The sequence below is a fragment of the Streptomyces sp. NRRL S-340 genome (assembly GCF_000720185.1).
GTDB lineage: Bacteria > Actinomycetota > Actinomycetes > Streptomycetales > Streptomycetaceae > Streptomyces.
This window is the reverse complement of record NZ_JOIY01000061.1, coordinates 1-45671: the sequence shown is the minus strand read 5'-3', so window position 1 is coordinate 45671 and position 45671 is coordinate 1. Positions and strand designations below refer to the sequence as shown.

Sequence of the window (45671 nt, the reverse complement as noted above, 5' to 3'; positions counted from 1 at the left end):
CGGCGGGCGGCGGGCGGCGGGCGGCGGGCGGCGTCAGGCCAATCGGACGACCGCCTGGGACCTGCCGAGGACCTTCTGGCCGCCGCACGTCGCGATCAGGTCGACCCGCACGGTGCGGTCGTCGAGCTTGGCGCCGACCTTGCCGGCGACCTCGACGAGCGCCCCCTTGTCGTCGTTCGGGACGACGACGGGCTTGGTGAAGCGGACGCCGTACTCCACGACCGCCCCGGGATCCCCGGTCCAGTCGGTGACGACGCGGATCGCCTCGGCCATGGTGAACATGCCGTGCGCGATCACGTCCGGCAGCCCGACCTCCTTGGCGAACTTCTCGTTCCAGTGGATCGGGTTGAAGTCCCCGGAGGCACCCGCGTACTGGACGAGAGTGGTACGGGTCACAGGGAAGGCGCGGCCCGGCAGTTCGGTGCCGACCTCGACGTCGTCGTAGGAGATCTTCGCCGTCATCGGTTCCTCACGCCTCCTCGGCCGCACGGGCCACCAGCTTCATCCAGGCGGTCACGACGTGCTCGCCCGCCGCGTCGTGCACCTCGCCGCGGATGTCCAGGATGTCGCTGCCGGCCATGGTCTTGACCGCCTCGATGGTCGAGGTCACGGTCAGGCGGTCACCGGCGCGCACGGGCCGCTGGTAGGCGAACTTCTGGTCGCCGTGCACCACGCGGCTGTAGTCGAGACCGAGCCGCGGGTCCTGGACGACCTCGCCGGCGGCCCGGTACGTGATCAGGAACACGAAGGTCGGCGGTGCGATCACGTCGGGGTGGCCGAGCGCCCGGGCGGCCTCGGGGTCCGTGTACGCCGGGTTGGCGTCACCCACCGCCTGGGCGAACTCGCGGATCTTCTCCCGGCCCACCTCGTAGGGGGCGGTGGGCGGATAGGAACGGCCCACGAAGGACTGGTCGAGCGCCATGGGCTCGGTACCTCCTGGTGTCAGCTGCGGTCGTGCGGAGGGATCCGGGGAGACGACGGGGAGCCGGAATCCACCGGAGCCGGAGAAGCGGCGGAGCTGGTGAAACAACGTGAGGCCGCCCCCATGGTGCGGGGGCGGCCTCACGTATGAGCCTGATTTATCGCGTTTCGCGGTGCGCGGTGTGCGCGTTGCAACGCGGGCAGTGCTTCTTCATCTCAAGACGATCCGGGTTGTTACGCCGGTTCTTCTTGGTGATGTAGTTCCGCTCCTTGCACTCCACGCAGGCCAGCGTGATCTTCGGGCGGACGTCGGTGGCAGCCACGTGAGTGCTCCTAAGACGAACGGATGGACTAATTCAACGCAAGAAAGAGTAGCCGATCGAAGGACCGACCCCGCAATCGGCTACTGTCAGTAGCGGTGACCGGACTTGAACCGGTGACACAGCGATTATGAGCCGCTTGCTCTACCGACTGAGCTACACCGCTTTGATGAGATCGGACCCCGCCTCGCGGCGGGAACCTCTCACACCAGAGCCCCAATACGGAATCGAACCGTAGACCTTCTCCTTACCATGGAGACGCTCTGCCGACTGAGCTATTGGGGCGAGCGATGAAGACATTACACGGTCCGCAGCCGTTCGCCCAAATCCGTTCCGCGGGCCCCGCCGCCCGTGTCCGGCACCCCCCGGCCAGGCGGCCACACCGGTACGACTATTGCGCTCCTCCCGCTTCCCGGCGGGCGGTCACCCTAGGCTCGACGCACTCTGCGTGATCTTGCGTGCCCCGGTGTGCGCACCGCGCGCCCCCTGTCCCGTGTTCACCTGTCGTACCTGGAGTGCGATGCCCCCCGGTCAGCCGCAGCCGCCCCACTCGTCGTCCTCCCCGGGACCCTCCGGCCGGCCGGACCCGGACACTCTGCTGCTGTGCGGAGCACGGCTCACCGACGGCCGGACCGTGGACGTACGGCTGTCCGGCGGCCGCATCGAGGCGGTGGGCACGGCCGGCAGCCTGGGCACGGCCGGCGGCCCCGCCGCCCGGCCCGGTGCGGCGGAGCGGGAGGGCGGACCCGGCCGGGGCGGCGGGCGCGGCGCGGTCGAGCCGCGCGGGGACCGGGCGCGCGAGGGCGCGGCGCGGGACGGCGGGGCCCGCGTGGACCTCAGCGGCTACCTGCTCCTGCCGGCCCCGGCCGAGCCCCACGCACACGCCGACACCGCCCTGACCGCCGACACCGACGGGCCCCTCTCCTACGACCCGGAGGACGTCCAGCGCCGGGCCACCGAGGCGGCGCTGCTCCAGCTCGGACACGGCGCCACCGCGCTGCGCGCGCACGTGCGCGTGGGTGACGTCCAGGGGCTGGGCGCCCTGACGGCGGTGCTGCGGGCGCGCCGTGCGCTGCGCGGGCTGGCCGAGCTGACGACGGTGGCGGTGCCGCGGGTGCTGACCGGTGCGGCCGGCGCGGACGGCCTGGCGGTACTGCGCGACGCGGTCAAGATGGGCGCCTGTGTCGTCGGCGGCTGCCCCGACGTCGACCCCGACCCCACCGGGTACGTGGAGGCCGTCCTCGAGGTGGCCTCCGAGCACGGCTGCCCGGTCGACCTGCACACCGACGGCACCGACCCGGCCCGCCTCGCCCGGATCGCGGTGATGGCGGGCGGACTGCGTCCCGGTGTGACGCTGAGCCCCTGCGGCGGCCTGGCCCGGCTGCCCGCCGAGGCGGCGGCCCGGACCGCGGACCAGCTGGCCGCGGCGGGCGTGACGGTGGTGTGCCTGCCGCAGGGCGGGTGCGCGGGCGCGGAGGGCCCGGGGACGGCTCCGGTACGGCTGCTGCGGGCGGCCGGGGTGCGGGTGGCCGCGGGCAGCGGCGCCCTGCGGGACGTGTCCAACCCGGTCGGCCGCGGTGACCCGCTGGAGGCGGCCTACCTGCTGGTCTCCCGGTACGGACTGCGTCCCGAGGACGCCTACGAGATGGTGAGCGCCTCCGCCCGGGCGGTGCTCGGTCTGCCCGAGGTCCGGGTGGAGGCCGGGTTCCCGGCCGAACTGCTCGCGGTGCGCGGTGACCGGCTCGCGGGGGCGCTGTCGCTCGCGTACAGCCGCATCGTGGTGCACCGGGGGCGCGTGGTGGCGCGTACCAGCGCGGTACGGGAGTTCTGCGACTCGGCGGCGTCCGTGGAACTGGGGCTGCCGCGGCAGGGGCGGGGAGAGTTGTCGTAGGGGCGCGGGACGCCGTCCGGGCCGGGCGGGGCGGCGGGGTGCCTGCGGGGAGGGCGTGGGGCGTCTGGGACGCATCCCGGGGGCGCGTTGCCGGGCCGTCCGGGGCACGTGTCCGGGAGGGTTCCCCCGGGCGCGGGGCCGGGGCGGGTGATCGCTGGTGCGCCGCCGGGGCGTGCCGAAGCCGTGGGGCGGATACGGCCGTCCGGGCGTACGGTCGGAGACATGCGCATTGTCATCGCTGGGGGTCATGGTCAGATCGCGCTGCGGCTGGAGCGGTTGCTCGCCGCGCGGGGGGACGAGGTCGTGGGCATCATCCGCCGCGCCGAGCAGGCCGGCGACCTGCGGGCGGCCGGCGCCGAACCGGTCGTGCTGGACCTGGAGACCTCCTCGGCCGAGGAGGTCGCGCAGCGGCTGCGGGGCGCGGACGCGGCGGTGTTCGCGGCGGGTGCGGGACCGGGCAGCGGCGCGGCCCGCAAGGACACGGTGGACAAGGGGGCGGCGGTGCTGTTCGCCGACGCGGCGGTCCGCGCGGGGGTACGGCGTCACGTGGTCGTGTCCTCGATGGGCGCGGACGCGCGCCACGAGGGCGACGACGTCTTCGACGTGTACCTGCGCGCCAAGGGCGAGGCGGACGACCACGTCCGCGCGCAGGACGGCCTCGACTGGACGATCCTGCGCCCGGGTTCACTGACGGACGGACCCGGCACCGGCCGGGTGCGGCTGGAGGCGCACACCGGCCGGGGGTCGGTGTCCCGCGACGACGTGGCCACGGTGCTGGCCGAACTGGTGGACACCCCGGCGACAGCGGGCCTGACCCTGGAACTGGTCGGCGGTTCGACCCCGGTGCCGGTGGCGGTGAAGTCGGTGGCCGGGAACTGAGCGCACGGACGGGGCGGGACGCGGCGCGCCCGCCGGCCGCTCAGAACAGGCTGAGCTGTCCGGGGAACTCGGGGACGGCGTATCCGTCCAGCGACGGCTGCACGGCCCCGAGTTGCGCGGGCCGGCGCGAGCCGGGGCACGAGGTCAGCTCACCGGTGCCGCGGGCCCCGGGCGGGTCGTGCCGCGCGAACCGCCCGGCGACGACAGCGATCTCCCGACGGCACACGGGGCAGGCTCTACGGCGCGAGGACGAGGACATGGGGCCAGTGTGCACCGGGGCACCGACAACGCCGGGGCAGCCGGGCGCGGCCACCGCTTCGCACGACCGCCCGGCATGCGCGCCGGACCCGTGACCTCACAGCTTGCCGAAGACCACTCCCCGCCAGGTCCAGCCCGACTCCAGGACGGTGTCGCGCAGCGGCTCACGCAACCGGGCGCTGTCGAAGCGGAAGGTCTCCGTGGCCTCCACACGGCCGTCGGCCCCACGTCCGATGGTCCACTGGCGGCTGACGGTCCGGCTCGGCCCGCGTGTGTACGCCGAGGTGACCTGGAGCCTCGTGGGAGAGCCGACCCGGCTCAGTTCCCACTGTTCCTCAAGAGCCCGGACCTCGTGCACCCGGTGGTCCAGCCGCATGCGGATCCGCACGGCATGGCTGATCTGAGACCGGACGAAGATCTGCTGCCATGCGGGCTCCCTCAACCGCCACTCCGCCAGCAGATCGCACTGCTCACCGCCGCCGTAGCGGACCACGAACGCGGCCTGCGGCCCGTTGAGGCCGAGCAGCGCCGCCCGCACCTCTTCCCCCGGCACGGCCGGTACCCCCTCCGGCGGGCGCTGAGTGCCCGTCAGCCTGTCGAAGAATCCCATGCCGGCAAGCTACGCCCGCACCACCGGAATCTTCACCCCGCGCTGCACCGGGCACCCGCCCGACAACGAAGAAACCCCCTCCCACCTGCCGTAAAGGCTGGTCGGAGGGGGTTTTCCCCAGTGTGGCGGCGCCAGGATTCGAACCTGGGAAGGCTGAGCCGGCAGATTTACAGCGGGCTCAGCTCACCCCCTGCAACCTGCGGCTTTCCGCTACCACCCTGGCGCTGGGGAACACCTGGGGGAACGGGTCCCAACCTGGCCCGCCGCGGTCGGGCTGGGTCGTGGCCTACTGGCGCCAGCGTTCGCGGTGGTGGCGGACGCACTCCAGGTCGATCGTGTGCCGGGGGTCGGTACGCAGAGGGCCGGCAGGCTGACCGCCGCGGATCACTGTGAGGTCGTCTTCGATCACGATGGCGCCGGCGTCGAGCATCACGTGGCAGTTCGGGCACAGGCAGAGGACGTTGCTAGTGGTGTCCGGGCCGTTGTGCGGGGCCCCGAGGGCTCGGATGTGAGCTCCCTCGCTGTAGCTACCGCCAGGGACCTCGATGCGCAGGTCGCAGATCTGACACCGGTTGTCGTGCCACTCCTTCACCTGCCGCTTCACGGCGCTGCTCCGAACGATGCGCTGCACGGTCGAGGTGATGCGCTCCGGAGTCTCGTTCCCCGCGACGCCCGCGGACTCCGACTCAGCAGGCGCGCTCGGGAGCTCCGGCTGCTGCGTCGCCTGCGGCGTGGGGGTGTCGTCATAGGCTTCAAGGCGGAACTGCCAGATCAGGAAGCCGTCGATGCCGAGCTTGCTGCCGTAGTTGGTGACCCGGTACAGACCGTCGTACCGATACCCAGATGCCGGGGCGTAGGGGGTGCCAGCCTGGTAGCCGCGCAGGACGCGGACAGGCAGTCCTTCGAGGTAGCTAGTCACGAGCGCTGCGTTGCCGGAGTCGTCCAAGGTCTGGTCGCTCACCTGGTTGCCGGCGCTGTCCTGGCCACCGTGGCCGGTGTAGACGATGACGTCTCCGTAGTCCTCATCGTCCTTGTAGCCGCCGGACACGACGATGGACTCGGCCCCGGTCTTCTTCGTCCCGCAGATGCCGGCCTGCAAGGGCCTATGCGCACCTGCCTCATGCGCCTGCCGGCGCGTGCTGAACTCCTGGCCCGCTTCAACGTTGGGTACGTCACCGATCATGGCCACAGCCTGACACGTAGCACTGACACTTCCCCAGCGGTTTGCATAGCCGCCGCCCCTGTGGGCCAGATGAACACCGGCACGTGCTGATCTGCCCGGCTGCCGGTCACCGTTCAGTTCGCCAGAGATGACCGCAGCCGACCTGGCGGAGGCAGTACAGCCACAACTGATCAACGGCGGCCGTGACCGGCGGCCGCCTAACCGATCAACGTTCTGACCTGCTGCTGAGCTGTCGGCACCTGTCGACGTTGGTCACCATTGAGCGCCCTTCCACGGCCCGAGGACGGCCCGGGAGGGCGCTCGTGCGTGAGAGTTGGGCTTGTCACCCATTGATGCCTGAACCCTCCCCATGCGGGCGACTGGCAGGATGATCGTCACACCGAGATTGGTCAAACATGCCCGACGCATGCGCTTGTTGGGGACAATGAGGCACATGCGTGTCTTCATCAAGGGGCTTGGAGCGTTTGCTCTGCTCGCGGCCCTTCTACTCGGCGGCCTCGAAGTCGTGGCGTTTTTTGCCCGCCGCATTGGGCGGCAGGTATTTCACGGAGTGAACCCCACTGTTTCGGCGGCTGCGGTCGCGGCCATGTCAACGGTGGTCGTGGCTGTGGCGACTCTAGTTATTGGTCGCTATTACGAGCGTCGAGCAGCAGTTGAAGCGGAGATTCGCTCCAGTAAGATTCCTATTTACAGTCGCCTCGTCGAGAGCTTGTTGCGCATGCTCCTGCGAGGCGACGCTGCCGCTGCCGGAGCTGACCAGTTCGCAGAGGAGATCCGCGAAATTACCCCTCAGCTCATCGCTTGGGCCTCGGACGACGTTCTGATCGAGTGGTCCCGATTCAAGCGCTCAATCTCGGCCGCCTCCACTGAATCAGAAACAGAGGCAGCGCTCTTCGGGCTCGAGAAACTTCTTATTGCCATTCGGCGAGACTATGGGCATAAAGGTCAGGCGGTCAAAGAGGGAGACCTTCTAGGCCTCTTTATTAACGACGCGCATGAGTTGCTGGAGCGGCGCCGCAGTCGGGAAAGGCGGCAACCCTCAGCCTGAGTTTCGATTAGGTGCGAAATGTGTGCCGCCGAGTTACGCATGCTTCGGCTTTCGTTAGTAAGGGTAGATGCAATGGATGCCGCCGACTGGATCGCTCTCTATGGTGCTGTCGTTGCCACCGGAGTAGCAGTGTTTCAGGTGGCCACTCACTTTCGGGATAATCCTAGAATTACTGTTACCGCAGCTTTCTCGTACTCGGCTAGCTCGGAAGATCGGCAGTCTGCAACTAGGGGCACGCTGCGTCAGGTAGAAAGGGATGGTGTCGTCCTGACTGAGGAGATGCTCATCTCATTCAATGTCGTCAACCACGGACGTCGAGCGGTCCAGATTTCCTCCGTCTACTGCGAAGAACTGCAAGACGCAGCATTTCGAACGTTTGAGCTTACCCCTACCCCCCTGCCAGTCACCCTGGAACCGCTTAGCTCAATTGAGATGAGCATCCAAAAAGAGGTGATCGACATGATGGATAGTGTTTATTCTGTTGGGGTGGTAGACGCTCTTGGGCGCAGGCATGAGATATCTCCGGATGACGTTATCGAGATCGCTCGTGTCAGTTGGAATAATCCGACACGTGTCGCTTGGTATCATCGTCGGGACTCTCCCGAGGCGACGCCAGTTCGGGCATTTCAAACGCAAGACAATGCTCGCTTGCATTCCAGAGCTGTCCACGCTGGACGACTTTCGCGTACGCCGAGGGCCATTGTTCGGCGAGATACCCCTCGGCCGCCCCAGATGCCGTAAGTCTCGTGACGAGGTCGGTGGAGCGGCTTTGGGCTGGAGCTGATTTGGCGCGAGTGATCATGGCCCATTACGCTAGCCAGCGGATCGGGCAGGTTTGTGAGCCTGCCCGTTAGTGCCCGATTTTGGGCCATGATCTTCGAGGCTCGCGCCAAATTGGCTGCCTAAAGCCGTGGAGCCGACCGACCCCAGCCACAGAGGGTTTTTCCGTCTTCGCCCGCATGCACGCAGCGCGCCGCCGGGCGCGGCCAGCCGGGGCGAAGACAGGAGGCAGGCCGCGCCGCAGAGGCGGCGCGCGCCCGCGCCGTGCGCGGGCCTTGATGAAGTAGAGAAATTTGTACCGCGCCGAGAACAAAACGGTTCAAAGGCCAATCGATACCCCGCGTGTCCGTGTACCTCTCGCTCCGGCGTGCGCGATGCCCCACGCCGACCACAGCGGGCCTCACAGAGTTTCTGTGGCGTCGTCACTTCCGCTCTACGGTGTCTGCCACGAGTCGACTGGTGAACCCGGCGTCGCGCAGGCGCTCAAACGCTGCGGCTACATCCTCGGGTACGAACTGCTCGATCATGAATCCCTGCTGTGGGTAGATCATGAGCCGCTGCTGCGCGCCGGCCAGCATGTCGATGACCAAGCGTGTGTCTCCGATCGAGTCGACGTAGTCAGCCAGGGTCATGGGTGTGGACGCGCTGACCCACTCGACTTCGGGCCACAGCTTGCGAGCGGTCGCGTAGGCCCGTCGTTCCTCGTACGGCTTGCTGACCAGCAGGACGGATGACACCGCGGCCCGGTGCTCTTCGAGCAATGCGCGAGAGAAACGGATGTTCTCTCCGGTGTTCCGGGCCTGGGGTTCGACCAGGATGGCATCGCCCGGCACCCCCAGTTCCAACGCCCGCTCGCGGTAGTGTTCAGCCTCGCCGCGCGGCATGCGGTCGCGTGTGGTGCGGCTGGTCGCCCCGGTAAAGACGATCAGCGGCATCATGCCCCGGTGGTAAAGATCAGAGGTTGTGTCCGCGACTCCGAGGTCATGACTGCCTAGCCCGATCGCGACAGAGCATGGGCGCAGTTCGTGCCCCATCTGCTGGAAGTCCCAGAGCCGCTGAGCGTCGGCCCATGCCTGTGCTGAGATCACGTGCTTTCGCCCTCTACTTTCGCTGAGTCGGGGACCTTGAAGTCGTATGTCCAGGCGAAGCGCGTCGCTGCGTGGACGCCGATGGCGAATTCCACCACGGTGCCGTCGGCCGTGTAGGTCGTCCGGTGCAGCTCCATCACCCATTCGCCCGGCGCGAGCTGGAGGAGCTGGACTTCGTCCGCTGTGGGGATACGCGCGAACAGTGTCTCCCGCATGTGGTCGATCTCGTATCCGGCGTCGTACAGGACACGGAAGCCACCGCCCCGGCCTGCGGGCCCCGGCGTCGGGTCGACAATGCGCGTTCCTTCTACGTGCTCGGGCCGGTAGTAGCTGGTCAGCGTGTGCGTCGGCTGTGAACCCTCCTTGACCACACGCGCGCGTGCGTAGACCTCAGCGCCTTCCGGCAGACCATGCGCCTGGGCGACGACGGCCGGCGCAGGGATGCGGCTGACGGTCTGGGTCTGTTCGTTCCGCCTGTAGGTGCGTCCGGACGCTACGCGGTCCGCGATGAACGCCACTTCATCGCCGTCCCGCCACCTGGCCTTGTCGTATCGCGCGATGCCGAGCCGCTTGAGCGGGGTCCGCTCGCGCACGATCGTGCCGTGTCCACGCGATGACGTGACCAGCCCTTCGGCTTCCAGCGCCTTGTATGCCGCATGGACCGTGGACTTCGAGCCTTCGCCCGCTTCCACCAGGTCTCTGATCTGCGGCAACTGGGCACCGGGCGCGTACTCGCCGTTCCTGATCTGGTCGGCCAATCGGTCCGCTAGCTCCCGCCACTTGGGCGCCATGCAGCACTCCTCTCGACACCGACCAGTGAAACACAGTCCCAGGACTGTTGACAGTCCTGGGACTGTGAGCCATTGTTTTACTCAACAGCCCGCAGTCCCAGGACAGCGAGCCCGGAGTGTCCCTGTTGGGCTGCTCCCATGCCGCCCAGAGGGCTCCGTGAAACGAGCTCAAAGGAAGCGCAAGCACCTTGAGAACTTCACACAGGGAACTGCCGGTAACCCGTGGTCCGCCTGCCCGAAGGGGTCGGAAACAAGGCGGAGAAGACCGGCGTGCCCCGTACGGCAGCCTGACCGGTTCGAGACCGGTCCGGGGCACTTCGGCCGCTACGCAGCGGCCATACCGCGCCTGATGCGCGGCTTCACTCACAACGGCGCGCGGCCCCGGGTGGCTAGACCCGGGGCCGCTGTTCGGGCCGTTGCCACCTGCAAGGGAGATCACGACCCAATGACTCACATCGTCACTGTTCAGGACGCTGTTACCGCGTTCGCTCCGTGGATGGAGCCGACGGACGCGGAACTGGCCGCGATCGAGCGTGAGATGCCCGTCATCCTGGCGGACGTCGAGCTGCTGGACGCGCACATCGTCACGCTGGACCGCACCCCGACCGAGCTGGACGCCCGCCGAATCCGCCGGGCCCGCCGCCGGGCGCTGGCCGCGCGGGTCGCGCTGGTCAACCGCGCCACCTCGGGGGAGGCGGCGTGATGGCCCGCTTCACCCTCACCTCCTTCGACCGGTACCGCATCGCCGCGGCCCGCGAGACGCTGGCCGCCGCCGCGGCCGTGAACCTGCTGGACGGGACCGCCATGGCCCGCATCATCGGCCGGCTGGAGACCTCCCTGAAGGACCTGGTCGACCTGGTCGACGGACAGGCGGCCGAGCCGGTTGCCTCCCGGTGCCCGGCCGCCCACCCGGAGGACCCCACGCCGTGCAGCGGACCGGTCGTCGTGACCGTGCTGGACAGCACGAACGCCGGCGCGGACGGCTGCGAGCACCACGCCGTCAGCCTGCTCGCGTCGGTCGCCGGGGCCCGGCCGGTTCCCAAGCCGGACGCCCCCGCCGGACTGGCCGTGCGGCTCTTCCGCGCCGCCCAGCACACCCGCCCCTACCCCTGGCGGGAGGCGCAGTCGTGAGGGCGAAGACCGTACTTCCCGCCGTCGCGATGACGGCCGTCTCGATGGTCCTCACGTTGGCCGTGGTCGTGATGTGGCTCGGTGGGGCCGTGCCGTGGCCCGTCGCGCTGGTGGTCGGGCTCGGGATCGACGGGGGGTGGCTGGCCACCCTCGCCTACGAACGCCGGCTCGCCGCGCAGGGCGACCACAACCGTGCGGTGACCGCGGTCGGCTGGTGCTTCGGGCTCCTCGCCGCCGGCGTGCTGGTCGCTCACGCGCTGACCACCGAAGGATCTGCCGCCGCGTGGCTGGCCGTGGCGTGGCTGCCGGTGGCCGCGAAAGCCTTGTGGTTGGTGCACGGGCTGTGGGAGCGGACCGCGCTGACCCCGGCCGCGCTGGACGCGATCCGCGGCATCGGGCAGGAAGCCCGGGACGAAGCGGCCGTGGCCCGCGCCCGGCTGCGGGCCGAAGCCACCACCGAGGAGACGCGGCTGACGGCCGTGACGGCAGCCGGCGCACGCGTCGCACACGTCCAGGCACAGACCGCCGAACGGCTGTCCAAGGCGTGGTCGACGCTGGAGACGGCCCGCAAGGGCGAGGGGACCGGCAGGGCCCTGACCAGCGTGACGACCCCCGTCACGCCCGGCGTCACGGCCCGCTGGGAACTCCCGGTGTGGGGGCCCACCGAGCCCGTTCCGGCGCTGGAGAGCGCGCCCGCGCTCACCGATAACGAGCTGGACGCGCTGGTCGACCAGATCCGCCACAGCCAGACACCCGCCCTGTCCTACCGCGAGATGGCCACCCGCTTCCGCGCCGCCGGCCACTCCGCATCCGAAGTCCGCCTCCGCGCCGCCTGGAAGCGGGTGGCGGCATGAGCACTGCTGTCACATCTGCGGTGAAGTCGTTCAGCTTCGGCGGCGGCTGGCAGTCCACGGCCGCCCTGGTTCTCGCGGCCCAGGGCCAGCTGGACTACCGCACGTTCCTAATGGCCAACGTTGGGGACGACTCCGAGCACCCCGGCACTCTCGCCTACCTGCGCCAGTACGCCATCCCCTACGCCCAAGAGCACGGCATTGAGCTGGTCGTCCTGGACCGCGTGATGAAGCGGTCCGGGGAGGTCCGCACCCTGTACCAGGACCTGACCCGGGAGGGATCACGGTCGCTGAAGATCCCCGTGCGCATGTCGAACGGGGCCCCCGGGACCCGCTCCTGCACGGCCCAGTTCAAAATCAAGGTCATCGCCGACGAACTCAAACGCCGCGGCGCCACCAAGGACGCACCGGCCACCGTCGGCATCGGCATCAGCCTGGACGAAATCCAGCGCGCGAACAACCGGCGCTGCGAGCCCCACGAGCGCATCGAGTATCCGCTGCTGGAACGCGGAATCCGGCGCATCGACTGCGCCCGCATCATCCGCGCCGCGGGCCTGCCGGTGCCACCGAAGTCGTCGTGCTGGTTCTGCCCGTTCCACCGGCCCGAGACGTGGCACGACATGCGCCGCAGTGAGCCGGAGCTGTTCGAGAAGGCGTGCCAGCTCGAAGAACTCCTCAACCGGCGCCGTGACGAACTCGGCAAGGACCACGTCTGGCTGACCCGGTTCAACCGGCCCCTGCGGGCCGCGATCCCGGACGGCGTCGACACCCTCCCGTTCGACGAATGGGACTCCGGCTGCGACTCCGGCTGGTGCATGACCTAGTGGGCCCCGCCCTGATGTGGGCTACTCATCCCCACCTTGTTCGGAACCTGCGTGCCCTGCCACGACACCACCTGACCTGAGAGGACACCGATGGCTTACCGCTTCATCAACCCTGGAGGCGACTCCGCGAGGCTGACCGCCGAGGCGGTCATCCTGCACGCCGGTACCGACCGTGCCGAGCCCGCCGTAGCCGTGCGGATCACCGCCGGCGCACGGAGCCGGTTGATCTATGTCCGCCTCGACCGGCTTGAGGAGCTGGTGGCCGGCATCAGGGACACCGCCCGACAGGCCGCCGCCGACTTCCGCCAGAGCCAGAGGAGCGTCTGACATGGGCAAGCCCGACACCCGCCGCCTGGACCGTGCGATCCGGGAGACGACCCGCAAGCTGGAAGCGGTGCGGCAGAAGGAGTTGTGGCCGCTGGATGGCCGCGAGCGCCGCGCCATCCTGGCCGCCATGGCCGGCGGCTCGGTCTCGGTGCTGCGGGGCCGTAGCACCGACCGCGCCGACCGCCGCCTGGAGACGGCCTGGACCTGCGCCGAGACCCGGCTCATCGCGGAGATCACCGCGCTGCAGACGGAGCGGCAGCGGATCGTGAACGAGGCCGCCGCCGCCAAGTCCGCCAAGAAGTCCTCCGGCTGGTGGTAGCCGTGCCGCAGCAGACGCCGCCGGGTGAGTGCCCGCAGTGCTGGCAGCACGCCCACGACCGGAGCATTCACCGCAAGCTCAAGCCGCGCGAGGACTGCCCCGAGTGCGTGGACCACATGCGCAACGGCCACCCCGACCTCGTCCCCGGCAAGCGGTCTGGCTGGTGGTGACCACATCCCACCGCGCCGCCGGCCGTGCCGCGTGACCTGCGCGGCTGCACGTCTCGACCGCCCGGGGCCGCCGCTGGCGCCCCGGGCCCTCATCTTCCGCCCCCTGCCCGGGGGCAGTCAGGAGTGCGTCCGTCATGAGCGGCACCGTCGTTCACCTGCACAAGAACCCCGACCCGCCCGAGGAATCCCCTCGCCCCGACCTGACCCTCGTCCCCGACCAGCCCGCCCCGCCGGCCGCGCCGCCCGTGCCGTTGTGGCTGCGCTCCGGGCGCGCTGTCCGCACGGCCCTCAAGCACGAGAACACCCGCACCGCCGCCCGCCTGGTGGCCCGGCACTCCCTCTACGTCGCCGGCGGGGCCCGGATCGTCGCACGCCGGACGTGGGACGGCCGCACGGCTGCCCGCTATGAACGCATGCTGCGTGCGGCGGAAGCCGCCGGGAACTACGAGGCAGCGGCCGAGTGGGAGGAGCGCGGGCAGCGCTACCGCGAGGCCCGCCACCGCCGCCGCATGGACCTGCTGCACTCCCCGCTCGCCGCGGCCAAGGGCGCCGCCGTCGGCACCGGCGCCGGTATCGGGGGCCTGGTCCTGCTCGGCATCGCCATGGCGGTGGCCACCAAGCACCCGGCCGACGCCATCACCCCGCTCATGGCGGTCATCGAGTTCATCAACCTGATGATCACGATCGTCCGCGTCGTGTGGGGGCCGCTTATCTCGGTCGGCCCGTTCCTGGCCCTGCTCGCCCTGTGGGCCGTCGGCAGCAAGCAGCAGGCCGCACCCCAGTGGGCCCTGCCCGCCAACGTCCGGTCCGGGGAGGGGGAGCCGATCACGCCGTCCATCGTGGTCAAGGCCCTGCGCGACCTCGGCGTCCCGGCCCTGCGCAACGCCATCAAGGAGATGGGCGACGCCGGCGCGGCCATGCTCGGACCCATCCGCATCGCCGGATGCGGCGTGGAAGTCGACGTGACGCTTCCCTCGGGTGTGGCGACGAACGAGGTGCAGGGACGGCGGCGCAAGCTCGCGGAGAACCTGACCCGGCACGAGCACGAGGTGTTCATCACGATCCCGGAAGCCGCCCGCACGGTCCGGCTGTGGATCGCGGACAGTGGGGCGCTGGACGAGCCGATCGGGCCGTCCCCGCTGGTCACCGACGAAACGCTGACCGCGAACTACAAGACCGGCCGCGCCCCCTGGGGGCAGGACCTGCGCGGCGACGCTGCCGCTCTGAGCCTGTATCAGCGGCACCTGCTGGTCACGGGCCTGTCCAACCAGGGCAAGACCGCCGCCCTGCGCGCCCTGGCCCTGTGGCTGGCTCTGGACCGCTCCGTGCAGTTCTGGATCGCGGACCTGAAGGGCATCGGGGACTGGGCCATGTTCGACGGCATCGCCCAAGTGCTGATCGAGGGCCCCTCCGATGACCACGTCATCCAGGCGACCGAGATGGTCGAGGACGCGGTCGAGGAGATGAACCGGCGGATCGAGGAACGACGCCAGAACCCGGCCGCCGTGTTCCCGCCGCTCATCGTCCTGGTGGACGAGGCACAGTTGGCGTTCATGTGCCCGGTCGTCGGGGACGACAAGCGGCCCTACGGCGGCTCCAAGGCCACCTCCCGGTACTTCATGGCCGTCCGCAAGATCCACAACCAGGGGCGTGCGGTCGACGTGCTGATGTGGCAGGGCACACAGGACCCCACCGACCAGAACCTCCCCAAGCTGGTCCGCGAGGGCGCCCACACCCGCGCCTCCCTCGTCGTGGGCACCGAATCCCAGTCCCGGATGGCACTGGGCGACAAGGCCGTCAACGGTGGCGCGGCCCCGCACCTGCTGCGCCAGGGGCTCGACAAGGGGACTCTGGTCGTCGCCTCGGACGGCATCGCGATTCCCGCCGGGCAGGCGTCCATCACCGTGCGCACGCACTTCATCGACGACGAACCCGCCGCCGAGATCGCTGCCCGGGCCAAGGCCCTGCGCGACGGCGTCACCACCCTGCGCGTCATCGACGAGACCGAGGAACGCGACGCGCTCGCAGACGTCGCCACCGTCATCGGTGACGCGCCGCGGCTGCGGACCAACGAAGTCCTCAAGCGGCTGCACTCCCTGGCCCCGCAGGTCTACGGCGATCAGTGGACCAACGACCGGCTCAAGAGCCTGCTGGAGGAGCACGGCGAGGAGCCGAAGAAGTCCCACGGCGTCATGGTCATCCACCGCGACCACGTCCTGCGCGCCCTCGCCAACCGCGACGCGGACGGTTCCGCTTCCGCCGCCGAGTAGCGGGGAGGCGCCGCCGTCCGGTCCGGGGAGGCGGGGAGAACTCCCCAACCCCCTCCCCAGGCCGCCTCCCCCGCGTTGATCAGCGAAAACACCGTTTCGGGGAGGCGGGGAGGCACCCCAGCTCAGGGCCCTGAAACCCCCTCCAGAAGCCTCCCGGCAGGGTGCCCCCCTGCCTCCCCCGACCCGTACCGGAAGGGATTCCGCATGCACCCCGAACCCGCACCGCACCCGCCCGCCATCCGGGCCGCACAGGTCCACCAGCCGGCCCCGTTCCCGCCCGCCGCCACCGCGCCGGCGCCGCTCGTTCCGCTCCAGCCGGACCAGGTCCCGGCGGTGGCGAGCATCGTCCTGCCCGACGGGCGGATCGTCACCGGCTACGCCGTCCACCCCGCCCAGCCCGAGCCGGTGGCGATGAAGCCAGCCGTGTCCCGCGCGGCCGTGAACATCGCCCTCGGCGGCATCGGGTTCGCCGCGGTGTGCGGAGGGCTGTTCCTGCTGACCGCGTTCATCGCCGCCCTCACCGCGTTCATCACCCAGCTCATCATCCTGGCCGCCGTCATCTTCGGCGGCTTCATCGCCGTACAGGTCCTCGGCGCGAGCGGCCACCGGGGCGCGACCACGGTCAACATCCGCAAGGCCGTGATCAAGCGCAACCACTTCCACGGCTGACCGGAGACGGGACGCATGTCCGGGCTCCACTGGCACGCCTACGCCTACAACGGCAGGGAACTGCCACCCGACAAGGACCGCCGAGACCCCGACTGCCCCGTCCCCCCACTGGACATCGCGCACTGGCTGCTCAAGCCCGCCCGGCTCCTGGCCGCCACCTACCCCGCCCCCGACACCGACCAGAGCGCCTACGGATGGCTGCGGACGGAACTGGACGCCTTCCCGCGCGGTCCCCGGGACCTGCCACCGACCGCCCAACTCGCCCACGCTCGTGACTGCCTCAATCGCTCCACAGACGTGGTGTGGGGCTACTGGTCAGCCACCGGGCTCTACATCTCACGGGCCCTGATCACCTGCCCACGCACCGACACCCCGTGCCCCCACGGCGCTACGGGAACACCCCACCAGCACAGCACCAGCACACCAAGGGCGGCCCCCGATTCCGCCAAGAACACCGGGGCCGCCCTTGTCCACCTGCCAACCACTTGACCTGTGGAGGTCTCCAGCATGACCCAACCCACCCCCATCCGGCGAGTACCCGACCACCAGCCACGCTTACTGGATCTCTTCTCCTGCGCCGGCGGCACCGGGACCGGGTACGAGCGCACCGCGCTTGCCCTGGCCGCCTGCCGGGTCCCGGTCCTGCCGCTGCGGGTGGGTAAGGTCCCGTTCGGGAACTGCCGCCGCTGCGCGGGCAACGCGTGCGGCGGCCGGCCGAACATGAAGACCCCCGGACCGTGCTCGTGCCCCGGCCCCTGCCACGGCTGGGCCGCCGCCACCACGGACCCGGACGTCATCGCCTCTGGTGTGTGGCGGCGCGCGTGGATGCGTGCGAGCGCGGTCGCCTACCACCCGGGCGGGGCGGGGCTGACGGTCGTGGACCTGGACGACGTCGACGCGGTCAACTGGGCCCGCGAGAACCTGCCGGCCACGCAGACCGTGCCCACGACCCGCGGTGAGCACTGGATCTACCTCGGCCGCATGCAGTCCGCGAACCGCGTGCGTCCCGGCGTGGACATCAAATCCACCATGGCCTACGCCCGCTATCTCGGCCCCGGCACCGGCACCATGACCGCCCTACCGGACACCGTCCGCGCCCTGGTCGTCAAGGCGCCCGCCCCGGCCCGCCCGGCGCCGCGTGCCGTCGCCGTGCCCGCACAGGGCGGGGGCGGGCAGTGCCCACACCGCACGCCCGCCTACCTCGCCCGTGGGATCGCCATGGCGGAGCAGCGCATCACCGAGGCGTCCAGCGCTGTGCACGCGACCGTGTACCGCACGTTCCTGGCGGTGCTGTCCACGCACGGCCGGTGCGGCTGCCTCACCGATACCCACGTCGGACGGCTGTTCGCCGCCGCGCAGGCCAAGGGTGAGTCCCCGCGGCACTGCACGGACGCGTGGGCCAACGCCCGCACCGCATTGGGGTTGTGACCATGTCCGACGAGGAGAAGAACCCGGCCCGCGAGGTCATCACCGACTACGCGCAGTCCCACTTCCGGTACTTCCGCACCGCCGACGGCACCGTGTACGCGCAGCGCAACGGCCACCCCGTGGCCCGCCCGATCCGCTCCCAGGGCACCACGGGAAGCCACCGCCAGGAACTCATGGTCGGACTTTTCCGCGACGGGGTCGGCGTGTTCAACGGCACCGCCATGAAAGAGGCACTGGACCTGATCGAAGCGCTCGCGATGACCGGGGACGTGCAGCCCGTCCACATCCGTGTCGCCCCCGGATTCGACGGGGCGACCTGGCTGGACCTGGGCCGCGCCGACGGGCAGTCCGTCCGTATCCACCCCACCGGCTGGGACATCGCCATCCCGGACCCGCAGGAAGTCTGCTGGCGGCGCACCCAGCTCACCGGGGAGCTGCCCCTGCCGGTGAAGAACACGGACGGCAAGGGCATCGACCTACTGATGCGGCTGTGCAACTTCGCCACCGCCGAGACCGAGTGCCTGGCTATTGCCTGGCTGATCGGCTGCCTCGGACCGTCCGTGCCCGTGCCCGCCCCGTTCCTTACCGGACCGCAGGGCGCGGGCAAGTCCACCGGCGGCCGGATGCTCGTGCGGATCATCGAGGGCATGACCGGTGATCTGCGCCGGGCGCCGAAGGATGAGGAGAACCTGATCACGGCGGTGGCGGCCGGATGGGTCACCGCCCTGGACAACCTCTCCCACCTGACCCCGGAACTGTCCGATGCGATGTGCTGCATCGTGACCGGCGCGGAGAACGTCAAGCGCGCGCTGTTCACCGATGGGGACGTCTTCCGCGTCGGCTACCGCCGGCCGCTGCTGCTGACTGGCATCGACGTCGGTGTCCTCCGGGGCGACCTCGCCGAACGGTTGCTGCCGCTGCGGCTGGAACGCCCCCGCGTGAGGCGCACCGAGACGGAACTGTGGTCCGACTTCGCCGAGGCGCTGCCGGTCATCCTCGGCTCGCTTCTGGACCTCACGGTGCAGGTCCGGGCGGCTGAGGCGGACACTCCGACCGACCTGCGGATGGCCGACTTCGCCCACCTGTGCGCCCAGTTGGACGCGGCCACCGGTCTGGGAGCGCTGGCCGCGTACCGGGCCAGTCTGGACGACCTCAACGACGACGTCATTGAGGGCGACCTGTTGGCGCAGACCACGATCAAGCACGCCGCCGGCATGGAACCGGGGACCGAGCAGCGGATGACGTCCGCCGAATGGCTGCACGCCCTCACGGCCCTCTACACGGGCGAGGAGTGCCGCCCCCTGCCTAAAGGGTGGCCGACGACCGGCAAGGTGCTCTCAGACCGCCTCAAGCGCCTTCAGCCCACCCTCGCGGCCCGGAGCGTCCTCATCGACTGGGGACGCACCAAGTCGTCCCGCTACATCGAGATCGCGCGACCGCCCGCCGACCCGACCGCGCACGAGCAGCAACCGGCGTTCTAACCGGCGCCGCCCGCCCAGACAAGCAAGAAGAGCACCCGGCGGCGCGTGCTCCTCTTGCTGTTCGGCGGCAGAGCCGCCCTGCAATGGACGCGCCGCGAAGCGGCCCCTTCTTCACGCCTTGAGCCGCACCACCACAACAGACACCACCCCCTCCCTTGTCCGAAGTAGGAAGACGCTGCGTCACCTGCGTCACCCGCACCCCGAAAACGGCCGGCGACCAGCCCGAAAACGGGTGACGCAGACGGCCGATCTCTGCGTCACCCCGCGTCACCTGCGTCACCCGATGACGAAGGTCTGCGTCACCCGGTGACGCGCGCCCACAGTCCTGCGTCACCCCGAAACCGCAGGTCAAGGACCCGAATGACGCAGATGACGCAGATGACGCAGAAATCCGAACCTCGGACACACACCGAAGCAGCGAGGAGTAGCAACGATGGCCCGCCCCAAGATGCTCAAGCTCCCCGAAGTCCTGGAAGAGATCGACATGAGCCGCGCCGCCTTCTACCGCATGCGCGCCCGCGGCAAGGCCCCCAAGCTCATCAAGCTCCCCAACGGACAGCTCCGCTGCCGCCGCAGCGACCTTGACGCCTGGTGGTCGGCCATGGAAGAGACCGCCGCCTGACCGCCTCCCGCATCAAACCCGTGAGGGCCCGCCAACCGGTGGGCCCTCTTTGGAGTACGCATGGCATTGACCTACGACATCCGCGTCTACTCGCTCGAAGTGCGCAAAGACCGCCCGAAGCCTTTCCGCGTCCGGTGGCTGGTCGGGGAGCGGAAGCACTCGAAGAGCTACAAGCTGAAGGTGCAGGCTGACGGCCGACGCTCAGAGATCATGGCTGCTGTCCGACGCGGTGAGCAGTTCGACGAGGAGACCGGCCTTCCCGTCTCCGAACTGCGGGCAAAGCAGGGCTCCATTACCTGGTACGACCACACCCGCTCATACATCGAGCGCAAGTGGGCGAAGGCGCCGGCGAAGTCCCGGAAGAACTACGCCGACGCGTTGGCCACGATCACGCCCGCGCTCGTGAAGACGAAGGCCGGGATGCCGGACGCGGCGCTGCTGCGGCGTGCACTGTACGGGTGGGCCTACAACCGCAACCGGTGGGACCAGACACCGCCGGACGACATTGGCCAAGCTCTCCGCTGGGTGGCCAAGCACTCCATGCCGGTATCGGCCCTGGAGGACCCCGCGACGGTCCGTCTGGCCCTCGACGCCCTGTCCCTGAAGATGGACGGGAAGACGGCCGCGCCTCGCACTGCCAAACGGAAGCGTGCCTGTCTGAGCGACGTACTCGGACTCGCCGTGGAAGAACACCTCTTCACCATTCCGGTGAATCCCCTGACCGCAGTGAAGTGGACGGCACCGAAAGCCGTGGAAGAGGTCGACCCTGAGAGCGTCGCCAACCCTCGACAGGTACGGGCCCTGTTGGCAGGGGTACGCGAGCAGGGGGTACGGGGGCAGCAGCTCGAAGCGTTCTTCGGATGCCTGTACTACGCGGCCATGCGGCCGGCGGAAGCCGCCGCGCTCCGCTCCACTCAGTGCCACCTGCCCGACAAGGGGTGGGGCACTCTCACCCTTCGTCAGGGAGTCGTCCGGGCCGGACGGAACTGGACGGACGACGGGACGGCCCACGAAACCCGTCACCTCAAGGCCCGCGCCGTGAAGGACTCGCGCCCGGTGCCGATCCCTCCCCACTTCGTGCGCATGCTCCGGCAGCACCTCGCAGCGCACGGCACGGCCCCTGACGGCCGGCTGTTCCGGACCGCCCGCGGGGGCCTTCTGCAAGAGACCGGCTATGGGGAGGTGTGGGCCAAAGCCCGTGCGAACGTCCTGACCGAGGCCGAGACGACATCTCTACTCGCCCGCCGCCCATATGATCTACGCCACGCTGGCGTCTCCTTCTGGCTCAGCTCGGGAGTGGACGCGATGGAGTGCGCCCGCCGCGCCGGCCACAGCATCGCGGTGCTGCACAGGGTGTACGCCAAGGTCTTGGACCAGACCCGCGAGCGGGCGAACAACCGGATCGATGCGGCGCTGCGCGAGTGGAACGAGCCCGAGTGACCGCGCTTCCCCCGGGGGACACCTGGGGGACACGCCCTGATCAGAGGTGGGATTCAGGCGGTACAGGGTGAGACAGCCCGCCCGAATCGGCCCCTGAATCGAACAGCGGTCGGCAACGAAGAGACCCCCTCCGACCTGCCGTGAAGGCTGGTCGGAGGGGGTCTTCCCCAGTGTGGCGGCGCCAGGATTCGAACCTGGGAAGGCTGAGCCGGCAGATTTACAGTCTGCTCCCTTTGGCCGCTCGGGCACACCGCCGGGGTTTGCTGCCGTTCGAACTGCCTTTCGGCGGTGCTCTCCGGCAACGACGTAAACAATACCCGATCCGCAGGGGTGCTTCGCCACCCGATTGCTCGGCGTCGCCGGGGCGGGAGGTGACTAGGCTGGGGCGGATGCGGACCCGGACCCCACGGCCGGGCGCGGCGGCTGCCCCCACACCCGCCGGCACGCACATGCAACGCACTCCGACACATCCCGACACACCCCGATACAAGGAGCCACAGGACATGGCCGACTCCAGTTTCGACATCGTCTCGAAGGTCGAGCGGCAGGAGGTCGACAACGCCCTCAACCAGGCCGCCAAGGAGATCTCGCAGCGCTACGACTTCAAGGGCGTGGGTGCTTCGATCTCGTGGTCCGGAGAGAAGATCCTCATGGAGGCCGACTCCGAGGAGCGGGTGAAGGCGGTCCTCGACGTCTTCCAGTCCAAGCTGATCAAGCGCGGCATCTCGCTGAAGGCCCTGGACGCGGGCGAGCCGCAGCTGTCCGGCAAGGAGTACAAGCTCTTCGCCTCCATCCAGGAGGGCATCTCCCAGGAGAACGCCAAGAAGGTGGCCAAGCTCATCCGTGACGAGGGCCCCAAGGGCGTCAAGGCCCAGGTCCAGGGCGACGAGCTGCGGGTCAGTTCCAAGAGCCGGGACGACCTGCAGGCCGTGATCGCGCTGCTGAAGGGCCAGGACTTCGACTTCGCGCTGCAGTTCGTCAACTACCGGTAGGACCGGCATGCCGGAAGGGCGGGCACCGCCTCGGTGCCCACCCTTCCGCGTTTCCGCGCCGGTGTGCGCCGTCCCCCGGGCGGCGCTTGGCGCCCGATCAGTCGCGCGAGTTGCCGAAGAGGATGCGGTAGGCGATCAGCAGGACGAGCGAGCCGCCGATCGCCGCCGCCCAGGTGGCGCCGTCGTAGAAGTGCTTGGAGATCGGGTGGTCCAGCCAGCGCGCCGAGATCCAGCCGCCGATGAAGGCGCCGGCGATGCCGATGAGGGTCGTGCCGATGAAGCCGCCGGGGTCGCGGCCCGGCAGCAGGAACTTCGCGATGGCCCCGGCCAGCAGCCCCAGGATGATCCAGCTGATGACGCCCATGTCCTGAACCCGCCTTTCCCGGCGACCCGTGGTCGTCGCCCGTGTGTGCCACACGCGTGTTCGCACCCGTGTCGTCCAGGAGGACGCCGCGGGGCCTGCCTGCGGTTGCATCGGCCCGCGGGGTCTCCGGGCCGTGACACGCGGCGGCTCAGCGGGTGGCGAAGGGCTCGTCCGTCCGGACGATCTCGCGGCCCAGCGGCAGCAGCGAGACCGGGATGAGTTTGAAGTTCGCGACGCCGAACGGGATGCCGATGATCGTGACGCAGAGCATGACGCCCGTCACGATGTGGGCGAGCGCCAGCCACCAGCCCGCCAGCACGAGCCACAGCACGTTGCCGATGCAGGACGGGGCGCCCGCGTCGCGGCGCTCGACCGTGGTGTACCCGAAGGGCCACAGGGCGTAGACGCCTATGCGGAACGCCGCGATGCCGAACGGGATGCCGATCACGGTGATGCACAGGAGCACGCCCGCGAAGAGGTAGCCGAGGAACAGCCAGAAGCCGCTCAGCACCAGCCAGATGACGTTCAGGATTGTCTTCACTGTCCGCGACCTGCCATCTGTTCGAGTCGGGCGATGCGCTCCGCCATGGGCGGGTGCGTGGAGAACATCTTCGACAGCCCCTGGCCCGGGCGGAAGGGGTTCGCGATCATCATGTGGCTCGCGGTCTCGATGCGGGGCTCCGGGGGCAGCGGGAGCTGCTGGGTGCCCGTCTCCAGCTTGCGCAGGGCTCCGGCGAGGGCGAGCGGGTCACCGGTGAGGCGCGCGCCGGACGCGTCGGCCTCGTACTCGCGGGAGCGGCTGATGGCCAGCTGGATGAGGCTGGCCGCGAGCGGGCCGAGGATCATGATCAGGAGCATGCCGAAGATGCCCGGGCCCTCGTCGTCGTCGGACCGGCCCACCGGGACCAGCCAGGCGAAGTTGACCAGGAACATGATCACGGAGGCGAGGGCGCCGGCGACCGAGGAGATCAGGATGTCGCGATTGTAGACGTGGCTCAGCTCGTGGCCGATGACACCGCGCAGTTCGCGCTCGTCCAGGAGGCGCAGGATGCCTTCCGTGCAGCACACCGCGGCGTTGCGCGGGTTGCGGCCGGTCGCGAAGGCGTTGGGTGCCTCCGTCGGGGAGATGTACAGGCGGGGCATCGGCTGGCGCGCCTGGGTGGAGAGGTCGCGGACCATCCGGTACAGGGCCGGGGCCTCGAACTCGCTGACCGGGCGGGCGCGCATGGCGCGCAGGGCCAGCTTGTCGCTGTTCCAGTACGCGTAGGCGTTGGTGCCGAGGGCGACGAGGACCGCGACGATCAGGCCGGTGCGGCCGAAGAGACTGCCGATGACGATGATGAGTGCGGACAGTCCCCCGAGGAGTACTGCGGTCCTGAGCCCGTTGTGCCGGCGGTGCACGGTACGCCCTCCAAGTGGTGCGGCAGGGGAACCCTTCGCTTGCTGCTGTTCGGTCCACCGGTGCCGTGGTGTCACGTCCAGTGGACCCTTCCGTACCGGTCAACGCCAGGCGAGCGCCCTGGGTTCCCTGGCCCGTGCGGCGGGTGCCGGGCCGTCCGGGTGACTCAGAACAGGCCGCCGCTCGCGAAGCGCAGCACCAGCTGGGGCGCCCCGGACAGGGCGACGCCCAGGAGGCCCGCCAGGGTGATCGCGGCGGTGAGGGGTGCCGGGACGCGGTGCCGCACGGGTTCGCCCTCGGGGGAACGGAACAGCAGCGCGGTCCAATGGAGGTAGTAGTACAGCGCGATGACGACGTTGACGGCCATGACGACGGCCAGCCAGCCGAGCCCGGCGCCGACGGCCGCGGCGAAGACGGTGACCTTCGCGAACAGGCCGATGATGCCCGGCGGCAGCCCGGCGAGGCACAGCAGGAAGAAGGCCAGGAGGAGGGCGGCCGCCGGGTTGGTGGCGTACAGCCCGCGGTAGTCGGCGACGCGGTTGCTGGCCCGGGTGCGTCCCACGAGCGCGGCCACGGCGAAGGCGCCGAGGTTCACGACGGCGTACATGAGGGCGTACGCGACGGTGGACCCGATCGCCTTTCGCGCGTCCTCGGCGTACCCGGCGGCGGCGATCGGCACCAGGAGGTAGCCCGCCTGGCCGACGGAGGACCAGGCGAGCAGCCGGACGGCGCTGTACGCGCGCGTGGCCTGCTGGCGCAGGGCGCCGACGTTGCCGGCGGTCATGGTGAGCGCGGCGAGCACGGCGAGCGCCGGGCCCCAGACGTCGGCGTACGAGGGGAACGCGAGGACCGCGGTGAGGATCAGGCCGCTGAAGCCGACGGCCTTGCCGACGACGGACAGGTAGGCGGCGATCGGCAGGGGGGCGCCCACGTAGGTGTCGGGCACCCAGAAGTGGAACGGGACGGCGGCCAGTTTGAAGGCGAAGCCGATCAGGGTGAGGACGACACCGGTCTGGGCGAGGGTGTGGAACTGCGCGTCGACGTGCGGGAGGCGGTCGGCCACCTGGGTGAGGTAGAGCGTGCCGGTGGTGGCGTAGACGAAGCTCACGCCCAGGAGGCTGACGGCGGTGGCGGTGACCGACGACAGGAAGAACTTCAGGGCCGCGTCGGAGGACCTGCGGTCGCCGTGCCGGAGACCGACGAGGGCGAAAGCGGGCAGGGAGGCGGCCTCCAGGGCGACGATCAGGGTCGCCAGGTCGCGGGAGGCGGGCAGGAGGGCGGCGCCGGCCGCGGAGGACAGCAGCAGGAACCAGTACTCCCCCGCGGGCAGACCCCCGCGCGCGTCCTGGAGCGCGGTCACCGACAGCAGGGCGGCGAGCAGTGCTCCGCCCAGGACCAGGAACTGGATGACGAGCGCGAAGTGGTCGGCGGTGTAGCTGCAGGGGCCGGCGGCCTGCCCGGCCCGGCAGAAGGTGCTGCGGTGGCCGTCCAGGAGGGGCAGCAGGAGCAGCGCGGAGGCGGCGAGGCCCGCGACCGACACCCAGCCGAGGACGGGTTTGCGCGCGGCGGGCACGAAGAGGTCGGCGACGAGCACGGCGAGAGCGGTCACCGCGGTGAGGGTGGGCGGCGCGATGGCGAGCCAGTCGACGGACTGGACCACCGAGGCGGCCGCCGGCTGGGCCAGGACGCTCATCGGGTGCCTCCTGCGAGGAGCTGCTGCACGGCCGGGTCGGTGAGGCCGAGCAGGGCCTTGGGCCACAGGCCGGCGAGGACGGTGAGGGCGACGAGCGGCGTCCAGGCCGCGAACTCGAACCCGTGTACGTCGGCGAGTCTCGGCGTCTCCCGCGCCACCGAGCCCATGCAGACACGGCGGACCACGACGAGCATGTACGCGGCCGTCAGCAGGGTGCCGGACGCGCCGATCGCCATGAAGGTGAGGAAGGCGGGCCGGCTGAGACCGGCGGCGGGCTCGAAGGAGCCGAACAGGGCGAGCATCTCGCCCCAGAAGCCGGCCAGGCCCGGCAGGCCGAGCGAGGCGACGGCGCCGAAGGCGATCAGCCCGCCCAGGCGCGGCGCCCTGCCGTAGAGGGCGGCTCCGGTGCTCTCGGCGAGGGTGTCGAGGTCGGTGGTGCCAGTGCGGTCCTTGAGGCCGCCGACCAGGAAGAAGAGCAGGCCGGTGATGAGGCCGTGGGCGATGTTGGCGAAGAGTGCGCCGTTCACGCCGGTCGGGGTCATCGTGGCGATGCCGAGCAGGACGAAGCCCATGTGGCCGACGGAGGAGTAGGCGATGAGGCGTTTCAGGTCGCCCCGCGCGCCCTGCCGGGCCAGGGCGAGGCAGGCCAGGGAGCCGTAGACGATCCCGGCCACGGCGAAGGCGGCGAGGCAGGGCGCGAAGGTGTGGAAGCCGTGCGGCGCGACGGGCAGCAGGATCCGCACGAAACCGTACGTGCCCATCTTCAGCAGGACGCCCGCCAGCAGGACCGAGCCGACGGTCGGCGCGGCGGTGTGGGCGTCCGGGAGCCAGCTGTGCAGCGGCCACATCGGGGTCTTCACCGCGAGCCCGATCCCGATCGCCAGTACGGCGACGACCTGCACGGACGCGGTCAGCGACCGGCCGTTGTCAGTGGCGAGTGCCACCATGTCGAACGTGCCCGCCTTGATCCCGATCAGGAGCAGGCCGAGCAGCATGACGACCGAACCGAGGAGGGTGTAGAGGATGAACCGCCAGGCGGCGGCCCGCCGGCCCTCGCCGCCCCAGCGGGCGATGAGGAAGTACATCGGGACGAGCACCGTCTCGAAGGCGAGGAAGAAGAGCACGAGATCGAGGACGGCGAAGGTCGCCAGCGTGCCGGACTCGAGCAGGAGCAGCAGCGCGACGAAGGCCTTCGGGGCCGGCCCCGCGGGCGGCTTGAAGTAGCTGTACAGCGCGCACAGGAAGGTCAGCAGCGCGGTCAGGACGACGAGGGGGAGGGAGATGCCGTCGATGCCGAGGTGGACGCGCACGTGGAGTGCGGGGATCCAGCTGATGTCGGTCGTGGCCTGCATCCTCGACGGGTGGTCGTGGTCGAAGCCGAGCGCGAGGACGATCGCGGCCGCCAGGACGACGCCGGTGACGGTCACCCCGTGCCGGAGCACGGCCTGCTCGGGTGACTTCCCCTTCAGCCCCGGCGGGGCCGGCAGGAGGGCGGCGAGCGCTCCCAGGAGCGGGCCGACGACGACGAACGCCAGAACGAACTGCATCACGGACTCGCTGATATCGATCACGCCTGCTCACGCTCCCGTGGCGACGAGGACGACGGCGACCGCCAGGACGACGGTGCCGGCGAGCAGCGCGCTCACATAGGTCTGCACATTGCCGGTCTGGGCGCGCCGCACGGCGGCCCCCAGCAGCCGGGGCGCGGCCCCCGCACCCCGTACGTAGGTCTCGACCACCTCGCGGTCGAGGAACCGGACGAGGCTCGCACCGGCCAGGACCGGGCGGACGAACAGGGTCCGGTAGACGGCGTCCAGGTGGAAGCCGGTGGCCGCGTGCCGGTGCAGCGGGCCGAGCAGCAGCCGTGCGGGGTCGGCCGGGTCGGCCGCGTAGGCGATGTCTCCGTACGCGGGCCGGTGGGTGGCGATGGCCTCGGCCTCGACGAGCCCGGCGTCGGCCTCCGGGTGGGCCGCGACCGCGCCCATGGGGGTGCGGGCGGCGAGGGCGGTGGTGTGCCGCCAGGCGCCGTAGGTGACGACGACGCCGGCCAGGGCCAGGCCCGTGCCGAGGACGGAGGTGGTCAGGGCCGGGGTGAGGGAGGGGCCGCCGAACCAGTCGGGCAGGACGCGGAAGGCGAGGCCGCCGAAGGCGAGGGAGGGCACGGCGAGCACCCAGAGCACGGCGTTCATGGTCACGGGCTGCCTGCCGTGGCCGGGGGACTCGGCGCCCTGTCCGCGGAAGGCCAGCAGCCACAGCCGCATGGCGTACGCACCGGTCAGCAGGGCGGTGAGCAGGCCGGCCACGAGGACGGTCCAGCCGGCCGCGCCGGGGGCCTGGCCGGTGTGGCCGGTGGCGGCGTGCTCGGCGGCGCCGAGGACGGACTCCTTGGAGAAGAAGCCGCTGAAGGGAGGGATCGCGGCGAGAGAGAGGAGGGCGACGGTCATCGTCCAGTAGGCGTCCGGGACGCTCTCCCGGAGGTTGCCGGTGCGGGACATGGCGGCCAGCGAGTTGGTGCCGGCGACGTGGATGACCACGCCGGCGGCGAGGAAGAGCAGCGCCTTGAAGGCGCCGTGGGACAGGAGGTGGAAGACGGCGGCGCCGCGGTCGCCGACGGCGAGGGCGCCGGTCATGTAGCCGAGCTGGCCGATCGTCGAGTAGGCGAGGACGCGTTTGATGTCGTCCTGGGCGAGCGCGGCGAGCGCCGAGCCGGCCATGGTGACGGCGGCCATGACGGCGAGGACGGTCATCGCGGCCGGGGAGGCCTGGAAGACGGGGAGGAGCCGGGCGACGAAGTAGACGCCGGCGGCGACCATCGTCGCGGCGTGGATCAGGGCGGAGACGGGCGTCGGGCCGGCCATCGCGTCGGGCAGCCAGGAGTGCAGCGGGAACTGGGCCGACTTGCCCGCCACGCCCGCCAGGAGCAGCAGGGCGATCAGGGTGGGGTGGTGCAGACCGCCGCTGGTGACGGCACCGAGGATCTTCGTGATCCGGAAGGAGCCGGTGTCGCCGGCGAGCGCGAAGAGCCCGATGAGGAAGGGGACGTCGCCGAGCTTGGTCACCAGGAAGGCCTTCAGGGAGGCGGCGCGGGCCTCGGGTGTCTCCCAGTAGTGGCCGACCAGGAAGTAGGAGCAGATGCCCATGACCTCCCAGCCGATCAGCAGCACGATCAGGTCGCCGGAGTAGACGACGAGCAGCATCGCGGAGGTGAACAGGGAGACGAGCGCGGCGTAGGAGGGGTAGCGCGGGTCGTCGCGCAGGTAGCCGGTCGAGTAGAGCTGCACGCAGGTCGCGACGGTGGCGACCAGGACGGCGACGAGTGCGGCGTAGCCGTCGATGTGCAGGGCCAGTTCGACGGGGACCGAGCCGGTGGGCGTCAGCTCGGTGACGGCGTCGAGGGGCCGGCCGCCGCCCTGGCCGGCCGCGACCAGCACGGCCAGGACGAGACAGGCGAGGGTCGGCAGGACCGCGAGCGGGCGGACGAAGCCGGGGGCGGTGCGGCCGAGCAGCAGTCCGGCCGCGGCGGCCAGGAACGGAAGGAGGGGGACGAGGACGGCGAGGGTGGTCGTGGTCACGCGGTGGCCTCAGCCTTCCCGGGGTCCGGCGCGGTCACGGCGGCGTCGCGGCCGGGTCCGTCGTCGGTGTCGTCGTCGGGGCTCTCGGCGGCGTCGCGGAGCCGGTCGATGTCCGAGGTGCCGCGGTTGCGGTACACGGCGAGGACGATCGCCAGTCCGATGCCGATCTCGGCGGCGGCGATGGCGATGGTGAACAGGGTGAGGGCCTGGCCGGAGTGCAGGGTCTCGGCGGCGGTCTTGCTGAGCCACACGTCGAAGGCCACGAGGTTGAGGTTGACGGCGTTGAGCATCAGCTCGACGGACATCAGGACCAGGATCGCGTTGCGACGGGCGAGGACGCCGTAGAGGCCGGTGCAGAAGAGGAGGGCGGAGAGTACGGCCGGGTAGACGAGATGCATCAGCGCAAGTCCTCCTCGGCGGCCCGTTCGGCACGCGCCCGCGGGGGCCGGGGGGCGCTCGCGTCCGCCTTCGTCCTGCGGGAGAGGACGATCGCGCCGACCAGGGCGGCCAGGAGCAGCACGGAGAGGGCCTCGAAGGGCAGGACCCAGTTCTGGAAGAGGCTCTGGCCGGTGACCTTCGTCGTCCCGGCGGCGTCGCCGTCCAGGTCGGTCCAGGTGGTGCGGAAGGCGTCGACGACCACCCAGACCAGGGCGGTGGCCGCGGCGACGGCCACGGCGAGGGCGGCCCAGCGGTTGCCCGAGTCGGCGTCCGGTGAGCGGCCGATGGGGGCCTTGGTGAGCATCAGTCCGAACAGGAGGAGGACGACGACGGAACCGACGTAGATGAGGACCTGCACCCAGGCGATGAACTCGGCGGTGAGCAGGAGGTATTCGACGGCGAGTCCGCCGAGGGTCACCACCAGCCACAGGGCGGCGTGCACGAGCTGCCGGGTGGTCACGGTGACGAGCGCGGCGCCGAAGGTGGCGAGGCCGACGAGGAGGAAGGCGATCTCGACGCCCGTCGGGGAGAGGAAGCCGTGGGTCTGGGCGGCGAGGTTCACTCGTCCCCCTCCTGTGTCCCGGCCCGCTCGGCCTGCTGCCGCTCGGCCTCCTGCTGGGCGGCGAGCTTCTCGGCGCTCTTGCGGGCGGCGGCGACCTCCTTCGGTTCCTCCGCACCGGGGTCGAGGGCGGGAGGGGCCGGGACGGTCCACATCCACTCGCGGAGCTTGTCGCGCTCGTGGGTGAGGTCGCGGATGTCGGTCTCGGCGTACTCGAACTCCGGGGACCAGAACAGCGCGTCGAAAGGACAGACCTCGATGCAGATACCGCAGTACATGCACAGGGAGAAGTCGATGGCGAAGCGGTCCAGGACGTTGCGGCTGCGTTCGCGTCCGCCGGGGGCCGCCGCCGGGACCGTCTCCTTGTGGGAGTCGATGTAGATGCACCAGTCCGGGCACTCACGGGCGCACAGCATGCAGACCGTGCAGTTCTCCTCGAACAGGCCGATCACCCCGCGGGTGCGGGGCGGCAGGTCGGGCTGGGTGTCCGGGTACTGCTCGGTGACGGTCTTCCTCGTCATCGTGCGCAGGGTGACGGCCAGGCCCTTGGCGAGGCCGGAGCCGGGGATGGGGGCCATCTAGGAGATCACCACCTTGACGATGCCGGTGAGGGCGATCTGGGCGAGGGAGAGGGGGACGAGGAGGGTCCAGGAGAATTTCTGGAGCTGGTCCTCGCGCAGCCGGGGGTAGGTGACGCGCAGCCAGATGACGACGAAGGCGAGGACGGCCGTCTTCAGCAGGGTCCACACCCAGCCGAGGCCGTCGGCGCCCCACGGGCCGTGCCAGCCGCCCAGGAAGAGGACGGTGGTCAGGCCGCACAGGACGACGATCCCCGCGTACTCGGCGAGGAGGAACAACGCGAACCGCAGTCCCGTGTACTCGGTGTAGGCGCCGAAGATGATCTCCGAGTCGGCGACGGGCATGTCGAACGGCGGCCGTTGCAGTTCGGCGAGTCCGGCGACGAAGAACACGACCGCGCCGACGATCTGCCAGGGCACCCACCACCAGTGGAAGGCGTCGAGGACGCCGGGCAGGGAGACCGTGCCGGCCGCCATCGCCACGGAGGCGGCGGTCAGCAGCATCGGCAGCTCGTAGGCGAGGAGCTGGGCGGCGGTGCGCAGGCCGCCGAGGAGGGAGAACTTGTTGGCGGAGGCCCACCCGGCCATGAGCGAGCCGAGCACGCCGACGCCCATCACGGCCAGGACGAAGAAGACGCCCGCGTCCAGGACCTGGCCGACCGCGCCCTCGCCGGGGCCGATCGGGAGGGCGAGCAGCACCAGGAGGTACGGGAGCAGGGCGACGGCGGGCGCGAGCTGGAAGACGCGGCGGTCCGCGCCCGCGGGGACCACGTCCTCCTTCTGCGCGAACTTCACGCCGTCCGCGACGAGCTGGGCCCAGCCGTGGAAGCCGCCCGCGTACATGGGGCCGAGGCGGCCCTGCATATGGGCCATCACCTTGTGCTCGGTCTGTCCGACGATGAGGGGGAAGGTGAGGAAGACCACGAAGACGATCAGGAGTCGCAGGGCGACGTCGAGCACGCCGTTCACCGCGGGCCTCCTTCTCGGTCGTCTTCCCGGCTGTCGCCTCGGTCGTCTTTTCGGTCGTCGCCTCGGCCGTCTTCTCGGCCGTCTTCTCGTTCGGCGCCTCGGCTGGCGTCTCGGCCGTCTTCCCGGCCGTCGCCCCGGCTGTTGCCTCGGCCGTCCTCTCGTTCGCTGCCTCGGCCGACGTCTCGGCCGTGGGGTGTGTCGGGACCCTCTGGGATTTCGGAGCCGGCGGGGGCGTCAGGGACGCCGGGGGCTGCCGGTTCGGCCGGTTCGGCCGGAGCGTCGGCAGGGGCCTGTGCCGGGGTACCCGCAGGGGCCTCCGCCGGTGTACCCGCAGGGGCCTGTGCCGGGGTGGCGGCAGCGGCTCCGGGCTCCTGCCGCCGGTTCGCGGGACCGGGTTCGTCGAACGCCGGGCGGGCGTGGTGCCAGGGCGCGTCGGAGCTGCGCGGGGTCCTGGCAGGGGCGGGAGGCGTGACCGGCTGCTGCTCCTGCGGGGCGGCGGCCGCCGGCCGCGAGCGCTGTGAGGTGGAACCCCCGCTCGCGCTGCGCGTACGGCGCGGCCCGGTCGACGGGGCCGGGGCCGCCGCCTCCTGGGTTGTGGACGGGGACGGCGACGGCGTCGTGCCGCCCTCGGCCGCGGCCGGCTTCTCCGGCCTTCCCGTCTGCTCGGGCCTGTCCCGCCTCTCCGGCCCGTCCGGCCTCCTCGTCTGTTCCCGGCCGTCCGGCCTCGCCGTCTGCTCCGGCCTCTCCGCCGGGGCGCCCGCGGGTGCCGTGTCGTGGCCGGGGGCGGCCGGTGCCGGGGCCGCGCCGCCGGGCACCGTCTGGCTCGCCGAGCCCTGGCTCGCGCTCCGCATCCGGCGCGGCCTGGCCGTCGCCGCTCCCCGCTCCACCGCCTCGCCGGCCTCATTCGCCCGGCTGTCGCGGTCGCTCGGGCCGCTCTGGCTCGCCGAGCCCTCGGCGGCCGTGCGGGTGCGGCGTACCGGACGGTCACCGGCCGCGCGGGCGGCCGGGCGTTCGCCCGCGGCACGGGCCGCGCCCCTGGCCGGGCGGGCCGGGGCGGCCGGGAGGCGGCCCTTCATGGGGCCCCACTCGTTGGGATCGGGGACGCCCGGCGGCAGCATCTGGCGGCGCTTGGGCCCGCCGTGGTCCGATTCGCCCGGTTCCTTCGCCCCCGGCCAGGCCTTGGCCACCCGGGCGGCCAGCACGAAGTCCTTGCGCAGGGGGTGGCCTTCGAAGGTGTCCGGCAGGAGGAGGTGGTCCAGCGCCGGATGACCCGGGAAGCCGATGCCGAACATCTCGTGGGTCTCGCGCTCGTGCCAGGCGGCGCCCGCGTAGACCTCCACGGCGGTGGGCAGGGCCGGCGCCTCGTGCGGGACCGTCGTACGGACGAGCAGCCGTCGCAGCGGATCCAGCGCGACGACGTGCGCCGCGACCCGGAACCCCGTGCCCGGCTCGTCGACCGCGCTCAGCCAGTCGAAGTAGGTGCAGCCCAGCTCGTCCCGCGCGGTCAGCAGCGCGGACACCCAGGACCCGGGCGGTACGTCGACCGTCAGGACCTCGTAGGACTCCTCCGCGGTGGCCTCGGCGCCGAACAGTTCCGCGGCGGGCGCGGGCAGCCAGCCGGCGCCGCTCATCGCACGTCTCCCTCGGAGGCGTCCCTTTCGGAGGCGTCCCTTTCGGAGGCGTCCCTTTCGGAGGCGTCCCCGGCGGATCCCCCCGCCGCGGACGGCGCCCCGGGAACCGGCGGCCGCACCGGCCCGCTCCGCAGCGCCGCCGCCGACGGACGTGCCGCGCCGCTCCCGTACCGCTCCCCCAGCGACTCCCGGGCGATCTTCTCCTGGAGTTTGAGGATGCCCTGGAGCAGCGCCTCGGGGCGCGGCGGGCAGCCGGGGACGTAGACGTCCACGGGGATGATCTGGTCGACGCCCTTGGTGACGGAGTACGAGTCCCAGTAGGGGCCGCCGCAGTTGGAGCAGGCCCCGAAGGAGATGACGTACTTCGGCTCGGGCATCTGCTCGTACAGCCGTTTGACGGCCGGGGCCATCTTGTCCGTGACCGTGCCGGAGACGACCATCAGGTCGGCCTGGCGCGGCCCGGGCGCGAAGGGGATCACGCCGAGGCGGATGAAGTCGTGGCGGGCCATCGACGCGGCGATGAACTCGATCGCGCAGCAGGCGAGGCCGAAGTTGAAGACCCACAGGGAGTAGCGGCGGCCCCAGTTCAGGACGACCTTCATCGGCTCGGGGGCCAGCCGGGACAGGGCGCCGAGCCGCTTGGGCTCCGGGAGCGCGACGGGCTCGGGCACCGCGGGGTTCAGGGCGGGGTTCACGTCCATGCCAGGACGCCCTTCTTGTATGCGTACAGCAGGCCGACGGCCAGGAAGCCGAGGAAGACGAACATCTCCACCAGCGTCGCCGCGCCGTAGCCGGGGGCGGCGAAGACCGTCGCCCAGGGGAACAGGAAGATCGAGTCGACGGCGAAGATCACGTACAGGAAGGCGTAGACGTAGTAGCGGACCTGGGTGTGCGCCCAGCCCTCGCCGACGGGGTCGACCCCGCACTCGTACGTCAGGAGCTTCTCCGGGGTGGGGACGACCGGGCGCAGCAGCCGGCCCGCGCCGAAGGCGGCGGCGACGAACAGCACTCCCACGACGGCGAGCAGTCCCACGACCGAGTAGGAGTGGAAGTAGTCCGCCGCGACGACGACGGCCTGCCCCCGCGCCGTCTCCCGCAACGTCTGCGTCACCGTCCGTCCCTCGCTCCCTGTTCCGCCCGGTCCCGTCGTGCCCGTGCCGCTGTGTCCGGCCGCCTGCCGGACCCTGCGCCGCCGTCCGCAGACCGGCTCCCGGACGGTCCGCCGGACGCCTGTCCGGCTGGTCCGCCCGGCTCGTCCGCCCGACGATCTGTACGCACGGGAGTCTAGGCCCTGATAAAGAGGGGGTAAGCAGCCCGTCACACCGTGAGACACGGTGGTGGGGTTTTCCCCCGCTCACCAGGGCGGCCGACCTCATGGCGCGCCCGGCCGCCGCACGGCACCCTGGCCCGTATGACCGCACCTCTCTCCTCCGCCGGTCCGGCGGCGTCCGGCACCGGGGACACGGACCGTACGGACCGCGACCGCCTGCCGCCCGTCCGCTTCGCCTTCGGCCTGCCCACGTGGAAGGAGATCACTCATCTCCTGCTGAACCTCCCCGTGTCGCTGGTCGGTTTCGTCTACGTGGTGACCGTCCTGGTCACCGGCACCGCCCTCACGATCACCGTGGTGGGCCTCCCGCTGCTGGCGTCCGGGCTGGTGGGGGCGCGCCTGCTGGGCCGGCTGGAGCGGAAGCGGGCCCGGGCCCTGCTCGGGGTGCGCATCGACGAGCCGAGCCCGCTGCCGCTGGGCCGCACGACGGGGTGGCTCAACCGGTTCTGGCTGATGCTGAAGGACCCGGTGGGCTGGCGGGCCGCCCTGTACGAGTTCATCCGGCTGCCGTGGGGTGTGCTCACCTTCGCCGTGACGGTGACCTCGCTGTTCGTGCTGTGGCCGGTGCTGCCGTTCATCGCGCGCGGGCTGACCAACGTGGACCGGGCGCTGGTGCGCGGCCTGCTGTCGCCCTCCGACGAGCTGGAGCGGCGGATCGCGGAGCTGGAGTCCGACCGGGGGGTCGTGGTGGACACGGCCGCCGCCGACCTGCGGCGCATCGAGCGGGACCTGCACGACGGGGCACAGGCCCGGCTGGTGAACCTGGCGATGGGGCTCGGTCTGGCCAAGGAGAAGCTGCTGGAGGACCCGGACGCGGCGGCCGAGATGGTCGCGGAGGCGCACGGCGAGGTGAAGCTCGCGCTGCAGCCATCGAGGGCATCGCCTACTTCACCGTCTCCGAGCTGCTGCAGAACATCAGCAAGCACAGCGGGGCGAGGTCCGCCTCGGTGGACGTGTGGCGGTCCGGGGACCGGCTGCTGATCCAGGTGCGGGACGACGGCCGCGGCGGCGCGTCGCTGGAGGGCGGCACCGGCATGCGGGGGCTGGCGGAGCGGCTGAACGCCGTGGACGGTCTGTTCGTCGTCGACTCCCCGCAGGGCGGCCCGACGACGGTCACGGCGGAACTGCCCTGGCGCGACCGTACGGCCGGCTCCGCCACCGGGAAGGCGCCGGGCGCCAGGAGGTAGGGAAAACCCCCGGGCCGAGACGCCGACGTGCTCCATGGCCCCGGGGCCCGCGCTCCAGCAGTCTTGAGTCACGGCGGGACGACCGCGACGAGCAGCACAAAGAGCGCACACGAAGCCGCGCACGAGGCGGCGGACGAGGGGAACGGGACGACGCCCATGGCCACCCAGTACGGATCGCAGTACGGACAGGGGTACGCGCCCTACAGCGGGGGCGGGTTCCACGACGGTGACGGGGCCGGGTTCCGCGACGGCGGCACCGGCCGGCCGCGGCACCGGCTGCCCGCCGCGCTGCGGGCCCCGGTCGAGGCACGCAGCTGGCGGGAGCTGGCGTACGTGCTGCTGAGCCTGCCGATCGGCGTCCTGCTCTTCACGTACGCCGTCACGATGGTGTCGCTGGGCGCCGGCCTGCTGGTGACGTTCCTGGGCATCCCGGTGCTGGCGGGGGCGCTGGCGGGCTGCCGCGGCCTCGGCGTGCTGGAGCGGGTGCGGGCGCGCGGGCTGCTCGGCCTGGACGTGGCCGAACCGGAGCCGCTGCGGATGAAGGGCCACGGCCCGCTGGCCTGGACCGGGGCCGTGCTGAAGAGCGGCGGCTCCTGGCGGGCGCTGCTCTACGCCATGCTGCAGTTCCCCTGGGCGGTGTTCTCGTTCGTGGTGGCGACCGTGCTCTGGCCCCTCGGCTGGTCGCTGCTGACGTACCCCGTGTGGTTCTGGGTCTTCCCGATGTGGACCGGTCAGGGCGGCATCCAGCTGTACGGCGACGACCACCACCGGATCTACCTCGACAACCCGTTCGAGATCACGGTGACCGCCCTGGTGGGCCTGCTGATCACGCTGGCCACGCCGTGGATCGTGCGGGCGCTGACCACGGTCGACCGGGTGCTGGTGCACGGGCTGCTCGGCCCGTCGCGGCTGTCGGCGCGCGTGGTGGAGCTGGAGTCCGACCGGGGGGTCGTCGTCGACACGGCCGCCGCCGACCTGCGGCGCATCGAGCGGGACCTGCACGACGGGGCACAGGCCCGGCTGGTGGCCCTCGCCATGGACCTGGGGCTGGCGAAGGAGAAGCTGACCGAGGACCCGCGGGCGGCGGCGCGGATGGTGGACGAGGCGCACGGCGAGGTGAAGACGGCGCTGCAGGAGTTGCGCGACCTGGCCCGCGGCATCCACCCCGCCGTCCTGACCGACCATCGAGGGCATCGCCTACTTCACCGTCTCCGAGCTGCTGCAGAACATCAGCAAGCACAGCGGGGCGAGGTCCGCCTCGGTGGACGTGTGGCGGTCCGAGGACCGGCTGCTGCTTCAGGTCATGGACGACGGAGTGGGCGGCGCGAGCACGTCCTCGGGATCGGGCCTGGCCGGGCTGGCCGAGCGGCTGGACGCGGTGGACGGGATCCTCGTCGTCGACTCGCCGGCCGGTGGCCCCACGCGGGTGACGGCGGAGCTGCCCTGGCGGCGCTGAACCGGCGGGCACGGCGACGGCGGCCTGCCGTCCGCGCACCCCGAGGGGCGCGGACGGCAGGCCGCGCCGCGTGTCCCGGACCGGCCGGGCACCGCAGGAAACCGGCCAGAACCCCGGAGGAACACAGCGCTCTCCCCCTCTTTCCCCCGGGCGCGGGCGCGGCGGGGTCCGGATGCTGGAATGCTGGACCTCGCTGCAGACGCCGGACGGGCCGCGCGGGCCGCCGGGAAGAAGGCTGTGGGGGGCCGAGGATCGTGGAGGACAAGGTGCGGGTGGTCATCGCCGAGGATTCAGTGCTGCTCAGGGAGGGCCTGACCCGGCTGCTGACCGACCGCGGGCACGAGGTCGTGGCCGGCGTCGGTGATGCCGAGGCCCTGGTCAAGACGATCACCGAGCTGTACGACGAGGGGGAGCTGCCCGACGTGGTGGTGGCCGACGTGCGGATGCCGCCGACCCACACCGACGAGGGCGTGCGCGCCGCGGTGCGGCTGCGCAAGGCGCACCCGGGGCTCGGTGTGCTCGTGCTGTCGCAGTACGTCGAGGAGCGGTACGCCACCGAGTTGCTGGCGGGCTCCAGCCGCGGGGTCGGCTACCTCCTCAAGGACCGGGTGGCCGAGGTACGGGAGTTCGTGGACGCGGTGGTGCGGGTGGCCCAGGGCGGTACGGCCCTGGACCCGGAGGTGGTCGCCCAGCTGCTCGGGCGCAGCCGCAAGCAGGATGTGCTCGCGGGGCTCACCCCGCGGGAGCGCGAGGTGCTGGGGCTGATGGCCGAGGGGCGCACCAACTCGGCGATCGCGCGGCAGCTGGTGGTGAGCGACGGCGCGGTGGAGAAGCACGTCAGCAACATCTTCCTCAAGCTCGGCCTGTCACCGAGTGACGGGGATCACCGGCGTGTTCTGGCGGTCCTCACCTATTTGAACTCCTGACCGGCCGACACTGGGGCGGTACGGGCCCCGATCCGGCCGCGAGTACGCCGGACGGGCTACCGCCGCGCACCGTCCGGAAGGAGGCCGAAGGAGCCGGAACGGCGTGAAAGAGCAGGGCATCGGACCGTCTCACGGGTGCGTCCAGCATGCGATCGGCACCGGGAGGGCATCCCTGACGGTCGTAGGGTTGGAAACCGGGAAGGTCTTCGCAGGGTCTTCGGGAGGCCGGTCCCACACAGCCGCCTCGAAGGAGGTCCAGTTCAGTGACCAGCCAGGTCAGCAGTCCAGCGGAACAGGCCGACGGAGCCGTCGTCGGAGAGCAGCGCAGGGCGGCCGGAGCGAAGGACGTCCGCCGTCTGGACCGGGTGATCATCCGTTTCGCGGGTGACTCGGGTGACGGCATGCAGCTCACCGGGGACCGGTTCACCTCGGAGACGGCCTCGTTCGGGAACGATCTGTCGACGCTGCCGAACTTCCCGGCGGAGATCCGGGCGCCGGCAGGGACGCTGCCGGGTGTGTCGTCGTTCCAGCTGCATTTCGCCGACCATGACATCCTGACGCCGGGGGACGCTCCGGACGTGCTGGTCGCGATGAACCCGGCCGCGTTGAAGGCGAACCTGGGGGATCTGTCGCGGGGCGCGGAGATCATCGTGAACACGGACGAGTTCACGAAGCGGGCGTTGCAGAAGGTCGGGTACGCGGTCTCGCCGCTGGAGGACGGGTCGCTGGACGGCTACAGCGTGCACCCGGTGCCGCTGACGACGCTGACGGTGCAGGCGCTGGCGGACTTCTCGTTGTCGCGCAAGGAGGCCGAGCGCAGCAAGAACATGTTCGCGCTGGGACTTCTGTCGTGGATGTACCACCGGCCGACGGAGGGGACGGAGAAGTTCCTCCGGGCGAAGTTCGCGCGGAACGGGCAGATCGCGGCGGCGAACATCGCGGCGTTCCGGGCGGGCTGGAATTTCGGGGAGACGACGGAGGATTTCGCGGTCTCCTACGAGGTGGCGCCGGCCGTCTCGGCGTTCCCGCCGGGTGTGTACCGGAACATCTCGGGGAATCTCGCGCTGGCGTACGGGCTGATCGCGGCGGCCCGGCAGGCGGATCTGCCGCTGTTCCTCGGTTCGTACCCGATCACGCCGGCCTCCGACATCCTGCACGAATTGTCGAAGCACAAGAATTTCGGGGTGCGCACGTTCCAGGCGGAGGACGAGATCGCGGGGATCGGCGCGGCGCTGGGCGCGGCGTTCGGTGGCGCGCTCGCGGTGACGACGACGTCGGGGCCGGGCGTGGCCCTCAAGAGCGAGACGATCGGTCTCGCGGTGTCGCTGGAGCTGCCGCTGGTGGTGGTGGACATCCAGCGCGGCGGCCCCTCCACGGGCCTGCCGACCAAGACGGAGCAGGCGGACCTGCTGCAGGCGATGTACGGCCGCAACGGTGAGGCACCGGTCCCGGTGGTGGCCCCGCGCACGGCGGCGGACTGCTTCGGGGCGGCGCTGGAGGCGGCCCGGATCGCGCTGACCCACCGCACCCCGGTGTTCCTGCTCTCCGACGGCTACCTGGCCAACGGCTCCGAGCCGTGGCGGGTCCCGGAACTGACGGAACTGCCCGACCTGAAGGTGGCGTTCGCGAAGGGCCCCAACCACACCCTGGCCGACGGCAGCGAGGTGTTCTGGCCCTACAAGCGGGACCCGCACACCCTGGCCCGCCCCTGGGCGGTGCCGGGCACGCCGGGCCTGGAGCACCGCATCGGCGGCATCGAGAAACAGGACGGCACCGGGAACATCTCCTACGACCCGGCCAACCACGACTTCATGGTCCGCACGCGCCAGGCCAAGATCGACAGCATCACCGTTCCCGACGTCGAGGCCGACGACCCCGACGGCGCGAGCACCCTCGTCCTGGGCTGGGGATCCACCTACGGGCCGATCACCGCCGCGGTGCGCCGGCTGCGCGCCGAGGGCGTGCCGGTGGCACAGGCCCACCTGCGCCACCTCAACCCCTTCCCGAAGAACCTCGCCGCACTCCTGAAGACGTACGACAAGGTCGTGGTCCCGGAGATGAACCTCGGCCAGCTCGCCACCCTGATCCGCGCGAAATACCTGGTGGACGCCCACTCCTACAACCAGGTCAACGGCATGCCCTTCAAAGCCGAACAGCTCGCCACGGCGCTCAAGGAGGCCATCGATGGCTGAGACGTCCACCACCGGCCCCCGCACGCCCCAGACGCTCTCCCTGGTGCCCAAGGCCACGGCCGCGCAGTCCATGAAGGACTTCAAGTCGGACCAGGAGGTCCGCTGGTGCCCCGGCTGCGGTGACTACGCCATCCTCGCCGCCGTCCAGGGTTTCATGCCCGAACTGGGCGTGGCCCGCGAGAACATCGTCTTCGTCTCCGGCATCGGCTGCTCCTCCCGCTTCCCGTACTACATGAACACCTACGGGATGCACTCCATCCACGGCCGTGCCCCCGCCATCGCCACGGGCCTGGCCACCAGCCGCCGCGACCTGTCCGTGTGGGTCGTCACCGGCGACGGCGACGCGCTGTCCATCGGCGGCAACCACCTCATCCACGCGCTGCGCCGCAACGTCAATCTCAAGATCCTGCTGTTCAACAACCGGATCTACGGTCTGACCAAGGGCCAGTACTCCCCCACCTCCGAACGCGGCAAGATCACCAAGTCCACGCCGATGGGCTCCCTGGACGCCCCCTTCAACCCCGTCTCGCTCGCGCTCGGCGCGGAGGCCTCGTTCGTGGCCCGCACCATCGACTCCGACCGCAAGCACCTCACCGAGGTCCTGCGGCAGGCCGCCGCCCACCCCGGCACCGCCCTGATCGAGATCTACCAGAACTGCAACATCTTCAACGACGGCGCCTTCGACGCCCTCAAGGACAAGCAGCAGGCCGACCAGGCCCTCATCCGCCTCGAACACGGGCAGCCGATCCGTTTCGGCACGGACGCCGCTCACGGCGTCGTCCGCGACGCCGTGAGCGGCGACCTGCGCGTGGTCACCGTCACCGAGGACAACGAGGCCGACCTCCTCGTCCACGACGCGCACGCCGCCTCCCCGACCACCGCGTTCGCCCTCTCCCGCCTCGCCGACCCCGACACCCTGCACCACACGCCGATCGGCGTCTTCCGCGACGTCGAGCGCCCGGTCTACGACACCCTCATGGCCGAGCAGCTCGATGCCGCCGTCGACCAGAAGGGCAAGGGCGACCTCGCCGCCCTCCTCGCCGGCAGCGACACCTGGACCGTCGTCGGCTGAGACCGGCGGTCGTGCTCACGAGGCCCGGGCGCCCGGCGCCCGGGCCTCGTCGTAGGCCTGCCGGGCCTGTTCCACGTCCGCCATGCGCTGCCGGGTCCACTCGGCGAGCGCCCGCACCTGCTCGGCGGCCTCGCGGCCCAGGCCGGTGAGCGAGTAGTCGACGCGCGGCGGGATGACGGGCTTGGCGTCGCGGTGGACCAGCCCGTCGCGCTCCAGCGTCTGGAGTGTCTGGGCCAGCATCTTCTCGCTGACCCCCTTCTCGCTCACCCGGCCGACGGCTCGCCGCAACTCGGCGAACCGGTAGGACCGTTCCAGCAGCTCGATCAGGACCAGCACACCCCAGCGGCTGGTGACGTGCTCCAGGACCAGCCGGTACGGGCACATCGCCGCGTCCTGCCCCGCGCCCGCCCCGGCCTCCGCCCTGGTCCCGGCCTCGGCCGCCGTACCGCCACCCCTCACACTTACTGCCATGTTGGTACCTTACTTCAAAGTGGGTACTTTCGATGAGTTAGCGCTTCTCCTAGGGTTAGTGCCAGACATCACCCCACAAGGAGACCCCTCATGAGCATCGTCGTCACCGGAGCCACCGGACACCTCGGCCGCCTCGTCGTGGAGCAACTGCTGGAGAAGGTCCCCGCCGACCGGATCACCGCGGTCGTCCGCACCCCCGAGAAGGCCGCCGGCCTCGCCGGGCGCGGCGTGCGGATCGCGGTCGCGGACTACAACGCGCCCGAGAGCTTCGACGGCCTGTTCGCGGCGGGCGACAAGGTGCTGCTCGTCTCCGGCAACGAGTTCGACAAGGGCCGCGTCCAGCAGCACCGGGTCGTCATCGACGCCGCCAAGGCCGCCGGTGCCGCCCTGCTCGCCTACACCAGCGCGCCCGGCACCCTGAAGGCCGCCCTCGCCGACGACCACCGCGGCACCGAGGAGGCCCTGCTGGCCTCCGGTCTGCCGTACGTCCTGCTGCGCAACGGCTGGTACCACGAGAACTACACCGAGAACCTCACCCCCGTCCTGGAGCACCGGGCCGTCGTGCAGGCGGCGGGCGCCGGCCGGATCTCCTCCGCCGCACGCGCGGACTACGCCGCGGCCGCCGTCGCGGTGCTCACCGGCGAGGGCCACGAGAACCGGACGTACGAGCTGGGCGGCGACGAGGCCTGGGGCTTCGCCGACTTCGCCGCCGAACTGAGCCGGCAGACCGGCCAGGAGATCACGTACCGGCAGGTCTCCGTGGCGGACTACCAGGGCATCCTGTCCGGCGCGGGACTGCCGGAGCCGGTCGCCGCCATCCTCGCCGGCGTCGACGCCTCCATCGAGAAGGGCGAACTGGTGGTCGACAGCGGTGACCTCTCCCGCCTGACCGGCCGCCCGGCCACCCCGCTGGCCGAGGCGATCAGCGCCGCCCTCAAGGGCTGAGGCCCCAAAGCTCCGCGGCTCTCCCTGTCCGGGTGAAGCGGCCCGGGCACCGTTCGCCCGTCCCACCTGTCATGACCGTATGGCGATACGTGCATGACAGGCGACCGTGCCCGGCGCTACCTTCTTGCTTGCCGCGCCAGGGCGCGGCCCGGCACACCACGAGGGGAGGGCCCGTGACCGAGAAGTCGGACGGCGAAGGGCGCACGGGACTGCTGAACGGCTTCGCGGCCTACGGGATGTGGGGGCTCGTGCCCCTCTTCTGGCCGCTGCTCAAACCCGCCGGCGCGGCGGAGATCCTCGCCCACCGGATGGTGTGGTCCCTGGCGTTCGTCGTGGTCGCGCTCCTCGTCGTACGGCGCTGGGCCTGGGCCGGGGAACTGCTGCGGCAACCGCGCAGGCTCGCGCTGATCGTGGTCGCCGCCGCGGTGATCACCGTCAACTGGGGCGTCTACATCTGGGCGGTGAACAGCGGGCACGTCGTCGAGGCCTCCCTCGGCTACTTCATCAACCCGCTGGTCACCATCGCGATGGGCGTGCTGATCCTCAAGGAACGGCTGCGGCCCGTGCAGTGGGCCGCGGTCTGCACCGGCGCCGCCTCCGTGCTCGTGCTCACCCTCGGCTACGGCCGGCCGCCGTGGATCTCCCTCTGCCTCGCCTTCTCCTTCGCCACGTACGGCCTGGTCAAGAAGAAGGTCGACCTCGGCGGCGTCGAGTCGCTGGCCGCCGAGACCGCGGTGCAGTTCCTGCCCGCGCTCGCCTATCTGCTGTGGCTGGGCGCACACGGCGAGGCGACCTTCACGAGCGGGGGCGCCGGACATGCCGCGCTGCTCGCGTCCACCGGCCTCGTCACCGCGCTGCCGCTGGTCTGCTTCGGCGCCGCGGCGATCCGCGTGCCGCTGTCCACCCTCGGCCTGCTCCAGTACCTCGCGCCGGTCTTCCAGTTCCTGCTCGGCGTCGTCTACTTCCACGAGTCCATGCCGGCCGAGCGGTGGGCCGGGTTCGCCCTGGTGTGGCTGGCGCTGTCCCTGCTGACCTGGGACGGGCTGCGCTCGGCACGCCGGGCCGCCCGGGCGCGGGCCCGTCTCGGCGCGGCGGCCCCCCGGCCCGCCCCCGGCCCCCGCGTCTCCTCGCCTTCCTCTTCCGACTCCGCTCCCGCGGTGGAGGCGTAGGCGGCCGGACGCGCTGCCCGTCGTCCCCGGTGACGGCGAGGGCGCGGGGCGCGGGACGCGATGTCCGCCGAACCGGCCGCGGCCGGCGGTCGCGGGCAGAGTGGTCACATGACCGAGACAGAGACGTCCGCGGCACGCACACCCGCGCCGGTGCACTGGAAACTCGTCGTCGACGCCACCGACCCGCACGCGCAGGCCGACTTCTGGGCGGGTGCGCTGCACTACGAACCGGAGGACAACAGCGCCTTCGTCGAACGGCTGCTGGAAGCCGGCGCGCTGCCGGGCGCGGCCACCGTCGAGCACCACGGCCGCCCCGCCTTCCGGGACCTGATCGCCGTACGCCACCCGGACGACCCCTACGACCCCGAGCGCGGTACCGGGCTGGGGCGCCGGCTGCTCTTCCAGCGGGTGCCCGGGACGAAGGCCGGCAAGAACCGCCTCCACCTCGACCTGCACCCCGGCGAGGGCCGGCGGGCGGACGAGGTGGAGCGGCTGAAGGCACTCGGAGCGAGTGTGCTGCGGGAGGTGCGGGAGCCCGCCGGGCAGTGGGTCGTGATGGCGGACCCGGAGGGCAACGAGTTCTGCGTGCACTGAGGTCCCGCCGACGGGCCCGGGGCTCGTCACCGGCCCGTGGGTGTGCCGGCCGGGTCGGATTACGCCTCCTGCCCGCGGCCCTCTCCCGGGCGGCCGGCCTACCGCTCCCGTTCCGTCTGTCCGGCTCGTCCGTCCTGCTTCGCCCGTTCGGCTCCTCCGGAGCGTTCCGCCCGTTCGGTGAGGCGGTCCATACGGGCGCGGGCGGACTCCAGTTCCTCGATGTCATCGGCGGCCGGGCCGTCGCCGGCGGCCAGTTCGCTCCACAGGGCGATCAGCTCCTGGCCGAGGCGCAGGCCCTCCTCGGGGTCGCGGACCGCCCGCCAGGCGGTGGCCGCGCTGCGCACGTCGCCGTAGGCACCCTCGGCGTCGTCCGCCGCGAGGTGGACGCGTGCCAGGTCGAGCGAGAGGGCGAAGGCACGCAGCGGTTCGCCGGCCAGGTAGGCGATGTACGCCGACAGTTCGCGCACCCGCAGCACCTCGGGGTGGGCCGCGCCGAGCGTGCCGGACGCCTCCGTGACGGTACGTTCCGCCAGGGCCGCCGCCTCCTCGATGCGCCCTGCCCGCACGGCCTCGTTGACCTGGGCGAGGGGCTCGGCGAGCAGGACCGCGCCGCCTTCGCCCGCCAGGGTCCGCGGATCGTCGCCCAGCACGGCCTCGGCCACGGCGTCGAAGCCGCGGGCCGGGGTGGGCCTGGGGTCGGGGTCGAGACCGGTGGCGGCTTCCGGGTCGACGCCGGGAGCGGGGCCGGCTCCGCCCTCGAGGCCGAGCGCGTTCCTCGTTCCGGTTCCGGTCGCAGGAAGGGAGACGGGGAGGGGGGCGGGGGAGACGGGGAG

At 71.2% G+C, this 45671-nt stretch carries 46 protein-coding genes, 3 tRNA genes and 3 pseudogenes; 26 read left to right on the top strand and 26 right to left on the bottom strand.

Features of this window, described 5'->3' with window-relative positions:
* Nucleotides 1–33: 33 nt before the first annotated feature.
* The 5 genes from IG64_RS34160 to IG64_RS34140 all read right to left on the bottom strand — a co-directional run bounded on the left by IG64_RS34160 (nucleotide 34) and on the right by IG64_RS34140 (nucleotide 1526).
* Nucleotides 34–462 (bottom strand): MaoC family dehydratase, encoded by a 429-nt coding sequence (locus IG64_RS34160; protein ID WP_037863551.1) that lies wholly within the window; start codon nucleotides 460–462, stop codon nucleotides 34–36.
* A 7-nt stretch (nucleotides 463–469) separates the two neighbouring features.
* Nucleotides 470–922, bottom strand: a complete 453-nt coding sequence (locus tag IG64_RS34155; protein ID WP_037863549.1) for a MaoC family dehydratase N-terminal domain-containing protein — start codon at nucleotides 920–922, stop codon at nucleotides 470–472.
* Nucleotides 923–1079: 157 nt separating this feature from the next.
* On the bottom strand, nucleotides 1080–1244 hold the full coding sequence (rpmG, locus tag IG64_RS34150) for a 50S ribosomal protein L33 (protein WP_003948671.1): 165 nt from the start codon (nucleotides 1242–1244) through the stop codon (nucleotides 1080–1082).
* Between the two features lie 90 nt (nucleotides 1245–1334).
* A tRNA-Met gene (locus IG64_RS34145) sits at nucleotides 1335–1407 on the bottom strand.
* A 46-nt stretch (nucleotides 1408–1453) separates the two neighbouring features.
* Nucleotides 1454–1526, bottom strand: a tRNA-Thr gene (locus IG64_RS34140).
* 235 nt (nucleotides 1527–1761) lie between these two features.
* On the opposite strand from IG64_RS34140, the gene IG64_RS34135 reads away from it, so the two are divergent.
* Complete coding sequence (locus IG64_RS34135; protein ID WP_037863546.1) at nucleotides 1762–3132, top strand: amidohydrolase family protein; 1371 nt, start codon at nucleotides 1762–1764, stop codon at nucleotides 3130–3132.
* 222 nt (nucleotides 3133–3354) lie between these two features.
* Nucleotides 3355–4011 (top strand): SDR family oxidoreductase, encoded by a 657-nt coding sequence (locus tag IG64_RS34130; protein ID WP_037863544.1) that lies wholly within the window; start codon nucleotides 3355–3357, stop codon nucleotides 4009–4011.
* Nucleotides 4012–4051: 40 nt separating this feature from the next.
* On the opposite strand, the gene IG64_RS34125 is transcribed toward IG64_RS34130, so the two are convergent.
* The 3 genes from IG64_RS34125 to IG64_RS34115 all read right to left on the bottom strand — a co-directional run bounded on the left by IG64_RS34125 (nucleotide 4052) and on the right by IG64_RS34115 (nucleotide 6062).
* Nucleotides 4052–4270: a hypothetical protein gene (locus tag IG64_RS34125; RefSeq protein WP_037863542.1), complete on the bottom strand. Its 219-nt coding sequence runs from the start codon at nucleotides 4268–4270 to the stop codon at nucleotides 4052–4054.
* Nucleotides 4271–4366: 96 nt separating this feature from the next.
* Nucleotides 4367–4879: a hypothetical protein gene (locus IG64_RS34120; protein ID WP_037863538.1), complete on the bottom strand. Its 513-nt coding sequence runs from the start codon at nucleotides 4877–4879 to the stop codon at nucleotides 4367–4369.
* A gap of 286 nt (nucleotides 4880–5165) precedes the next feature.
* Nucleotides 5166–6062 carry a YDG/SRA domain-containing protein gene (locus IG64_RS34115; protein ID WP_037863571.1) on the bottom strand — a complete coding sequence of 299 codons (897 nt, stop codon included), beginning with the start codon at nucleotides 6060–6062 and terminating at the stop codon, nucleotides 5166–5168.
* 433 nt (nucleotides 6063–6495) lie between these two features.
* Here IG64_RS34115 and IG64_RS39680 point away from each other — a divergent pair, with 433 nt between their 5' ends.
* Nucleotides 6496–7110, top strand: coding sequence for a hypothetical protein (locus IG64_RS39680; protein WP_158771720.1), 615 nt, complete (start codon nucleotides 6496–6498; stop codon nucleotides 7108–7110).
* Between the two features lie 1202 nt (nucleotides 7111–8312).
* Here the strand turns inward: IG64_RS39680 and IG64_RS34105 are convergent.
* Entirely contained in the window at nucleotides 8313–8978 is a 666-nt protein-coding gene (locus tag IG64_RS34105) for a YdcF family protein (RefSeq protein ID WP_037863535.1), read from the bottom strand.
* Nucleotides 8975–9769 carry a GntR family transcriptional regulator gene (locus IG64_RS34100; RefSeq protein WP_037863532.1) on the bottom strand — a complete coding sequence of 265 codons (795 nt, stop codon included), beginning with the start codon at nucleotides 9767–9769 and terminating at the stop codon, nucleotides 8975–8977. Before IG64_RS34100 ends, IG64_RS34105 begins: the two co-directional genes overlap by 4 nt.
* A gap of 445 nt (nucleotides 9770–10214) precedes the next feature.
* Between IG64_RS34100 and IG64_RS34095 the strand changes: the two genes are divergently transcribed.
* The 14 genes from IG64_RS34095 (at nucleotide 10215) to IG64_RS34035 (ending at nucleotide 21301) form a co-directional block, all read left to right on the top strand.
* Nucleotides 10215–10472 carry a DUF6284 family protein gene (locus tag IG64_RS34095; RefSeq protein ID WP_037863530.1) on the top strand — a complete coding sequence of 86 codons (258 nt, stop codon included), beginning with the start codon at nucleotides 10215–10217 and terminating at the stop codon, nucleotides 10470–10472.
* A complete protein-coding gene (locus IG64_RS34090; RefSeq protein ID WP_037863528.1) occupies nucleotides 10472–10900 on the top strand; it encodes a hypothetical protein in 429 nt (142 codons plus the stop codon). The genes IG64_RS34095 and IG64_RS34090 overlap by 1 nt, the downstream gene beginning before the upstream one ends.
* On the top strand, nucleotides 10897–11754 hold the full coding sequence (locus tag IG64_RS34085) for a hypothetical protein (protein ID WP_037863526.1): 858 nt from the start codon (nucleotides 10897–10899) through the stop codon (nucleotides 11752–11754). The genes IG64_RS34090 and IG64_RS34085 overlap by 4 nt, the downstream gene beginning before the upstream one ends.
* On the top strand, nucleotides 11751–12575 hold the full coding sequence (locus tag IG64_RS34080; RefSeq protein ID WP_107474435.1) for a phosphoadenosine phosphosulfate reductase: 825 nt from the start codon (nucleotides 11751–11753) through the stop codon (nucleotides 12573–12575). Before IG64_RS34085 ends, IG64_RS34080 begins: the two co-directional genes overlap by 4 nt.
* 90 nt (nucleotides 12576–12665) lie before the next feature.
* Nucleotides 12666–12902 (top strand): hypothetical protein, encoded by a 237-nt coding sequence (locus IG64_RS34075; protein WP_037863523.1) that lies wholly within the window; start codon nucleotides 12666–12668, stop codon nucleotides 12900–12902.
* Between the two features lies 1 nt (nucleotide 12903).
* Nucleotides 12904–13221 (top strand): hypothetical protein, encoded by a 318-nt coding sequence (locus IG64_RS34070; protein ID WP_037863522.1) that lies wholly within the window; start codon nucleotides 12904–12906, stop codon nucleotides 13219–13221.
* On the top strand, nucleotides 13215–13391 hold the full coding sequence (locus IG64_RS39675; protein ID WP_078884378.1) for a pRL2-8: 177 nt from the start codon (nucleotides 13215–13217) through the stop codon (nucleotides 13389–13391). Before IG64_RS34070 ends, IG64_RS39675 begins: the two co-directional genes overlap by 7 nt.
* Before the next feature lie 134 nt (nucleotides 13392–13525).
* Nucleotides 13526–15661, top strand: a complete 2136-nt coding sequence (locus tag IG64_RS34065; protein ID WP_037863521.1) for an FtsK/SpoIIIE domain-containing protein — start codon at nucleotides 13526–13528, stop codon at nucleotides 15659–15661.
* A gap of 204 nt (nucleotides 15662–15865) precedes the next feature.
* Complete coding sequence (locus IG64_RS34060; protein WP_037863520.1) at nucleotides 15866–16330, top strand: hypothetical protein; 465 nt, start codon at nucleotides 15866–15868, stop codon at nucleotides 16328–16330.
* Between the two features lie 15 nt (nucleotides 16331–16345).
* Nucleotides 16346–16819 carry a hypothetical protein gene (locus IG64_RS34055; protein ID WP_037863519.1) on the top strand — a complete coding sequence of 158 codons (474 nt, stop codon included), beginning with the start codon at nucleotides 16346–16348 and terminating at the stop codon, nucleotides 16817–16819.
* Nucleotides 16820–16837: 18 nt separating this feature from the next.
* Nucleotides 16838–17758 (top strand): bifunctional DNA primase/polymerase, encoded by a 921-nt coding sequence (locus tag IG64_RS34050; protein WP_037863518.1) that lies wholly within the window; start codon nucleotides 16838–16840, stop codon nucleotides 17756–17758.
* A 2-nt stretch (nucleotides 17759–17760) separates the two neighbouring features.
* Entirely contained in the window at nucleotides 17761–19239 is a 1479-nt protein-coding gene (locus IG64_RS34045; RefSeq protein WP_037863567.1) for a hypothetical protein, read from the top strand.
* Nucleotides 19240–19672: 433 nt separating this feature from the next.
* Nucleotides 19673–19861, top strand: a complete 189-nt coding sequence (locus IG64_RS34040; RefSeq protein WP_037863516.1) for a helix-turn-helix transcriptional regulator — start codon at nucleotides 19673–19675, stop codon at nucleotides 19859–19861.
* Nucleotides 19862–19921: 60 nt separating this feature from the next.
* Nucleotides 19922–21301, top strand: coding sequence for a tyrosine-type recombinase/integrase (locus IG64_RS34035; protein WP_037863512.1), 1380 nt, complete (start codon nucleotides 19922–19924; stop codon nucleotides 21299–21301).
* A gap of 173 nt (nucleotides 21302–21474) precedes the next feature.
* Here IG64_RS34035 and IG64_RS34030 read toward each other — a convergent pair.
* Nucleotides 21475–21556: transfer RNA gene (locus IG64_RS34030), tRNA-Tyr, on the bottom strand.
* Nucleotides 21557–21804: 248 nt separating this feature from the next.
* Here IG64_RS34030 and IG64_RS34025 point away from each other — a divergent pair.
* Complete coding sequence (locus IG64_RS34025) at nucleotides 21805–22293, top strand: YajQ family cyclic di-GMP-binding protein (protein ID WP_037863511.1); 489 nt, start codon at nucleotides 21805–21807, stop codon at nucleotides 22291–22293.
* Nucleotides 22294–22390: 97 nt separating this feature from the next.
* Here IG64_RS34025 and IG64_RS34020 read toward each other — a convergent pair whose 3' ends face one another.
* The 13 genes from IG64_RS34020 to IG64_RS33960 form a co-directional block, all read right to left on the bottom strand.
* On the bottom strand, nucleotides 22391–22657 hold the full coding sequence (locus tag IG64_RS34020) for a GlsB/YeaQ/YmgE family stress response membrane protein (protein WP_037863508.1): 267 nt from the start codon (nucleotides 22655–22657) through the stop codon (nucleotides 22391–22393).
* 148 nt (nucleotides 22658–22805) lie between these two features.
* Nucleotides 22806–23198 (bottom strand): YccF domain-containing protein, encoded by a 393-nt coding sequence (locus IG64_RS34015; RefSeq protein WP_037863506.1) that lies wholly within the window; start codon nucleotides 23196–23198, stop codon nucleotides 22806–22808.
* The gene (gene htpX / locus IG64_RS34010) at nucleotides 23195–24058 is read right to left on the bottom strand and encodes a zinc metalloprotease HtpX (RefSeq protein WP_037863505.1); all 864 of its coding nucleotides are present in this window, start codon (nucleotides 24056–24058) and stop codon (nucleotides 23195–23197) included. Before htpX ends, IG64_RS34015 begins: the two co-directional genes overlap by 4 nt.
* Before the next feature lie 164 nt (nucleotides 24059–24222).
* Nucleotides 24223–25749, bottom strand: coding sequence for an NADH-quinone oxidoreductase subunit N (locus IG64_RS34005; protein ID WP_037863503.1), 1527 nt, complete (start codon nucleotides 25747–25749; stop codon nucleotides 24223–24225).
* A complete protein-coding gene (locus IG64_RS34000) occupies nucleotides 25746–27320 on the bottom strand; it encodes a complex I subunit 4 family protein (RefSeq protein ID WP_037863502.1) in 1575 nt (524 codons plus the stop codon). The genes IG64_RS34005 and IG64_RS34000 overlap by 4 nt, the downstream gene beginning before the upstream one ends.
* A 6-nt stretch (nucleotides 27321–27326) precedes the next feature.
* Nucleotides 27327–29321 (bottom strand): NADH-quinone oxidoreductase subunit L, encoded by a 1995-nt coding sequence (locus IG64_RS33995; protein WP_037863500.1) that lies wholly within the window; start codon nucleotides 29319–29321, stop codon nucleotides 27327–27329.
* On the bottom strand, nucleotides 29318–29719 hold the full coding sequence (gene nuoK / locus IG64_RS33990; RefSeq protein WP_037863499.1) for an NADH-quinone oxidoreductase subunit NuoK: 402 nt from the start codon (nucleotides 29717–29719) through the stop codon (nucleotides 29318–29320). The genes IG64_RS33995 and nuoK overlap by 4 nt, the downstream gene beginning before the upstream one ends.
* Nucleotides 29719–30321, bottom strand: coding sequence for an NADH-quinone oxidoreductase subunit J (locus IG64_RS33985; RefSeq protein WP_051813648.1), 603 nt, complete (start codon nucleotides 30319–30321; stop codon nucleotides 29719–29721). The genes nuoK and IG64_RS33985 overlap by 1 nt, the downstream gene beginning before the upstream one ends.
* On the bottom strand, nucleotides 30318–30896 hold the full coding sequence (locus tag IG64_RS33980) for a NuoI/complex I 23 kDa subunit family protein (protein ID WP_037863498.1): 579 nt from the start codon (nucleotides 30894–30896) through the stop codon (nucleotides 30318–30320). The genes IG64_RS33985 and IG64_RS33980 overlap by 4 nt, the downstream gene beginning before the upstream one ends.
* The gene (locus tag IG64_RS33975) at nucleotides 30897–31865 is read right to left on the bottom strand and encodes a complex I subunit 1/NuoH family protein (RefSeq protein WP_037863497.1); all 969 of its coding nucleotides are present in this window, start codon (nucleotides 31863–31865) and stop codon (nucleotides 30897–30899) included.
* Nucleotides 31862–33496, bottom strand: a complete 1635-nt coding sequence (locus tag IG64_RS33970; RefSeq protein ID WP_051813645.1) for an NADH-quinone oxidoreductase subunit C — start codon at nucleotides 33494–33496, stop codon at nucleotides 31862–31864. Before IG64_RS33970 ends, IG64_RS33975 begins: the two co-directional genes overlap by 4 nt.
* Nucleotides 33493–34197 (bottom strand): NADH-quinone oxidoreductase subunit B, encoded by a 705-nt coding sequence (locus IG64_RS33965; protein WP_051813643.1) that lies wholly within the window; start codon nucleotides 34195–34197, stop codon nucleotides 33493–33495. Before IG64_RS33965 ends, IG64_RS33970 begins: the two co-directional genes overlap by 4 nt.
* Nucleotides 34188–34607, bottom strand: coding sequence for an NADH-quinone oxidoreductase subunit A (locus IG64_RS33960; RefSeq protein ID WP_051813641.1), 420 nt, complete (start codon nucleotides 34605–34607; stop codon nucleotides 34188–34190). Before IG64_RS33960 ends, IG64_RS33965 begins: the two co-directional genes overlap by 10 nt.
* A 300-nt stretch (nucleotides 34608–34907) precedes the next feature.
* Between IG64_RS33960 and IG64_RS33955 the strand changes: the two are divergent.
* The 5 genes and pseudogenes from IG64_RS33955 to IG64_RS33935 all read left to right on the top strand — a co-directional run bounded on the left by IG64_RS33955 (nucleotide 34908) and on the right by IG64_RS33935 (nucleotide 41659).
* Nucleotides 34908–36013, top strand: a pseudogene (locus tag IG64_RS33955) (sensor histidine kinase).
* A 156-nt stretch (nucleotides 36014–36169) separates the two neighbouring features.
* Nucleotides 36170–37469, top strand: a pseudogene (locus IG64_RS33950) (sensor histidine kinase).
* 254 nt (nucleotides 37470–37723) lie between these two features.
* Entirely contained in the window at nucleotides 37724–38395 is a 672-nt protein-coding gene (locus tag IG64_RS33945; protein WP_051813639.1) for a response regulator transcription factor, read from the top strand.
* A 263-nt stretch (nucleotides 38396–38658) separates the two neighbouring features.
* Complete coding sequence (locus IG64_RS33940; protein WP_037863494.1) at nucleotides 38659–40587, top strand: 2-oxoacid:acceptor oxidoreductase subunit alpha; 1929 nt, start codon at nucleotides 38659–38661, stop codon at nucleotides 40585–40587.
* Nucleotides 40580–41659 (top strand): 2-oxoacid:ferredoxin oxidoreductase subunit beta, encoded by a 1080-nt coding sequence (locus IG64_RS33935; RefSeq protein WP_037863492.1) that lies wholly within the window; start codon nucleotides 40580–40582, stop codon nucleotides 41657–41659. The genes IG64_RS33940 and IG64_RS33935 overlap by 8 nt, the downstream gene beginning before the upstream one ends.
* 15 nt (nucleotides 41660–41674) lie before the next feature.
* Here the strand turns inward: IG64_RS33935 and IG64_RS33930 are convergent, their stop codons facing one another.
* The gene (locus IG64_RS33930; protein WP_037863490.1) at nucleotides 41675–42043 is read right to left on the bottom strand and encodes a winged helix-turn-helix transcriptional regulator; all 369 of its coding nucleotides are present in this window, start codon (nucleotides 42041–42043) and stop codon (nucleotides 41675–41677) included.
* Nucleotides 42044–42220: 177 nt separating this feature from the next.
* On the opposite strand from IG64_RS33930, the gene IG64_RS33925 reads away from it, so the two are divergent.
* The 3 genes from IG64_RS33925 to IG64_RS33915 all read left to right on the top strand — a co-directional run bounded on the left by IG64_RS33925 (nucleotide 42221) and on the right by IG64_RS33915 (nucleotide 44838).
* The gene (locus tag IG64_RS33925; protein ID WP_037863488.1) at nucleotides 42221–43075 is read left to right on the top strand and encodes an SDR family oxidoreductase; all 855 of its coding nucleotides are present in this window, start codon (nucleotides 42221–42223) and stop codon (nucleotides 43073–43075) included.
* Nucleotides 43076–43248: 173 nt separating this feature from the next.
* Nucleotides 43249–44244 (top strand): EamA family transporter RarD, encoded by a 996-nt coding sequence (rarD, locus tag IG64_RS33920; RefSeq protein WP_037863486.1) that lies wholly within the window; start codon nucleotides 43249–43251, stop codon nucleotides 44242–44244.
* A gap of 108 nt (nucleotides 44245–44352) precedes the next feature.
* Nucleotides 44353–44838, top strand: coding sequence for a VOC family protein (locus tag IG64_RS33915; RefSeq protein WP_037863556.1), 486 nt, complete (start codon nucleotides 44353–44355; stop codon nucleotides 44836–44838).
* A 98-nt stretch (nucleotides 44839–44936) separates the two neighbouring features.
* On the opposite strand, the pseudogene IG64_RS33910 reads toward IG64_RS33915, so the two are convergent.
* A pseudogene (locus tag IG64_RS33910) lies at nucleotides 44937–45671 on the bottom strand (tetratricopeptide repeat protein); the annotation flags it as partial.

Coding starts and splice junctions, on each gene's coding strand:
- IG64_RS34160 (WP_037863551.1), bottom strand. CDS start 462: ATGACGGCGAAGATCTCCTACGACGACGTCGAGGTCGGCACCGAACTG.
- IG64_RS34155 (WP_037863549.1), bottom strand. CDS start 922: ATGGCGCTCGACCAGTCCTTCGTGGGCCGTTCCTATCCGCCCACCGCC.
- IG64_RS34135 (WP_037863546.1), top strand. CDS start 1,762: ATGCCCCCCGGTCAGCCGCAGCCGCCCCACTCGTCGTCCTCCCCGGGA.
- IG64_RS34130 (WP_037863544.1), top strand. CDS start 3,355: ATGCGCATTGTCATCGCTGGGGGTCATGGTCAGATCGCGCTGCGGCTG.
- IG64_RS34125 (WP_037863542.1), bottom strand. CDS start 4,270: ATGTCCTCGTCCTCGCGCCGTAGAGCCTGCCCCGTGTGCCGTCGGGAG.
- IG64_RS34120 (WP_037863538.1), bottom strand. CDS start 4,879: ATGGGATTCTTCGACAGGCTGACGGGCACTCAGCGCCCGCCGGAGGGG.
- IG64_RS34115 (WP_037863571.1), bottom strand. CDS start 6,062: ATGATCGGTGACGTACCCAACGTTGAAGCGGGCCAGGAGTTCAGCACG.
- IG64_RS39680 (WP_158771720.1), top strand. CDS start 6,496: ATGCGTGTCTTCATCAAGGGGCTTGGAGCGTTTGCTCTGCTCGCGGCC.
- IG64_RS34100 (WP_037863532.1), bottom strand. CDS start 9,769: ATGGCGCCCAAGTGGCGGGAGCTAGCGGACCGATTGGCCGACCAGATC.
- IG64_RS34095 (WP_037863530.1), top strand. CDS start 10,215: ATGACTCACATCGTCACTGTTCAGGACGCTGTTACCGCGTTCGCTCCG.
- IG64_RS34090 (WP_037863528.1), top strand. CDS start 10,472: ATGGCCCGCTTCACCCTCACCTCCTTCGACCGGTACCGCATCGCCGCG.
- IG64_RS34080 (WP_107474435.1), top strand. CDS start 11,751: ATGAGCACTGCTGTCACATCTGCGGTGAAGTCGTTCAGCTTCGGCGGC.
- IG64_RS34075 (WP_037863523.1), top strand. CDS start 12,666: ATGGCTTACCGCTTCATCAACCCTGGAGGCGACTCCGCGAGGCTGACC.
- IG64_RS34070 (WP_037863522.1), top strand. CDS start 12,904: ATGGGCAAGCCCGACACCCGCCGCCTGGACCGTGCGATCCGGGAGACG.
- IG64_RS34065 (WP_037863521.1), top strand. CDS start 13,526: ATGAGCGGCACCGTCGTTCACCTGCACAAGAACCCCGACCCGCCCGAG.
- IG64_RS34060 (WP_037863520.1), top strand. CDS start 15,866: ATGCACCCCGAACCCGCACCGCACCCGCCCGCCATCCGGGCCGCACAG.
- IG64_RS34055 (WP_037863519.1), top strand. CDS start 16,346: ATGTCCGGGCTCCACTGGCACGCCTACGCCTACAACGGCAGGGAACTG.
- IG64_RS34050 (WP_037863518.1), top strand. CDS start 16,838: ATGACCCAACCCACCCCCATCCGGCGAGTACCCGACCACCAGCCACGC.
- IG64_RS34045 (WP_037863567.1), top strand. CDS start 17,761: ATGTCCGACGAGGAGAAGAACCCGGCCCGCGAGGTCATCACCGACTAC.
- IG64_RS34040 (WP_037863516.1), top strand. CDS start 19,673: ATGGCCCGCCCCAAGATGCTCAAGCTCCCCGAAGTCCTGGAAGAGATC.
- IG64_RS34035 (WP_037863512.1), top strand. CDS start 19,922: ATGGCATTGACCTACGACATCCGCGTCTACTCGCTCGAAGTGCGCAAA.
- IG64_RS34025 (WP_037863511.1), top strand. CDS start 21,805: ATGGCCGACTCCAGTTTCGACATCGTCTCGAAGGTCGAGCGGCAGGAG.
- IG64_RS34020 (WP_037863508.1), bottom strand. CDS start 22,657: ATGGGCGTCATCAGCTGGATCATCCTGGGGCTGCTGGCCGGGGCCATC.
- IG64_RS34005 (WP_037863503.1), bottom strand. CDS start 25,749: ATGAGCGTCCTGGCCCAGCCGGCGGCCGCCTCGGTGGTCCAGTCCGTC.
- nuoK (WP_037863499.1), bottom strand. CDS start 29,719: ATGCATCTCGTCTACCCGGCCGTACTCTCCGCCCTCCTCTTCTGCACC.
- IG64_RS33980 (WP_037863498.1), bottom strand. CDS start 30,896: ATGGCCCCCATCCCCGGCTCCGGCCTCGCCAAGGGCCTGGCCGTCACC.
- IG64_RS33970 (WP_051813645.1), bottom strand. CDS start 33,496: ATGAGCGGCGCCGGCTGGCTGCCCGCGCCCGCCGCGGAACTGTTCGGC.
- IG64_RS33965 (WP_051813643.1), bottom strand. CDS start 34,197: ATGGACGTGAACCCCGCCCTGAACCCCGCGGTGCCCGAGCCCGTCGCG.
- IG64_RS33935 (WP_037863492.1), top strand. CDS start 40,580: ATGGCTGAGACGTCCACCACCGGCCCCCGCACGCCCCAGACGCTCTCC.
- IG64_RS33930 (WP_037863490.1), bottom strand. CDS start 42,043: ATGTGCCCGTACCGGCTGGTCCTGGAGCACGTCACCAGCCGCTGGGGT.
- IG64_RS33925 (WP_037863488.1), top strand. CDS start 42,221: ATGAGCATCGTCGTCACCGGAGCCACCGGACACCTCGGCCGCCTCGTC.
- IG64_RS33915 (WP_037863556.1), top strand. CDS start 44,353: ATGACCGAGACAGAGACGTCCGCGGCACGCACACCCGCGCCGGTGCAC.